Source organism: Phaeobacter sp. CC-HEC084 (assembly GCF_059429255.1).
Genome location: NZ_JCAIJQ010000009.1, coordinates 1012122 through 1067504, shown reverse-complemented (window position 1 = coordinate 1067504; position 55383 = coordinate 1012122). Strand labels below are relative to the sequence as shown.

At 63.2% G+C, this 55383-nt stretch carries 53 protein-coding genes and 1 tRNA gene (2 of these 54 running past the window's edge); 29 read left to right on the top strand and 25 right to left on the bottom strand.

The window, feature by feature from the left end; translation table 11 throughout:
* From AC5SSZ_RS22250 to AC5SSZ_RS22240, 3 genes are all read right to left on the bottom strand, one after another.
* Positions 1-621: the 5' portion of an anti-sigma factor gene (locus AC5SSZ_RS22250; RefSeq protein WP_274833126.1), read on the bottom strand. The gene continues 105 nt to the left of window position 1, outside the view; 621 of the gene's 726 nt are visible here — the first part of the coding sequence; the start codon lies at positions 619-621; its stop codon lies beyond the left edge, outside the window.
* Positions 606-1160 (bottom strand): sigma-70 family RNA polymerase sigma factor, encoded by a 555-nt coding sequence (locus AC5SSZ_RS22245; RefSeq protein ID WP_274833127.1) that lies wholly within the window; start codon positions 1158-1160, stop codon positions 606-608. Before AC5SSZ_RS22245 ends, AC5SSZ_RS22250 begins: the two co-directional genes overlap by 16 nt.
* Before the next feature lie 146 nt (positions 1161-1306).
* Complete coding sequence (locus tag AC5SSZ_RS22240) at positions 1307-1726, bottom strand: DUF7282 domain-containing protein (protein WP_369001581.1); 420 nt, start codon at positions 1724-1726, stop codon at positions 1307-1309.
* A 173-nt stretch (positions 1727-1899) separates the two neighbouring features.
* Between AC5SSZ_RS22240 and AC5SSZ_RS22235 the strand changes: the two genes are divergently transcribed.
* The 5 genes from AC5SSZ_RS22235 (at position 1900) to AC5SSZ_RS22215 (ending at position 5952) form a co-directional block, all read left to right on the top strand.
* Positions 1900-2502 (top strand): glutathione S-transferase, encoded by a 603-nt coding sequence (locus AC5SSZ_RS22235; protein WP_495440132.1) that lies wholly within the window; start codon positions 1900-1902, stop codon positions 2500-2502.
* 214 nt (positions 2503-2716) lie between these two features.
* Entirely contained in the window at positions 2717-3277 is a 561-nt protein-coding gene (gene petA / locus AC5SSZ_RS22230) for a ubiquinol-cytochrome c reductase iron-sulfur subunit (protein WP_065271913.1), read from the top strand.
* A gap of 11 nt (positions 3278-3288) precedes the next feature.
* Positions 3289-4620, top strand: a complete 1332-nt coding sequence (gene petB / locus AC5SSZ_RS22225; protein ID WP_065271914.1) for a cytochrome b — start codon at positions 3289-3291, stop codon at positions 4618-4620.
* A gap of 19 nt (positions 4621-4639) precedes the next feature.
* Complete coding sequence (locus AC5SSZ_RS22220; RefSeq protein WP_065271915.1) at positions 4640-5431, top strand: cytochrome c1; 792 nt, start codon at positions 4640-4642, stop codon at positions 5429-5431.
* Between the two features lie 98 nt (positions 5432-5529).
* Positions 5530-5952 carry a GFA family protein gene (locus AC5SSZ_RS22215; protein ID WP_495440129.1) on the top strand — a complete coding sequence of 141 codons (423 nt, stop codon included), beginning with the start codon at positions 5530-5532 and terminating at the stop codon, positions 5950-5952.
* A 32-nt stretch (positions 5953-5984) separates the two neighbouring features.
* Here AC5SSZ_RS22215 and mtaB read toward each other — a convergent pair whose 3' ends face one another.
* Together mtaB and dapF are read right to left on the bottom strand one after the other, a co-directional pair.
* Complete coding sequence (gene mtaB, locus AC5SSZ_RS22210; RefSeq protein ID WP_495440127.1) at positions 5985-7247, bottom strand: tRNA (N(6)-L-threonylcarbamoyladenosine(37)-C(2))-methylthiotransferase MtaB; 1263 nt, start codon at positions 7245-7247, stop codon at positions 5985-5987.
* The gene (gene dapF / locus AC5SSZ_RS22205; protein ID WP_274833132.1) at positions 7244-8086 is read right to left on the bottom strand and encodes a diaminopimelate epimerase; all 843 of its coding nucleotides are present in this window, start codon (positions 8084-8086) and stop codon (positions 7244-7246) included. Before dapF ends, mtaB begins: the two co-directional genes overlap by 4 nt.
* A gap of 188 nt (positions 8087-8274) precedes the next feature.
* Here dapF and AC5SSZ_RS22200 point away from each other — a divergent pair.
* From AC5SSZ_RS22200 to AC5SSZ_RS22150, 11 genes are all read left to right on the top strand, one after another.
* Positions 8275-8350 (top strand) — tRNA-Lys (locus tag AC5SSZ_RS22200).
* A 279-nt stretch (positions 8351-8629) separates the two neighbouring features.
* Positions 8630-9826 carry a class I SAM-dependent methyltransferase gene (locus tag AC5SSZ_RS22195; protein ID WP_495440125.1) on the top strand — a complete coding sequence of 399 codons (1197 nt, stop codon included), beginning with the start codon at positions 8630-8632 and terminating at the stop codon, positions 9824-9826.
* Between the two features lie 342 nt (positions 9827-10168).
* Positions 10169-11185, top strand: a complete 1017-nt coding sequence (locus AC5SSZ_RS22190) for an ABC transporter ATP-binding protein (RefSeq protein ID WP_495440124.1) — start codon at positions 10169-10171, stop codon at positions 11183-11185.
* On the top strand, positions 11182-12276 hold the full coding sequence (locus tag AC5SSZ_RS22185) for an ABC transporter ATP-binding protein (RefSeq protein WP_495440122.1): 1095 nt from the start codon (positions 11182-11184) through the stop codon (positions 12274-12276). The genes AC5SSZ_RS22190 and AC5SSZ_RS22185 overlap by 4 nt, the downstream gene beginning before the upstream one ends.
* 66 nt (positions 12277-12342) lie before the next feature.
* On the top strand, positions 12343-13869 hold the full coding sequence (locus tag AC5SSZ_RS22180; RefSeq protein WP_274833136.1) for an ABC transporter substrate-binding protein: 1527 nt from the start codon (positions 12343-12345) through the stop codon (positions 13867-13869).
* Between the two features lie 88 nt (positions 13870-13957).
* The gene (locus tag AC5SSZ_RS22175) at positions 13958-14902 is read left to right on the top strand and encodes an ABC transporter permease (protein WP_065271933.1); all 945 of its coding nucleotides are present in this window, start codon (positions 13958-13960) and stop codon (positions 14900-14902) included.
* Between the two features lies 1 nt (position 14903).
* The gene (locus AC5SSZ_RS22170; RefSeq protein WP_495440120.1) at positions 14904-15785 is read left to right on the top strand and encodes an ABC transporter permease; all 882 of its coding nucleotides are present in this window, start codon (positions 14904-14906) and stop codon (positions 15783-15785) included.
* A gap of 17 nt (positions 15786-15802) precedes the next feature.
* The gene (locus tag AC5SSZ_RS22165) at positions 15803-17593 is read left to right on the top strand and encodes a gamma-glutamyltransferase family protein (RefSeq protein ID WP_274829941.1); all 1791 of its coding nucleotides are present in this window, start codon (positions 15803-15805) and stop codon (positions 17591-17593) included.
* Positions 17590-18336, top strand: coding sequence for a DUF1028 domain-containing protein (locus AC5SSZ_RS22160; protein ID WP_274835204.1), 747 nt, complete (start codon positions 17590-17592; stop codon positions 18334-18336). Before AC5SSZ_RS22165 ends, AC5SSZ_RS22160 begins: the two co-directional genes overlap by 4 nt.
* Before the next feature lie 96 nt (positions 18337-18432).
* Positions 18433-19173 carry a FadR/GntR family transcriptional regulator gene (locus tag AC5SSZ_RS22155; RefSeq protein ID WP_065273639.1) on the top strand — a complete coding sequence of 247 codons (741 nt, stop codon included), beginning with the start codon at positions 18433-18435 and terminating at the stop codon, positions 19171-19173.
* A gap of 42 nt (positions 19174-19215) precedes the next feature.
* Positions 19216-20154: an acetamidase/formamidase family protein gene (locus AC5SSZ_RS22150; protein WP_065271937.1), complete on the top strand. Its 939-nt coding sequence runs from the start codon at positions 19216-19218 to the stop codon at positions 20152-20154.
* 39 nt (positions 20155-20193) lie between these two features.
* Here AC5SSZ_RS22150 and AC5SSZ_RS22145 read toward each other — a convergent pair whose 3' ends face one another.
* Genes AC5SSZ_RS22145 through atpD form a run of 8 tightly spaced genes read right to left on the bottom strand, consistent with a single transcriptional unit; the run spans position 20194 to position 26574 of the window.
* Complete coding sequence (locus tag AC5SSZ_RS22145; RefSeq protein WP_495440117.1) at positions 20194-21075, bottom strand: F0F1 ATP synthase subunit gamma; 882 nt, start codon at positions 21073-21075, stop codon at positions 20194-20196.
* Positions 21062-22702: an alternate F1F0 ATPase, F1 subunit alpha gene (locus AC5SSZ_RS22140; protein WP_495440115.1), complete on the bottom strand. Its 1641-nt coding sequence runs from the start codon at positions 22700-22702 to the stop codon at positions 21062-21064. Before AC5SSZ_RS22140 ends, AC5SSZ_RS22145 begins: the two co-directional genes overlap by 14 nt.
* Positions 22668-23450, bottom strand: coding sequence for a F0F1 ATP synthase subunit B family protein (locus AC5SSZ_RS22135; RefSeq protein ID WP_495440113.1), 783 nt, complete (start codon positions 23448-23450; stop codon positions 22668-22670). Before AC5SSZ_RS22135 ends, AC5SSZ_RS22140 begins: the two co-directional genes overlap by 35 nt.
* Before the next feature lie 4 nt (positions 23451-23454).
* Complete coding sequence (locus tag AC5SSZ_RS22130) at positions 23455-23745, bottom strand: F0F1 ATP synthase subunit C (RefSeq protein ID WP_065271941.1); 291 nt, start codon at positions 23743-23745, stop codon at positions 23455-23457.
* A 2-nt stretch (positions 23746-23747) separates the two neighbouring features.
* Positions 23748-24485: a F0F1 ATP synthase subunit A gene (locus tag AC5SSZ_RS22125; protein WP_495440111.1), complete on the bottom strand. Its 738-nt coding sequence runs from the start codon at positions 24483-24485 to the stop codon at positions 23748-23750.
* 19 nt (positions 24486-24504) lie between these two features.
* A complete protein-coding gene (locus AC5SSZ_RS22120; RefSeq protein WP_347510547.1) occupies positions 24505-24798 on the bottom strand; it encodes an AtpZ/AtpI family protein in 294 nt (97 codons plus the stop codon).
* Entirely contained in the window at positions 24795-25184 is a 390-nt protein-coding gene (locus AC5SSZ_RS22115) for a F0F1 ATP synthase subunit epsilon (RefSeq protein WP_495440109.1), read from the bottom strand. Before AC5SSZ_RS22115 ends, AC5SSZ_RS22120 begins: the two co-directional genes overlap by 4 nt.
* On the bottom strand, positions 25174-26574 hold the full coding sequence (gene atpD / locus AC5SSZ_RS22110) for a F0F1 ATP synthase subunit beta (protein WP_369001610.1): 1401 nt from the start codon (positions 26572-26574) through the stop codon (positions 25174-25176). Before atpD ends, AC5SSZ_RS22115 begins: the two co-directional genes overlap by 11 nt.
* Before the next feature lie 207 nt (positions 26575-26781).
* Here atpD and AC5SSZ_RS22105 point away from each other — a divergent pair, with 207 nt between their 5' ends.
* The 3 genes from AC5SSZ_RS22105 (at position 26782) to AC5SSZ_RS22095 (ending at position 30758) form a co-directional block, all read left to right on the top strand.
* Positions 26782-27219, top strand: a complete 438-nt coding sequence (locus tag AC5SSZ_RS22105) for a hypothetical protein (protein ID WP_065271946.1) — start codon at positions 26782-26784, stop codon at positions 27217-27219.
* A 70-nt stretch (positions 27220-27289) separates the two neighbouring features.
* Complete coding sequence (locus AC5SSZ_RS22100) at positions 27290-30034, top strand: cation-translocating P-type ATPase (RefSeq protein ID WP_495440106.1); 2745 nt, start codon at positions 27290-27292, stop codon at positions 30032-30034.
* Positions 30021-30758 carry a TSUP family transporter gene (locus AC5SSZ_RS22095; protein ID WP_495440104.1) on the top strand — a complete coding sequence of 246 codons (738 nt, stop codon included), beginning with the start codon at positions 30021-30023 and terminating at the stop codon, positions 30756-30758. The genes AC5SSZ_RS22100 and AC5SSZ_RS22095 overlap by 14 nt, the downstream gene beginning before the upstream one ends.
* On the opposite strand, the gene AC5SSZ_RS22090 is transcribed toward AC5SSZ_RS22095, so the two are convergent.
* From AC5SSZ_RS22090 to AC5SSZ_RS22065, 6 genes are all read right to left on the bottom strand, one after another.
* A complete protein-coding gene (locus AC5SSZ_RS22090) occupies positions 30759-31004 on the bottom strand; it encodes an acyl carrier protein (RefSeq protein ID WP_495440102.1) in 246 nt (81 codons plus the stop codon).
* On the bottom strand, positions 31001-32164 hold the full coding sequence (locus AC5SSZ_RS22085) for a dihydrolipoamide acetyltransferase family protein (RefSeq protein WP_495440100.1): 1164 nt from the start codon (positions 32162-32164) through the stop codon (positions 31001-31003). The genes AC5SSZ_RS22090 and AC5SSZ_RS22085 overlap by 4 nt, the downstream gene beginning before the upstream one ends.
* A complete protein-coding gene (gene pdhA, locus AC5SSZ_RS22080) occupies positions 32161-34164 on the bottom strand; it encodes a pyruvate dehydrogenase (acetyl-transferring) E1 component subunit alpha (protein ID WP_495440098.1) in 2004 nt (667 codons plus the stop codon). Before pdhA ends, AC5SSZ_RS22085 begins: the two co-directional genes overlap by 4 nt.
* Positions 34161-35912 carry an acetate--CoA ligase gene (acsA, locus tag AC5SSZ_RS22075; RefSeq protein ID WP_495440096.1) on the bottom strand — a complete coding sequence of 584 codons (1752 nt, stop codon included), beginning with the start codon at positions 35910-35912 and terminating at the stop codon, positions 34161-34163. The genes pdhA and acsA overlap by 4 nt, the downstream gene beginning before the upstream one ends.
* A 169-nt stretch (positions 35913-36081) precedes the next feature.
* Positions 36082-39354, bottom strand: a complete 3273-nt coding sequence (locus tag AC5SSZ_RS22070; protein WP_495440094.1) for an efflux RND transporter permease subunit — start codon at positions 39352-39354, stop codon at positions 36082-36084.
* Complete coding sequence (locus tag AC5SSZ_RS22065; RefSeq protein WP_082996059.1) at positions 39351-40367, bottom strand: efflux RND transporter periplasmic adaptor subunit; 1017 nt, start codon at positions 40365-40367, stop codon at positions 39351-39353. Before AC5SSZ_RS22065 ends, AC5SSZ_RS22070 begins: the two co-directional genes overlap by 4 nt.
* 351 nt (positions 40368-40718) lie before the next feature.
* Here AC5SSZ_RS22065 and AC5SSZ_RS22060 point away from each other — a divergent pair, with 351 nt between their 5' ends.
* Both AC5SSZ_RS22060 and AC5SSZ_RS22055 read left to right on the top strand, forming a co-directional pair.
* On the top strand, positions 40719-42908 hold the full coding sequence (locus AC5SSZ_RS22060; protein ID WP_495440093.1) for a thiamine pyrophosphate-dependent enzyme: 2190 nt from the start codon (positions 40719-40721) through the stop codon (positions 42906-42908).
* Entirely contained in the window at positions 42905-43939 is a 1035-nt protein-coding gene (locus AC5SSZ_RS22055) for an ACP S-malonyltransferase (RefSeq protein ID WP_495440092.1), read from the top strand. The genes AC5SSZ_RS22060 and AC5SSZ_RS22055 overlap by 4 nt, the downstream gene beginning before the upstream one ends.
* A 3-nt stretch (positions 43940-43942) precedes the next feature.
* Here the strand turns inward: AC5SSZ_RS22055 and AC5SSZ_RS22050 are convergent, their stop codons facing one another.
* Positions 43943-44377, bottom strand: coding sequence for a MerR family transcriptional regulator (locus AC5SSZ_RS22050; protein WP_274835189.1), 435 nt, complete (start codon positions 44375-44377; stop codon positions 43943-43945).
* Between the two features lie 73 nt (positions 44378-44450).
* On the opposite strand from AC5SSZ_RS22050, the gene AC5SSZ_RS22045 reads away from it, so the two are divergent.
* Positions 44451-45077, top strand: coding sequence for a cation efflux transmembrane domain-containing protein (locus AC5SSZ_RS22045; protein ID WP_495440090.1), 627 nt, complete (start codon positions 44451-44453; stop codon positions 45075-45077).
* Positions 45078-45181: 104 nt separating this feature from the next.
* Here AC5SSZ_RS22045 and AC5SSZ_RS22040 read toward each other — a convergent pair whose 3' ends face one another.
* Positions 45182-46684, bottom strand: coding sequence for a malonate--CoA ligase (locus AC5SSZ_RS22040; protein WP_495440089.1), 1503 nt, complete (start codon positions 46682-46684; stop codon positions 45182-45184).
* A gap of 133 nt (positions 46685-46817) precedes the next feature.
* Positions 46818-47384, bottom strand: a complete 567-nt coding sequence (locus tag AC5SSZ_RS22035) for a hypothetical protein (RefSeq protein ID WP_274867883.1) — start codon at positions 47382-47384, stop codon at positions 46818-46820.
* Positions 47385-47513: 129 nt separating this feature from the next.
* On the opposite strand from AC5SSZ_RS22035, the gene AC5SSZ_RS22030 reads away from it, so the two are divergent.
* On the top strand, positions 47514-48455 hold the full coding sequence (locus AC5SSZ_RS22030) for a DMT family transporter (protein WP_495440088.1): 942 nt from the start codon (positions 47514-47516) through the stop codon (positions 48453-48455).
* Between the two features lie 91 nt (positions 48456-48546).
* A complete protein-coding gene (locus AC5SSZ_RS22025) occupies positions 48547-49044 on the top strand; it encodes a GNAT family N-acetyltransferase (protein ID WP_495440086.1) in 498 nt (165 codons plus the stop codon).
* Positions 49045-49138: 94 nt separating this feature from the next.
* On the opposite strand, the gene AC5SSZ_RS22020 is transcribed toward AC5SSZ_RS22025, so the two are convergent.
* Both AC5SSZ_RS22020 and AC5SSZ_RS22015 read right to left on the bottom strand, forming a co-directional pair.
* Entirely contained in the window at positions 49139-50704 is a 1566-nt protein-coding gene (locus AC5SSZ_RS22020; RefSeq protein WP_065271961.1) for an alkaline phosphatase D family protein, read from the bottom strand.
* A 139-nt stretch (positions 50705-50843) separates the two neighbouring features.
* On the bottom strand, positions 50844-51275 hold the full coding sequence (locus AC5SSZ_RS22015; protein WP_065271962.1) for a MarR family winged helix-turn-helix transcriptional regulator: 432 nt from the start codon (positions 51273-51275) through the stop codon (positions 50844-50846).
* A gap of 113 nt (positions 51276-51388) precedes the next feature.
* Between AC5SSZ_RS22015 and AC5SSZ_RS22010 the strand changes: the two genes are divergently transcribed.
* Positions 51389-51817: an organic hydroperoxide resistance protein gene (locus AC5SSZ_RS22010; RefSeq protein WP_274833161.1), complete on the top strand. Its 429-nt coding sequence runs from the start codon at positions 51389-51391 to the stop codon at positions 51815-51817.
* A gap of 101 nt (positions 51818-51918) precedes the next feature.
* On the opposite strand, the gene AC5SSZ_RS22005 is transcribed toward AC5SSZ_RS22010, so the two are convergent.
* Positions 51919-52785, bottom strand: a complete 867-nt coding sequence (locus tag AC5SSZ_RS22005; RefSeq protein WP_274829965.1) for a branched-chain amino acid aminotransferase — start codon at positions 52783-52785, stop codon at positions 51919-51921.
* Positions 52786-52946: 161 nt separating this feature from the next.
* On the opposite strand from AC5SSZ_RS22005, the gene AC5SSZ_RS22000 reads away from it, so the two are divergent.
* From AC5SSZ_RS22000 to AC5SSZ_RS21985, 4 genes are all read left to right on the top strand, one after another.
* The gene (locus AC5SSZ_RS22000) at positions 52947-53459 is read left to right on the top strand and encodes a MarR family winged helix-turn-helix transcriptional regulator (protein WP_065271965.1); all 513 of its coding nucleotides are present in this window, start codon (positions 52947-52949) and stop codon (positions 53457-53459) included.
* Complete coding sequence (locus AC5SSZ_RS21995; RefSeq protein WP_274833162.1) at positions 53456-54157, top strand: response regulator; 702 nt, start codon at positions 53456-53458, stop codon at positions 54155-54157. The genes AC5SSZ_RS22000 and AC5SSZ_RS21995 overlap by 4 nt, the downstream gene beginning before the upstream one ends.
* Before the next feature lie 155 nt (positions 54158-54312).
* A complete protein-coding gene (locus tag AC5SSZ_RS21990) occupies positions 54313-54561 on the top strand; it encodes an exodeoxyribonuclease VII small subunit (RefSeq protein ID WP_495440081.1) in 249 nt (82 codons plus the stop codon).
* A gap of 4 nt (positions 54562-54565) precedes the next feature.
* A protein-coding gene (locus AC5SSZ_RS21985) for a polyprenyl synthetase family protein (protein WP_495440079.1) crosses the window boundary here: on the top strand, positions 54566-55383 show its 5' portion. The gene runs 67 nt beyond the window's last position; only the first 818 of its 885 coding nucleotides appear in the window; the start codon lies at positions 54566-54568; its stop codon lies off the right edge, out of view.

The window sequence follows — 55383 nt, the reverse complement described above, 5'->3', positions numbered from 1 at the left end:
CTGCTGCGCCAGCTCCGCAGGCAGGGTCACGAAAATCTCATTCTCTTCCGGCAGCACCCCAAGGGAGACCGGCGCCTCGGCCCCGTCGGCGATCAGCCACAGTTCCAGCGCCCGGCCGGGACGCGGCGCGCCCTGATCACGCCGGATCAGCAGAAGGTTCTGCTCCGCATCGAGCCCGGCGGCCACGAAGAGGTCGCCATCGGCCGAGGCCAGATCAACATGATAGGCCGGCGAGAAATCCGGGCGCGACAGAATCGGCACCAGCACCAGCGCCGCCACCATAACCAGCGCCGCCGCCAGCGCGCCAAGCCCCATGCGCCAGGCCGATAAGATGCGCCGCACGCCTTCTGGACCTTCCGGCGCGGCGTCGATCTGCGCCATCAGCGCCGCCTTCACCCGGGCGGGTGGCGCGGTCTCGGGCACCTCTTCGGCAAGGCTGGCAAAATGCGCCTCCCAGCGATGCACCTCTTCCCGCAGGGCAGGCTCCGCCGCCAGGCGCGCCTCAAAGCTGCGCCGTGCCTCGGCATCCAGAAGATGCAGCACGTATTCGGCGGCGAGGAACTCGTCGTCGAAGGGAGGCTCTGCCTGAGGGGTATCGGTGCCGCTCATCGGGTCAGACATTCTTTCAGTTTCTGGAGGCTGCGACGCAGCCAGGTACGCATCGTATTCAGCGGAACGCCATGGCGTTCTGCCAGGGTCTGGTAATTGTCTCCTTCCAGATAGGCGCCGCGCACGGCCTCTGCACGGTCCTGCGGCAATTCCTCCATGCAGGCGTTCATGCGGGCCTGCTCGGACCGGGCAATGGTGGTGGCTTCGGGGCCGGGGCTGCTGTCCGGTACCTGCTCCAGCAGATCACCGCCGTCGCCCTGACCGGACATCCGCGCCTGACGGGCCCGCAGCCGGTCAATCGACAGGTTCCGGGCGATAGTGATCAGCCAGGTCATCGGACTGTGCCCGGTCACCGCATAACTATCCGCCTTGGCCCAGATCCGCAAAAAGACCTCTTGCAGGGTATCTTCGGCCTCGCCGCGGTTTTTCAGCACCCGCAGGCAGACGCCGAACAGCTTGGCACTGGTCGCATCATAGAGCGCCGCGAAAGCACGCCGGTCGCGCAGGGCGATTCGTGCGATCATCGTCTCGATCTCTGCTGGTGTTGTCATATCTGCCCGGCCCTGATTTCCCATCTAGGTAGACAGGTCGCACAGAAAGTCAAAACACCCGGCGCAGAACGCCGGGTGCCCTGCCTCAGTTCTTAGTCTTGCAACGAAGAAGGAGGCATCTGGCCAGCGGTCAGCCAATGTCTGTTTTACTTCGCAGTGATGACCGTCATCACCAGGTTGCCGTCCATCTTGACCGGGCCGTCTTCCTTAGCGCCAAGCGTGTATTCGAACATGCCGGTCTTCATGCCGCCGTCCTCGCCGTGGACCATCAGCATCAGCATGTCGCCTGCCGCGACCTCTTCGGTCAGGATGGCGGCGACATCGGCGGTTTCACCTTTGCGCAGCGGCGCGTGACCCACAACCGGACCCGGCTTCATGTCGGCATTGGTGCGGTGCACCACCAGCCAGCCGTTCGCGGGCGCCACAACCTGGCTGGCGCTGACCATGCCGTTTGCGACCGACTGATCCTCGGCCATGACCATGGGCTTCATGTGGCCACCGGCGAACACCGGGGCGGACAGGGCAGCAGTGGTTACCAGAGCGGCAGACAGAATGACGGATTTCATTGTGAAACTCCTTCCAAAAGATGTGTTTCAAGCGTTCGAATTGGCGAACCAATGTCGGTTCACCCCGAACTCACGCAGCAGCCGCGAAAAAGTTTCAGCGCGCCCCAGATTTTTTTCACATTGTATTGTCCCGCTGGCGATCTAGGGTGGCGGCAAACCTTGGGAGGTCCATCATGAAACTCTATCACTCGCCCGCCTCGCCCTTTGTGCGCAAAGTCATGGTGCTGCTGCATGAAACCGAGCAGCTGGAGGATGTGGACATTGTCGATGTGCACACCACAGCCATCGCCCCCAGCGACGATCTGAAGGCCAGCAACCCGCTGGCCAAGATCCCGGCGCTGACCCGGGCCAGCGGGCCAACCCTTTATGACAGCCGGGTGATCTGCGCCTATCTGGACCATCGCGCGGGCAGCAATCTTTATGCGCGTTCTTGGGACACCAAGGTGCTGGAGGCGACCGCGGATGGCATGATGGATGCAGCGGTCCTGATGACCTATGAACGGCGTCTGCGTCCCGAAGGCATGGTCTGGGAAGACTGGATCGAAGCTCAGCTAGGCAAAGTGCTGGGGGCCTGCTCGGCGCTCAACAGTCGCTGGATGGCGCATCTGAAAGGACCGCTGGACATGGGGCAGATCGCCGTCGCCTGCGCCCTCGCCTATCTCGATTTCCGCCACCCGACCTCGAACTGGCGCCACGGCAACGAGGCGCTGGCGGACTGGTTCGCGGAATTCGAATCGCGTCCCTCGATGCAGGCCACCCAGCCGCCAGCCGCCTGAACCGCAGCCTGCGACCGGGGATGGGCCTGTCAAAACAACAGTGGCTTTTGTGACAGTCTGTAAAAAGAAACTGCCCACGCGACACAACGGCGCGTATATCACGGCTGGACGAAAGGGCTTCTCCCCGCTAGATACGCGCGATAAGGCACTGCGGGTTTCTTGCAGTGTATGCGCATGTTTGCCCTAAACGGGCGCTGGAATTGGAGAAAACCTCGTGTCCCACGCAGAAGACAACGAAGGAACCCGGAGAGATTTCCTCTACTACGCCACTGCCGGCGCCGGGGCAGTCACCGCAGGTGCCGCAGTCTGGCCCCTGGTCAATCAGATGAACCCCTCTGCTGACGTCAAGGCGCTGTCCTCGATCATGGTGGACATCAGCGGCGTGGAAGTGGGAACACAGATTTCCGTAATGTTCCTTGGTAAGCCGGTGTTCATCCGCCGCCGGACCCAGGCCGAAATCGACGAAGCCCGGGCGGTTGAACTGTCCGCGCTGATCGATCCGGCCTCGGAAAACCCGAACAAGCCGGGCACCGACGCATCGGACGAGAACCGCACCATGGACGAAGCCGGCGAATGGCTGGTCATGATGGGTGTCTGCACCCACCTCGGCTGTGTGCCGCTGGGCGATGGCGCTGGTGACTTCAACGGCTGGTTCTGCCCCTGCCACGGTTCGCACTACGACACCGCAGGCCGGATCCGCAAAGGCCCCGCCCCGCAGAACCTGCACGTACCGGTCGCCGAGTTCCACGACGACACAACCATCAAGCTGGGATAAGGAGACGCCACATGTCCGGTATTCCGCACGACCATTACGAACCGAAGACTGGCGCAGAGAAGTGGCTGCACAGCCGCCTGCCCATCGTCGGTCTGATCTACGACACAATCATGATCCCCACCCCCAAGAACCTGAACTGGTGGTGGATCTGGGGCATCGTTCTGGCCTTCTGCCTGGCGCTGCAAATCGCCACCGGCATCGTGCTGGTGATGCATTACACTCCGCATGCTGATCTGGCCTTTGCCAGCGTCGAGCACATCATGCGTGACGTGAACGGCGGCTTTATGCTGCGCTACCTGCACGCAAACGGCGCCTCGCTGTTCTTCATCGCGGTCTACATCCACATCTTCCGTGGCCTGTTCTACGGCTCCTACAAGGCGCCCCGCGAAATCACCTGGATTATCGGCATGCTGATCTTCCTGATGATGATGGGCACCGGTTTCATGGGCTACGTTCTGCCCTGGGGTCAGATGTCCTTCTGGGGCGCGACCGTGATCACCGGCCTGTTCGGCGCCATTCCCTTCATCGGTGAGCCGATCCAGACCTGGCTGCTGGGCGGACCCGCTGTTGGCAACGCGACGCTGAACCGCTTCTTCTCGCTGCACTACCTGCTGCCCTTCGTGATTGCTGGCCTCGTGATCGTCCACATCTGGGCTTTCCACACCACCGGCAACAACAACCCGACCGGTGTTGATGTCCGTAAAGGATCCAAGGAAGAAGCCGAAAAAGACACCCTGCCGTTCTGGCCCTACTTCGTGATCAAGGATTTCCTGGGTCTGGCCATCGTTCTGGTGATCTTCTGGGCCGTCGTCGGCTTCATGCCGAACTACCTGGGTCACCCCGATAACTACATCGAAGCCAACCCGCTGGCGACGCCTGCACACATCGTTCCCGAATGGTACTTCCTGCCGTTCTACGCGATCCTGCGTGCCTTCACCTCCGAAGTCTGGGTGGTTCAGATCGCCTCCTTCATCACCGGCGGTATCGTCGATGCGAAGTTCTTCGGCGTGCTGGCCATGTTCGGTGCCATCGCGGTGATGGCTCTGGCGCCCTGGCTGGACACCAGCCGCGTGCGTTCGGGTCGCTACCGTCCGATGTTCAAGTGGTGGTTCTACCTGCTGATCATCGACTTCTTTGCCCTGATGTGGCTGGGTGCGATGCCCGCAGAAGAGCCCTATGCATCGTTCTCGCTGATCGCATCGGCCTACTGGTTCGGCTACTTCCTGGTGATCCTGCCGCTGCTGGGTGTCATCGAGAAGCCGACCGCAATGCCGGCCACCATCGAAGAGGATTTCGACGCCCACTATGGCAAGAAATCCGGCGAAGCCACTCCTGCCGAGTAATCTAGAAGGACAGCTACCCATGTTGAAGAAACTCGCAACCGGTGCCGCCTTCGCTCTGGCGCTCATTCCTGCCGCAGGTTTTGCGGCAGGCGGAAGCGGCCACGTGGAGGACTTCCAGTTCTCTTTCGAGGGCCCCTTTGGCACCTATGACCAGAACCAGCTGCAACGCGGTCTGCAGATCTACACCGAGGTCTGCTCGGCCTGTCACGGTCTGAAGTTCGTGCCGCTGCGCACCCTGTCCGACGAAGGCGGCCCCGGCCTGCCCGAGGATCAGGTCCGCGCCTATGCCGCTGAAAACTTCGAAGTGTTCGATGCCGAGCTGGACGATTTCCGCCCCGCAAAACCGGTTGACCACTTCCCGGCGAACACCTCGCTCGGCGCCCCCGACCTCAGCCTGATGGCCAAGGCGCGCGCCGGTTTCCACGGTCCCTACGGATCGGGTCTGAACCAGCTGTTCAAAGGCATGGGCGGTGCCGAATACATCGCCTCGCTGCTGGACGGTTACACCGGTGAGACCAAGGAAGAAGCAGGCACCACCTTCTACGGCAACACCGCCTTCCCCGGCGGCTGGATCTCGATGGCGCCGCCGCTGTCGGATGAGCAGGTGGAATTCGCTGACGGTCACGCCAACGACGTGCACCACATGGCGCAGGACGTCGCGGCCTTCCTGATGTGGACCGCAGAGCCCAAAATGATGGCCCGTCAGACCGCCGGTTTCGTCGGCGTACTGATCCTGACCGTTCTGTCGGTGCTGCTGTACCTGACCAACAAGCGCCTCTGGGCGCCCCACAAGGGCAAGAAGACCTCGTAAACCAGGTCTTCCCCTGATGCAGAAACAGAGAACCCCCGCCACTGGCGGGGGTTTTTCTTTGTGGTTGCGGCACCAGCCATGCCCTCTAGGGTCTGTCCATGACCAGATACACCGGAAAATGCCTTTGCGGCGCCGTCACCTATGTAACAACAGGGCAACCGCGCGTTGTGGCACAATGCCATTGCGAGGAATGCCGAAGGATCAGCGGGACAGGTCACACAGTCGGTGCCATGTTCCCGATAGAGGCTGTCACCATCAGCGGTGAAGTCAGCACCTTCAGGTACCAGTCCGGAAAGGCCTCAGAGGTCACCAAGGCCTTCTGCGGTACCTGTGGATGCCCGATCTACGGACAGAACACCCGCACCCCCGATCACCTGACCCTGTCGCTTGGCACGATGGACGATGCGGAGGGTCTGGAGATCGAAGTCGTCGTATTTGCACGCGACCGGCCGCATTGGGACCAACTCGGCCCTGACGTGCTCTCCTTTGCAGGCCAACCCGACTGGACGCCAAAGGACTGATCCCCGCGCAAAGAGGCGCAGGGAGGGCCGATTCAGGCAGTCAACTGGCCCTTGGAGGCGCCTGTGATCACAGCAGTCACGATCTGCCCCTCATCCTGCGCCGCTTTGAAGGTCACCTCAGTGAACTGCTCTGTACGGCCCATATGGGGGTTTTCCATCAGGATCCGATGCGTGCGCCCTACCTGCGCAGCAAGGTGTTTCTGAACCTGCGCATCGCCTGCGGCGCGCAGACGGGCAGCGCGTTCCTTGATCAGCTTGCCATCCACCTGCTTCGGGATTTTCGCCGCAGGCGTGCCTTCCCGTTTCGAGTAGGGAAAGACATGCAGCCAGGTCAGATCGCAATCCGTCACCAGCTTCAGCGAGTTTTCGAAATGCGCCTCACTCTCGGTCGGAAAACCGGCAATGATATCGGCACCAAAGGTCATATCGGGGCGCAGTTTGCGCGCCTCCTCGGCAAACCGGATGGCATCGTCGCGCAGGTGGCGCCGGGCCATGCGTTTCAGAATCATGTCGTCGCCATGCTGCAGGCTCAGGTGCAGATGCGGCATCAGACGCGGCTCGGTGGCGATAGCCTGCATCAGGTTCTCGTCCACCTCGATCGAATCGATGGATGAAATGCGCAGACGCGGCAGATCCGGCACCAGTTTCAGGATCCGCATCACCAGATCGCCCAGTTTCGGCTCAGCAGGCAGATCCGCGCCCCAAGAGGTCAGATCCACCCCGGTCAGCACCACCTCGTTATAGCCCTTGTCCACCAGCCGCTTGATCTGGTCCACCACCACACCAGCCGGGACCGAGCGGGAATTGCCGCGGCCATAGGGGATGATGCAGAAGGTGCAGCGGTGATCGCAGCCGTTCTGAACCTGCACATAGGCGCGGGAGCGGGTGCCGAATCCATCGATCAGGTGGCCTGCGGTTTCGGTAACCGACATGATGTCATCGACCTGAACCTTCTCGGTCTCGCCAATGAAATCGGGACCCTTGGCGATCTGCTGCCAGGTGTCCGGCTGCATCTTTTCGCTATTCCCGATGACGCGGGTAACCTCGTCCATCGCGGCAAAGGTCTCGGGCTCGGTCTGGGCGGCGCAGCCGGTGACTATGATCGGCGCCTCCGGGTTTTCCCGGCGCAGGCGGCGGATTTCCTGCCGCGCCTTGCGCACTGCCTCGGCCGTCACCGCGCAGGTGTTCACCACCACGGCATCCTCCAGCCCCGCCGCGCGGGACAATTCCTTCATCGCCTCGGTTTCATAGGCGTTGAGGCGGCAGCCAAGCGTGGTGAACTTGGGCGCTGTCATTGCAGCGACTCCAGAAATTCGGCGGTAAAGGTGCCACTGAAGACATGCATCGTCGGACCGGTCATCCAGACACCATCCTCGCGCCAGTCGATCCACAGGGTGCCCCCATCCAGGTCAATGCGCACCCGGCGCCCTGTGAGGCCCCTGCGAGCCGCTGCGACGGCCGTCGCGCAGGAGGAGGAGCCAGAGGCCAGAGTCACGCCCACACCGCGCTCCCACACCCGCATACGGATATGATCGGGGCCGACAATATGGGCCACCTGCACGTTGGTGCGTTCGGGGTAGAGCGGATGATGTTCATAGCGCGGGCCAAACTCCGCCAGCGGGATCAGATCGGCGTCCTCGACAAAGAAGGTGCAATGCGGATTGCCCATACCGGTGGCCGTCGGCCCGCCCTCGATCGGCAGCTCCAGCGTGTCCATTTCCTCTGCCAGCGGAATCTCCTGCCAGTCCAGCTGCGGCTGGCCCATATTGACCGAAGTCAGGCCCTCGCCCGCATCGCGCGCATAAAGATCACCGCGGTCGGTGGTCAGATGCAGCGCATCCTTGCCGGTCTCAAGCATCAGATGGCGGGCAATGCACCGGGTGGCATTGCCACAGGCCGCCGAGGTCGAACCATCCGCATTGTAGAAGGTCAGATGCGCATCGCCTGCACCATTCGAGATCACAGCGAGTTGATCGAACCCGACACCGAACTGCCGGTGTGCGATTCCCTGCGCCAGCGCGGGCGTGATCGCGATGTCCTGCACACGCGCGTCGACAACGACAAAGTCGTTGCCCAGCCCGTGCATCTTCATGAAGGGGAAACCGATGTTTTCTGTCATGCTCATGGCGGGCATATAGACCCCGCGCAAAGATGAATCCAGCCTTGTGCCAATAAACTTGAAAAAAGGGGTTGACCCCCCGCCGTACTCCCCCTAGATACGCCGCCTATCGGGACAGCATGGATGACCAAGCCAAGCGACACCGACGCGAATTAAGCGCTTGATCCTTCGGGAGTATTTCGCTTAGACAGCATAAAGATAGTGGGCCGTTAGCTCAGTTGGTAGAGCAACTGACTTTTAATCAGTGGGTCGCAGGTTCGAATCCTGCACGGCTCACCACTTTCTTCAAGACACTCAAATCACTGATCACACACCGATAGATACATCGGTGCGAATGCTCCGGTTTTCTCGGACGCAAACCATCCCTGAACGACAACCACGCCTGCGCACGCTTGCCGCAACTGCCCAATCCAGACGCAGAAGTTCGGCGTGATTCCCCCTTCACAACCGCCCCCTCCAACCTTCGCCAAAGGCACAAGCCATGCGGACCTCAAAGCTTTCCTTAATCCTCTTGTGGCAGGACTCGGGCACAAAAAGTGACTAGAAGGGTCAATCTGAATGACGAAGGCTTCAATTTCCTCCTGCCCGGTTTGCGAGAATGCACTTGGGAATCTGACGATTGAGCGCCGCCCGCAGGTCCCCTCGCTTCAGAACGTCGCCCTGGAAACCCCGGATGCCGCGCGAACATTTCCGACCGGGGCGCTGCATATCCTGCGCTGCGCTGCCTGTGGTTTCGTCTGGAACGATGAGTTTGACCCGTCCCATATTTCCTATGATGCCGGATACAACAACGACGTCACCGCATCACCCTATTACCTGGGCCACCTTGATGCCATGACCGACCGAATTCTCGGCTCGGTGCCCGAAGATCAGCCCATTCACTATGTTGAAATCGGCTGTGGCGAGGGCGATTTCATGGCCCTGCTTCACGCGCGTGGAAAAGGCCGTGTTGCCTCGCTGACCGGATTTGACCCTTCGTTCACCGGCGATGACAACCTGCCTGACGGCGCCGTGGTCCACCGGGTCATGTTCACCCCCGATCAGATCGATAAAATTCCCGCAGAGGCCAATGTCATCTGCTCACGCCACACGATCGAGCATATCAACGATGTTCAGGCCTTTGCCGAGGCGCTGGCAGCGTCAATGACGCCGGAGCGGAGCCTTTTCCTGGAAACGCCGGACGCCGATTGGATTCTGCGCAACCTGGCCTTTCAGGACTTCTTCTACGAGCATTGCTCGATCTACACGCCAAGATCCGTTGCAACGCTTCTGGCCCGCCATGGGTTGGCCTGTGAGGTCACGCCCGTCTATGACGATCAGTACATGTGGATCTCGGCCCGGATGAGGCCGTCACAGGAGGCATCCGACCCCACCCTGCCGACAATCGACGATGCTGCGGCCAAACGGTATGTGTCCGAGACCAATCAAATCAGGTCTCAGTGGCAAGGCTATCTTGAGACCCGGCGCAAGGTGGGGCCCATCGCGCTTTGGGGTGCGGCTTCCAAGGGCGTGACCTTTTCCCTGCTTTTCAACAGCGCAGAGGACGCGCCGATTGACTTCGCCATTGATCTCAACACTGCAAAGCAAGGCTGTTTCATGCCGATAACCGCCACTCCGATCCTCCCGCCCGAAGCGGCGCGCGATCAGGGGGTGCGGACCATCATTATCATGAACCCCAATTACGAGGCCGAGATTCGCCAGCACATCAGCGACCTGGGCTGTGGCGACGTGGAAATCACAGTTCTCAATCACTAGCGACAGATCCCAAAGGCGCATTCCCAGCATCGGGCGCGGCGTGAGCGCGATCACGCCGCGGGCCTGCCGCTGCGTCCGGCGTTTTCAGCTCTCCCTTTTTCAACGAGGCGTCCGTGCGTTGCCCGCTGAAAAACAACCCTTTCCGCCACCCGCCAAAGCTGAGCGCGCCCGCTGCGCCTGAACCTTCGGCACACCCCTTCCTTCCCGCCTGCCTAAATTTTCGTCAGATTTTCCCGGTGGTCCGCCTGGATGATATCGAGGGCGTTGACAGCTGCCCAATTTGAACCAATAGTGAATTGGTACAAATGATCCAGACCAATCCAAAGGCCGGGGAGGCCGCATATGCCAACAGGGCAGATTCAGACAGATGCAGGACCGGCGGATATTCTGCGCCTCGAAGACTTTACACTGCGGTTTCGTGGCCAGGAGAAGGCCACCGTCAACGGTATGAGCCTGAAAGTCTCCCCCGGTGAAATCCTGTGTATCGTCGGCGAATCGGGTTGCGGCAAAAGCGTAACCGCAATGTCGATCATGGGGCTATTGCCCAAAGGATCCTCAGAAGTTCTGTCCGGAAATCTCGAATTCCTTGGGAAATCCTACGATCTGCGTCAGGAAAACCTGCCCGCCGATCAACGGGGCAATCAGATCGCGATGATCTTTCAGGAACCGATGACCTCGCTCAACCCGTCCTTCACGGTTGGCGACCAGATCGCAGAAACCGTGCTGCAGCATCAGGGTGGTACCCGGGCCGAGGCAATGGAACGCGCCCATCAGATGCTAGAGAAGGTCGGCATTCCCGCGCCACGTCAACGGCTTGGCGAATATCCGTACCAATTGTCCGGTGGTATGCGCCAGCGGGTGATGATCGCCATGGCGCTGGCCAATGACCCGCAGCTGCTGATCGCCGATGAACCCACCACCGCGCTGGATGTGACCATCCAGGCGCAGATCCTTGATCTGATCTGCGATCTGCGTCGCGACACCGGCATGGGCACCATCATGATCACCCATGATCTGGGGGTCGTTGGCGAAGTGGCCGATAGCGTTGCCGTCATGTACGGCGGGGAAGTGGTCGAACAGGGCCCCACCAAGGAAATTTTCGCCAATCCCCAGCACCCCTATACCATCGGCCTGATGAGCGCGATGCCGCGCCTTGATCGCCCCGGCGAACGTCTGGCCACGGTACCCGGTTCGGTTCCGGCGATCCGCAACATGCCCGAAGGCTGCCGGTTCCGCTCGCGCTGCGCCTTTGCCGCTGCCGCCTGCAGCACGCGGCCCGATCTCAGAACGCTTGCGGACGATCACAGCGTCGCCTGCCATTTCGCCCCTCTGGAAACCCATGTGGCGGTGCAGGCATGAGCAGCAAGGACATGATTCTCCGCACCCACGGACTGACCAAACATTTCGGCGGCGGCGGCTTTCTGAAGAAATCCCCGGTGGTGCAGGCGGTCGACGGGATCTCGCTTGAGGTGAAGCGCGGCGAGACCTTTGCCATCGTCGGCGAATCCGGTTGCGGCAAATCCACCCTCGCGCGGTTGCTGATGCGGCTGCTGGAGCCCACGTCGGGGGAGGTCGTCTTTGACGGCAAGGATATCAGCCATGCCGCCGGACCGGATCTGACCCGGCTGCGCCGCGATATGCAGTTCATCTTTCAGGATCCGTTTTCCTCGCTCAACCCGCGCATGACCGTGGGCAAGCTGATTGCCGAACCGCTGGAGGTCCACGCCCCCGAGCTGAGCGCCGCCGAACGCCGCGCCAAGGTGGCCGACATCATGCAGAAGGTCGGCCTGCCCGCAGAACACGCGGGCCGCTATCCGCATGAATTCTCCGGCGGGCAACGACAGCGGATCGGCATTGCCCGCGCCCTGATCACCGGGCCGAAACTGGTCATCGGGGATGAGCCGGTCTCGGCGCTGGATGTCTCGGTACAGGCGCAGGTGATCAACCTTCTGGGTGATCTCAGCCGCGAACTGGGGGTAACGCTGGTCGTCATTGCCCATGATCTGGGCGTGATCCGCCACATGAGCGACCGTGTCGCCGTCATGTATCTGGGCCGTATCGTGGAAATGGGCACCGCCGAAGAGGTCTTCAGCGCCCCGCACCATCCCTACACCCAGGCTTTGCTGGCCTCGATCCCGGCGCCCCGCGCCGAGGGCGAGGACCGCATCACGACGCTGACTGGCGAGATGCCCAGCCCCGCTGCACCGCCGCCCGGCTGCCGGTTTCACACCCGCTGCCCCTTTGCGCGGCCGGATTGCAAAACCACGGTACCGGATCTGTCCGCCGTGGAGGGCGCATCACATCAGGTGGCCTGCCACCACTGGCAGGAGATCGACGCTCCGGCCGGTGCGCCGCAGCAGGCCCCCCATTCCGCTGCTGCCGAAGAACGGTTTGCCCTGTACCGCGCCGCCATCGAAGGCGCCAAGGTCACCCCGCTGACGCCGGAATAATCCCATCAGAACACCCCCAGAACCAACCGTAACCAAAAGCAAGACCCGACAGAGAGGACCAAGACGATGAAACACTTGAAACCCACCCTGATGGCTGCCCTTCTCGGCGCCACCGCATTGGGGATGATGACCACCGGCGCCAGCGCCAAGGATCTGCGCATCGGCCTGCAATCGGACGCCGACGTGCTGGACCCGGATCAGTCGCGCACCTTCGTGGGCCGCATCGTCTATGCCTCGCTCTGCGACAAGCTGGTCGACATCACCCCGGATCTGGAAATCATCCCGCAGCTGGCCACCGCATGGCAGGTGTCCGAGGATGGCATGACCGTCACCATGCAGCTGCGCGAAGGCGTGGTGTTCCACGATGGCACCCCCTTCAACGCCGAGGCCGTGGCCGCGAATATCGAACGCTCCAAAACCCTCGATGAATCGCGCCGCAAGTCCGAGCTGTCCTCGATCACCTCGACCGAAGTGACCGGCGAGTATGAGATCAAGCTGAACCTCAAAGGCCCCGATGCGACGCTTCTGGCGCAGCTGGCCGACCGTGCCGGCATGATGATGTCGCCCACCGCCGCCGCAGCAGCGGGCGTGGATTTCGGCCTCAACCCGGTCTGCTCCGGTCCGTTCAGCTTTGAAGAGCGTGTCGCCCAGGACAAGATCGTCCTGAAGCGCTTCCCGGACTACTGGAACGCCGACAAGATTGCCTTTGACAGCGTGACCTTCCTGCCGATCCCGGACACCACCGTGCGTCTGGCCAACCTGCAGTCGGGTGATATCGACATGCTGGAGCGTCTGGCCGCCACCGACCTGGCACAGGCCAATGCAGATGCGAATATCGCTGTCGCCGACGCGGTTTCGCTGGGCTATCAGGGCATCACCTTCAACCTGAACAACGGTGAAAAGGGCGACAATCCCTGGGGCAACGACGCGCGCCTGCGTCAGGCGTTCAGCTATGCCATCGACCGCAACGCGATCAACCAGGTGGTCTTTGAAGGCGCCTTTGCCGCTGGCAACCAGCCCTATCCGCCGACCTCGCCCTGGTATGACGCCGATTACCCGGTTCCGGGCCGCGATGTGGCCAAGGCCAAGGAACTGCTGGCCGAAGCCGGGTATCCCGATGGTCTGGAGCTTGAAGTTCAGGTCCCCAATACCACCGTTCCGCTGCAGCTGATGCAGGTGGTTCAGGCCATGGCCGCCGAAGCCGGCATCGACGTGAAGATCGTCTCGAAAGAGTTCGCCACCCTGCTGGCCGATCAATCCGCCGGTGACTACACCGCCAGCCAGATCGGCTGGTCCGGCCGGGTCGATCCCGATGGCAACATCCACCAGTTCATGACCACGAACGGTGGCCTCAACGACAGCAAATACTCCAACCCTGCCGTGGATGAGGCGCTGAACGCGGCCCGCGTTGCTTCCAGCACCGAGGCCCGCAAGGCGTCCTATGATGCCGCGCGCGACGTGCTGGTCGAGGAATCGCCGATTGTCTACCTCTACCATCAGACCTGGATCTGGGCGCATAACACCAATCTGGAAGGCTTCACCGCGTATCCGGACGGGATGATCCGCCTCGAAGGCGTCACCTGGAACGAGTGATACCCACCCTGCGCCGCCCCGCCCTGCGCGCGGGCGGCGCAGATCTTCTGGCCCTTCGGGGTCGCAGCCAATCCGTCAGGTCTGCCCGATGTTCCTGTTCCTTATGCGCCGCATCCTGATCGCGGTGCCCACGATCATACTGATCTCGATCTTTGTCTTCGCCCTGCAAAAGCTGCTGCCGGGGGATCCGCTTCTGGTGCTGGCCGGAGAAGAGCGCGACCCCGAGGTGCTGGAGCTGCTGCGCGAGAAATACCGCCTGAACGATCCCATCATCGTGCAGTATTTCACATGGATCACCAATGCCCTGCAGGGAGACCTCGGGATTTCGCTGCGCACCAACCAGCCGGTCACCGAGCTGATGATGCAGAAACTGCCGGTGACGCTGCAACTGGCGGCGATGTCGATGATCTTTGCCCTGACGATCGGCGTGCCTGCGGGCATCCTGTCGGCCTACCGCAAGGGTACGCTGACCGATTACCTGGCCAATGTGGTAGCCCTCTCGGGCTTGTCGATCCCCAACTTCTGGCTTGGCATCATGCTGATCCTGCTGGTGTCGGTGAAATGGCAGCTGCTGCCCGCATCGGGCTATGTGCCTCTGTCCGAGGATTTCGCCCAGTCGATCCGCACCATGCTGATGCCCGCCTTCGTGCTGGGCACCGCCCTTGCCGCCACGATGATGCGGCACACCCGCTCGGCCATGCTGGGCGTGCTCAGCGCCGATTATGTCCGCACCGCCCGCGCCAAGGGGCTGACCGAACGCCGCGTGGTCCTGAAACACGCCTTCCGCAACGCGCTGACCCCGATTGTCACCCTGACCGCGCTGCTGTTCGGTGAACTGGTGGCTGGCGCCGTCCTGACCGAGCAGATCTTCACCATTCCCGGCTTTGGCAAGATGGTCGTCGATGCGGTGTTCAACCGCGACTATGCGGTGGTGCAGGGTATCGTTCTGGTGACCGCGGTCGGCTTTATCTTTATGAACCTTCTGGCCGATGCGCTGTATTTCATCCTCAATCCACGGCTGAGAGGGCAATAAGATGACCGAAGCAACAGCCCCCTTCACCCCCGAGCAGGATGCAATCAGCGACGGCAAGAACCGCGTCTGGAAGAAGTTCCGCTCTCACCGCAGCGCTTTGTTCGGCGGCGTTCTGGTGGCCTTCTTCGTGGCGATTGCCCTCTTGGCGCCCGTGCTGCCGATCCCCGATCCCGCCGCCACCGACTGGGGCGCCGTGCGCAAGGCGCCCTCGGCCGCCCATTGGATGGGCACGGATGAGATTGGCCGCGATGTGCTGTCCCGCCTGATCTGGGGGGCGCAGGCCTCGCTTCTGGCCGGTGTGGTGTCGGTCGGGATTGCGCTCGCCCTTGGCGTGCCGCTCGGCATTCTGGCCGGCTATTTCGGCGGCTGGACCGATGCGGTGATCTCGCGCTGTACCGAGGCCCTGCTGGCGGCCCCCTTCCTGATCCTCGCGATTGCACTGGCGGCCTTCCTTGGTCCGTCGCTGACCAATGCGATGATCGCCATCGGGATCTCGGCCACGCCGATCTTCATCCGCCTGACCCGCGGGCAGGTGCTGACCGTGCGCTCCGAAGACTACGTGGACAGCGCCCTGGCCATCGGCCTGCCGACGCCCAAGATCCTGCGCCGCTATATCCTGCCAAACGTGCTGCCGCCGATCCTGGTGCAGGCAACCCTGACCATTGCCACGGCGATCATCGCCGAGGCCTCTCTGTCCTTCCTCGGCCTTGGCCAGCAGGCGCCCGCGCCCAGCTGGGGGTCGATGCTGAACACAGCGAAGAATTTCCTCAATCAAGCCCCCTGGATGGCCATGTGGCCGGGCATCTCGATTTTTCTCGTGGTGCTGGGCTTCAACCTTCTTGGCGATGGTCTGCGCGATGCGCTGGACCCCCGCGAGCACTAGACCAAACGGAGACATAGATGTCCGATTTTACAACACGGCCCGAAATCCGGGGCACCTTCGGGGTCGCAACCTCGACCCATTGGATTGCCTCGACCGTCGGCATGAGCATTCTGGAAAAGGGCGGCAACGCATTTGACGCCGCCGTCGCAACCGCGCTGGTCCTGCAGGTGGTCGAACCACATCTGAACGGTCCGGCTGGCGATATGCCCGCGATCTTCCACAAGGCGGAAACAGGCGAAACCAAGGTGGTCTGTGCACAGGGCGTGGCGCCAAAGGCGGCGACCATCGAAGCCTACACCGAACAGGGGCTGACCCTGATCCCAGGCTCGGGCCTGCTTGCTACCGTCGTTCCCGGCGCCTTTGACGGCTGGATGATGATGCTGCGCGATCACGGCACCATGTCGCTGCGCGAGGTGCTGGAACCGGTGATCGGCTATGCCCGTGATGGCCATCCGGTGCTGCCGCGTGTGGCCAATACCATTGCCGGTCTGCAGGAATTCTTTGAAACCGAATGGCCAACCTCGGCTGCTGTCTGGGCCCCGGGTGGCGAAGCGCCGAAACCCAACGCCCTGTTCAAGAACCCGGATCTGGCGCGCACCTACGAACGTCTGGCCGAAGCGGGCGAAGCCGCAGGTGAGGACCGTGTCGCCCAGATCGACGCCGCCCGCGCCGAATGGCGCGAAGGTTTCGTGGCCGAGGCGATCTTTGACTATCTGAAAGACGCCCATGTGATGGATGTCTCGGACGAGAAACACAGCGCGGTGCTGGCGCCCGAGGACCTGAAGGACTGGCGTGCCACCTATGAGGACACCCTGTCTTACGAATACGAAGGCTGGACGGTGCACAAGACCCACGCCTGGAGCCAGGGACCGGTGCTGCTGCAGGGCCTTGCCATCCTCAAGGGCTTTGACCTTGGCGCGATGGATCCCTTCGGCGCCGAGTTCGTGCACACCGTGACCGAAGCGATGAAGCTCGCCTATGCCGACCGCGAGGCCTATTACGGCGACCCCGCCCAGTCCGAGATCCCGATGGAGTACCTCCTCAGCGAGGAATACAACGCCGAGCGCCGCAAGTTGATCACCGCCAAGGCCTCGACCGAGCAGCGCCCGGGCCGGGTGCCGGGCTTCGAACATCTCGCCGACGCCTATGTCGAGCGCGCGGCGCGGGACTTCAACGTCGGCCAGGTGGCGGCGCAGGAACCGACCATGTCGCACCTCACCGAAAAGCGCGGCGATACCGTACATCTCGACGTGATCGACCGCTGGGGCAACATGGTCGCCGCGACACCTTCGGGCGGCTGGCTGCAAAGCTCCCCGGTCATTCCGGGCCTCGGCTTCCCGCTCAACTCCCGCGCCCAGATGTTCTGGCTGGAGGACGGTCTGCCGACCTCGCTGGCGCCGGGCCGCCGCCCCCGCACCACCCTGACCCCCAGCTATGCGGAAAAAGACGGTGTGCAGATGGTCTTTGGCACCCCCGGCGGTGACCAGCAGGACCAGTGGCAGCTCATCTGGTTCCTGCGTTTCGTGCATTTCGGCATGGAACTGCAGCAATGCATGGATGCGCCGCTGTTCCATTCCATGCACTTCCAGGGATCCTTCTTCCCACGCGAAGTGCGGACCGCCGAAATGATGGTCGAGCCCAACTTTGGCGAGGCGGTGATCGCCGATCTGCGCGCCCGGGGTCACAACGTCGTGGTGGCGGATCCCTGGACCGTCGGCCGCCTGACCGCTGCCCTGCGCGAGCCGGACGGCATGCTGCGCGCGGCGGCGACCCCGCGCCTGATGCAGGCCTATGCGGTCGGCCGATGACCTGGTCACTGATTGCCAAGAACCCCGAGGATGGCGCGATCGCTGTGATCGTCGCCTCCCGGTTCTTCGCCTGCGGCGCGGTGGTGCCCTTTGTCGGGCCGACTGTCGCCGTGGCGTCGCAGGCCTTCTGCAATCCGGTCTGGGGCACCGAGGGACGCAGGCGCATGGCCGCCGGTGAAAGCGCCCAGGCGGTGCTCGCCGATTTCGCCCTTCGCGATCAGGGGCAGGCGATCCGCCAGGCCCATATGATGGATGCCGAAGGTCGCTTTGTCGCCCATACCGGCGCCGATTGCGTCGACTGGGCCGGGCACCTCTTGGCCGAGGATCATTCGGTGGCGGGCAATATGCTGACCGGCCCCGAGGTGATCGAGGCAACCTCGGCCGCCTACAAGGACAACGCGGATCTGCCCTTTGCCGAGCGTCTGATCGTGGCCATGCAAGCCGGGGAGGCCGCAGGTGGCGACAAACGGGGCCGTCAGGCCGCCGGACTGGTGATCCATCGCGGACAGGAGCATGCCTGGCTCGACATCCGGGCCGATGACCACGCGGACCCCCTCGGTGAACTGGCCCGCCTCTGGGAGGTCGCGCAGGAACGCTATGTGCATTTCTCCAAGGGCATGCCCACGGCCGAGCGGTTCTCTGGCCTGCCCACCCGCGAAGGCATCGACGCCGATATCGCCGCGGCAGAGGCCCGCCGCATCGCAGAAGGACGCCCCAGCAAATCGCAGGCCGTCGATTATTGATCAAACAGCGCCCGGTATGCCCCGGGCGCTGTTGTTTTTACCCTTTGCGCCATTTTTTGCTTCAATATGCAGACCCTGTCTGAGAAAAAGTCTGTCATGTCATCACACTCCCGCAGCTCGTCTATCGAGCCGATCAAACAAAAGGTTCTGGCCCTGATCAAATCGGGCAGCCTCGCCGCGGACGGAAAACTGCCCACCGAACGGGTTCTGTCGGAACAGTTCGACGTCAGCCGCAGGGCGGTGCGTCTGGCCCTCGACAGTCTGGAAGAACAGGGGCTGGTCTGGCGCAAACAGGGCAAGGGCACCTTTGCCGGACAGCCCGCCGATCCGACCGGAGACCTCGCGGCCAAGATCGCCGGGGAGACCAACGCGCTGCAGGTGATGGAAGCGCGCCTGTGTATCGAGCCGGAGCTTGCCGCGCTGTGTGCCAAACGGATGCAGCCGGATGAGCTGATGCGCCTGCGCCGTCTGGCCCAGCGGCAGTTTGAATCCAACGGTCCGGAAGCGATCGAACTTTGGGATGGCGCCTTTCACCGGCTGATCGCCCAATGCGCCCGCAACCGGCCCTTGCTGACCTCCTTTGCCCTGCTTGACCGGATCCGCGAGAACCCGGAATGGATCCGCATCCGCGCCCGTGCCCGAAGCGGGCCGTCGCTGGAAGTGTCGCATTGCGAGCACGTGACCATTATCGAAGCGATTGCCACAGGCGACAGCGATGTGGCCCGCACCGCCATGCGCGAACATCTGACCACCCGCTTTGACGCGCTGCGGAGCGAAATGGACCCCGGCGACGACAGCTGGGAGACCGAGCTGTTCGACATAGACACCGGCAAGTAACAGCGGCGCACAGATCACAACGGAACCGGCAGGAGACGCATCATGACATCCACCCTTCCCGCATCGGTGCAGAGCTGCCACTGGGGCTTTTTCGACGCGGCCCATCCGCCTGCCCTGTCCATCGACAGCGGCGAAGAGGTCATCATCGACACCGTCTCGGGTGGCCCCGACATGTTGCCCGGAGATGGTTTTCACGTGCCGCCGGAATTGCTGGAAATTCACGCCGCCGGTCTGCCGGGCATGCCGGGCCATATCCTGACCGGCCCGGTCGAGGTGCGTGGCGCCCAGCCGGGCGATGTACTGCAGGTCGATATCCTCGATATCTCGCTGCGACAGGACTGGGGCTACAACATGATCCGGCCCTTGGCCGGGACGCTGCCGCTGGAATTTCCCAAACGCCAGCGCACCATCCTGCCGCTGGACGCCGAGCGGCAACTGGCCCACCTGCCCTGGGGCACCGATCTGCCGCTGGCGCCGTTCTTTGGGGTCATGGGGGTGGCGCCGCCGCCGGAATGGGGGCGGATCTCCACCATCGAGCCGCGTCGCCATGGCGGCAATATCGACAACAAGGAACTGATCGCGGGCACCACCCTGTACCTGCCGGTTCTGGCACCGGGCGCGCTGTTTTCCTGTGGCGACGGTCATGCCGCGCAGGGCGATGGCGAGGTCTGCGTCACCGCCATCGAAACGGCGCTGCGCGGGCATTTCCGCCTGACCCTGCGCAGGGACCTGTCGCTGGACTACCCACAAGCAGAAACGCCATCGCATCACATCACCATGGGCATGCATGCCGATCTGGATGTCTGCGCCGAAATGGCCCTGCGGGATATGATTGCCGTGGCCGAGGCGCGATTGGGGATCAGCCGGGAAGACGCATATATGCTCTGCAGCCTCGCCGCCGATCTGCGCATCACCCAGACGGTGAACCGCGAAAAAGGCGTGCATATGATGATGCCGAAAAGCCAGCTGCAACGCCCGTAACGGCGCCTGTATCCAGTCCGCCGCGCCGACAGAGGACTGTCAGGCTGGATCACCCTGATCCACCGCCTCGAAGCCTGAAATGATATCCAGCAGCTCGCGGGTGATTTCCTCCTGCCGTTTCTGGCGATAGGCATCCATCAGCTCTTCGCGGTGGTCGCTGATATTGCCCTCCGCCCGGCGCATGGCAGCCAGACGCGCGGCGTGTTCGCTGGCCAGGGATTCGGCAAGCGCGCGATAGATCTGCACAAAGATCCGCTGCCCGATCAGCCAGGAGAACAGCTTGGTCGGCGCCATGCGGTAGGTCGGCAGGCTGCGCGATGGCCAGGGTTTGCGGGCCAGCCCATCGAGATCCCCGCGCGGCACCGGCAGCAGCGGCCACTCGGTCGGCACCGCCAATGAAGCCCCGGCGCGGCGGTTGAACAAAAGCGAAACTGTCCCGACGCCCGCTTCGGTCCAGCGGTCGATTTCCACCGCAACCGCATGCACCGTGGCCGTCAGACCGGCGGCCGATCCGGGCAGCGCAAACAGCGCATCGGGCATATGCCCTTCTGCCTCCATATGCGCCGCCACCCGCTGGCCCAGCACGCAGAGGCGGCAATCGCTCTCCTCCAAGATCCGCGCGACCGCGCGACCGCCAATCCGGTCATTGAACCGCCCGCACAGCCCCCGGTCAGAGCCGATGACGATCAGCGCCGATCCCGGCGCCACCTCTGCGGGTGACCCCACCTGCGTCTGTAGCCGCTGATCACGCAGCACAGCCCGCAACCCGAGATCCACTGTGCGTTCATAATCCACCATTGTCGCGGCGGCGCGCTCGTACTGGCGGATACTGACCGAGGAGAGGCTTTTCATGGTGCGCACGATGGAATGGATCTCGGCGGTGGTGTGCATCCGTGCCGAAAGCGCCTCAAGCGTCTGCATCACCCGCTCCTTCGCGCCGCGGCGAATGCGGATCGTCGGGATAGAACCCGGTCAGCGCCGCCTGCATCGCCGTGATCAGGGCCGCCCGCAGCGCCGGGTCCAGCGGCGCGCCGCCCTCGATGGCATCGCAGATCTCGGGACAGGTCCGGCGGGCGGCCCGAGCCGCATGCAGCCCCGCATCGCTGACCCTGTCAGCAGGAATGGCATCGAACAACCCTTCGGTCGCGGCCAGCAGCGCCGCGATCTGGTCCGCCACCTCAAGCAGTTGATGTTCACGCTGCTTCAGGATTTCCCGCACCCGCAGCCCCCGGTCCAGCCGCTGCCGTGTCTCGGCATCGATCTGGGTACCAAAGCGGGCAAAGGTCTCCAGCTCTTCGAATTGCGCGTAATAGAGCCTTAAATCTCCCGCCACGGCGCGAAAGGCAGGCAATTGCGCCTTGCCGCCAACGCGGCTGACCGAGGTGCCGATGTCGATGGCCGGCAGCCTGCCCTTTTCGAACAGCGAGGGCGACAGGTAGATCTGCCCGTCCGTGATGGAAATGAGGTTGGTGGGAATAAAGGCGGAAATATTCTGCGCCTGAGTTTCGATCACCGGCAGAGCAGTCAGCGAACCGCCACCGTGTTCCTCGCGCAGCGGGGTGGCGCGTTCCAGCAGCCGCGAATGAATATAGAAGATGTCACCGGGATACGCCTCGCGGCCGGGCGGGCGGCGCAATAGCAGCGACAGCTCGCGATAGGCGCGGGCATGGCGGGTCAGATCATCATAGACGATCAGCACATCGCGCCCTTCGTCCATGAAATGCTCCGCCATGGCAGTGGCTGCATAGGGCGCGATGAACTGCAACCCCGGCGCGTCTTCTCCACCGGCCACCACCACGATGGTGCGCTCCAGTGCGCCGCCCTTGCGCAGGCTATCGATCACCCGCGCCACCGCCGAGGCCCGCTGCCCGATGGCGCAATAGATCGAGATCACCCCGGTGTCGCGCTGGTTCAGGATGGTATCGACAGCGATGGCCGTCTTGCCGGATTGCCGGTCGCCGACGATCAGCTCGCGCTGGCCGCGCCCGATGGGCACGGCGGCGTCGATCGCCTTGATCCCGGTCTGCAGCGGCACGCTGACCGGGGCGCGGTGCATGATGGGCGGCGCCGGGCGTTCGATGGGGGCACGTTCGCGGCATTGCACCGGTCCGGCGCCATCAAGCGGCTGTCCCATCGCATCGACCACCCGGCCGAGCAGCGCCGATCCAACCGGCGTATCAACCACGCGCCGGGTGCGGTGTACCTTGTCGCCGGGGCGGATGCCCGCGCTGTCACCAAGGACGATCACCCCGATGCGGTCGGTGGCCAGGCTTGAGGCGATACCAGTCTGCCCACCGGAGAAGAGCACCAGCTCATCCGCGCGGAGGTCGGGAAACCCGGCAATCCGTGCAATGCCGTTGCCGACAGACAGCACCCGGGCGACATCGGTGATTTCGGCCACTGGGGCGGTTTCGGCAAGGATCCGGTCCATCCGGTCGACCAGCCCTGCGGCAATCCGGCCCGCCATGCCCTGCCCGTCTGTGCGCTTGTCATTGCGCCCGCCGTTCTGCCCGTCATGCGGCATCGGCAGCCTCGCTTGCCACGGCATCCAGGCTTTCTTCGATCAGCAGGCCCAGCCGGTCCAGATAGCGCCCTGCCGACCAGTCCAGCACCTGATGGCCCAGCGTCAGACGGATGCCAAAGGTAACATCCCCGACGGTGGCATATTCCACCTTGATACCCTCTGCGATCTCGTCGTGGATAGCGCGGGTCAGGTGGCGCCGCGCCGCGCTTGGCAGCTCCATGCTGCATTCCACCAGCGCCGCCCCCGGCATGCCTTCCGCTGCCCGTTCCAGCCGCCTGCGCTCCTCAAGGTCGAGCGAGGACAATTGCCGGGCGAACTCTGCCGCCATCTGCTCCGCCAGATCGGCTCCGGCGAAATCCGCCAGAACACGGCGCAGCGCCTGCCCCACGTGGGCGGCTGTGCGCTTTTGCATCTCCAGCACGATTTCAGTGCGGTCCTCCTGCAAATGGTCCAGCCAGGCCGCACGTTTCTGCTCCATGTCTTCGCGCAGATCGGCCTCCAGCTCTTGGCGCAACGCCTCGGCTGCGGCGCGGGCCTTTGCCATCTCGGCCTCCCTATGGCTGTCCAGCGCCTGCCGCTCGGCCCGCAGCGCTTCGGCTTCGGTGACAGCCTCTTCACGCACGCGGCGCGCATCGCCAAGCCGCTCGGCAATCCGTTGTTCCCGCTCGGCCATTGCCTTGGTCACAGGCCCGTAGAGAAAGCGTTTCAGCAACCAGATCAGAACGAGGAAGTTCACCAGTTGCGCCGCGACGGTTAGCCAGTCGATCTGCACCGGATCATCCTCCGCCCGGGAGCGCCGCAGTCAGGGCAGCGATGTCCACGAATGGGTTGGCAAACAGCAGAATCATCGCCACCACGAAACAGTAGATCGCGGTGGATTCGATCATCGCAAGACTGACGAACAGGGTGCGGGTGATCGTCGGGGCGGCGTCCGGCTGCTGTGCAAGGGACTGCAGCGCCTGCGCCGCGGCCCGGCCTTCGGCCAGCGCGGGGGCGATGGCACCGATGGTGATGGTCAGCCCCGCCGTGACAATCGAGGCGATGGCGATCCAGACGGAAGCGTCCATGATCAGGGTTCCTTTCGTGTTTGGCTGTGACCGGTTTGGTTGGCAGGGGAGGCGTCAGCATCAGACGACAGCGATCGGCTGCTGCGGGCGCCCGAGGCGATGTAGACCATCGCCAGAACGGCAAAGATATAAGCCTGGATCAGGCCGGTCAGCAGGCCCAGAACCTGCATGACCACCGGGAAGAAGAACGGCGCCACGCTGATCAGGATGCCGACGATGATCGTGCCGCTCATGACATTGCCGTATAGGCGCACGGCCAGAGCAACGGTCCGCGATGCCTCTGACACCAGATTGAAGGGCAGCATGATGGGGCTGGGCCGCACATAGGTCTTCAGGTAACCGCCGATCCCCTGCCGAGCGATGGAAAAGGCGGGCACTGCCACAAGCACCGCGATGGCCAGCGCCGCAGTGGTGGAGAGGGAGCCGGTAGGCGGCACATAGCCGGGCACCACCGACAGCAGGTTGGCGGCGGCGATGAACAGGAACAGGGTTCCGATAAAGGGCAGATAGCGCGCGCCGTCACCGCCGCTAATCTCGGAAATCTGGTCGCGGATGGCGGTAACGATGACCTCCAGCATGACCTGCCAGCGGGAGACCTTTTCGCCGGTCGACAGGCGCGAGGTGACCAGCCAGGATCCGGCGGCCAGCAGCGCCATCACCAGCCAAGTGAACGCCACGGTGGCGGTCAGCTGCAACCCGTGCCATTCGGCCAATACCCATTGATCGGGACTGATCTGCATCACGGTGTCTCCGCCTGTGTCATTCATCACCCCCTTCGCGCTGCACCCAGTACCAGGCGTTGAGACAACCCAGCGCCGCACCAGCCAAAAGCAGGATCAGCGTCCAGGACCGGTGCGACTGGACGCGTCCATCGATCCAGACGCCCAGCGCGACGCCCAGAACCACCGGCACCGCAACTGACCAGCCGACAAGACCGAACATCCCCAGCCCATAAAGCGCGCTGCGCTGCGGGTGCTTTTGTGCCGCCTGTTTGCGACGGGCCTTGCGGACGATTTCTTCCGCCTCCTCTGCGTCGGGCCGTTCTCCGTTCATAGCGCCTGCTCCAACTCCAGGAACCGGCGCACGATCTGTGCCTCCAGCCGAGCCAAGGCTGCGCGGGCGGCACGTTCGTTTTGCTCGGCGGCGCGGAAATCGGCCTGCGCCCGCTGTTGCACCGTCTGCAGATCATCGCCCAGCACCGCGCCGGAGGTGGAGACCAGCACCTCATCCCCGACCTTCACCAGTGTTCCGGAATGGATCCCGGCATAGCGCACCTGCCCGCCCGTCTCCTCGTAAGTCAGGATGCCCGGGGCCAGCTGAGAGGCATAATCGATATGGTGCGGCAACATCCCGAATGCGCCATCTGGCCCTTCGGCCACGATACGCACGACCTCCAGATCAAGGCACAGCCGGTCAGGAAGGAGGATCTTAAGCTGCATGTCCCGCCCCCTCTTTCTGCGCCAGATCCGCCACCGTTCCGATCATGTAAAAGGCGCTTTCGGGATGGTCGCGGAACTCATCATTCAGGATGCGCTCACAGGAAGACAGCGTCTCACTCAGCGGCACGAAACGCCCCGGTATGCCGGTCATCTTTTCGGTGGAGTAAAACGGCTGTGTCAGAAACCGTTCGATCTGCCGGGCGCGGCGCACGGTGGCGCGGTCCGTTTCAGAAAGCTCCTCCAGCCCCAGCATGGCGATGATATCCTTGAGATCTTCGTACTCGGCCAGCGTGTTGCGCACCGCGCTGGCGATCATGTAGTGGCGGGTGCTAACAACCCCCGGCGTCAGCATCCGGGAGAAAGATTTCAGGGGGTCGATGGCGGGATACAGCCCTTCGGAGGCCTTCTTGCGCGACAGGGTGATCGAGGCTGACAGGTGCGAAAACGTATGCGTCGCCGCCGGGTCGGTGAAATCATCTGCCGGCACGTAGACCGCCTGAATCGAGGTCATGCTGCCCCGGCTGGTGGAGCAGATCCGCTCTTCCAGATCGGCCAGCTCGGTGCCCAGCGTCGGCTGATAACCCACCCGCGACGGGATCCGCCCCAGAAGGCCCGAAACCTCGGAGCCGGCCTGCACGAAACGATAGATATTGTCGATCAGCACCAGAACATCGCGGTTCAGGTCGTCGCGGAAATACTCGGCAATGGTCAGGGCTGCATGGCCGACGCGGAACCGCACGCCGGGCGTTTCATTCATCTGGCCAAAGACCATCACGGTGCGGTCCAGCACCCCGGCCTCCTCCATGTCGCGATGCAATTCCTCGGCTTCGCGGCAGCGTTCCCCGATGCCACAGAACAGGCTGATACCCTCGTATTCGGCGACCATATTGTGGATCATCTCGGTGATCAGAACGGTCTTGCCAACGCCTGCACCGCCGAACAGCCCCGCCTTGCCGCCGCGTTCCAGCGGGCTGAGCAGGTCAATCGCCTTGATCCCCGTCTCAAACAACTCACCCTCGGCCCGGCGCCGGGACAGCGGCACCGGCGTGCCATGGATCGATCGGCGCGGCATGTCACCGGGCAGCGGGCGTCCGTCAATGGGATCGCCGAACAGGTTGACCATGCGTCCCAGCAGGGCAGGCCCCACCGGCACCGAGAGCGGCAGACCGGTGTTGCGCACCGGCATGCCAAGGCGCAGCTCCGTGTTGGGGTTCAGGATCAGCCCGCGCGCGGTCTCCCGCCCCGGCAGGCTGGCGACCTCGATGGTGATCGCGGGATCGGACAGGGTGACCAGACGAGTGCCGATTGCAGGCAGCTCTGCTGCGAACCGGACATCGGCGATGCTGCCCTCGATGGCAGTGATATGGCCAATGGATGCGCTGTCGGACACGTCGGATCCTTTTGTTGCACCTGTGCTGCAAGCCTATCAGAAACAGGCGTTTGGTGCTGATATTATGACCCATCGGCGCATTCACCTTGATTGGAGTCAATTCAATGACACGGGAATCAGACTATTCTGCCTATGATTTCCGCACCCGGGCGGAGCGGATCCGCTGCACCCGGTGTTTGTCTTATGACGCACAACCAAAGGTGTCCCATGGCCAAAACTCAATCTGAATCGAAAACCTCCGGCGGCTTTGATCAGGCGGCGCAGGCTCTGTTTTCCGCCAATCCTCTGCTGGGCCCGCAGGCGCATCAATTCTGGGAAGTCCAGGAAAAGATCCTGCAAGAGGCCGAACAATTTTCAAAACACTGGTTCGACCGCCGCCACACGGCGGCCCGCACCGCATTGCAGGCCACGGCAGAGCTGTTCGGCACTGCTCCGGTCGATCCGGGTGCGGCGGCCAAGGTGCTGCACGACTGGCAGATGCAATCCGCCGAGCGGGTGGCCGAAGACGTCCAGGAATGGGTCGATTTCTGCACCCGCAGTGCAGAATATGTCACCGCCGGTGAAGTCAGCGCCAACAAGGAAACGCTGGATTCGGTCTCCGCTGCGGTGGAGGATGCAGAGCACGGCCACGCAATTCCGGTGTGACCCGGCCGCCACCTGACATTTCCGGATGGGCAGTTTCCAGGTTGTCCCGCACCGCGTGACGGAGAGTGATATGGCACCGGTGACGGGCACAGCACCAGACGCCTTGCCTTTCGCCCTGCCTGCAGCGGATGTCGCTGCGGCGCTGGCCTGCGATCCGACCCGCGGCCTGAACGCCGCCGAAGTTGCCGCCCGCCGCGCCCGCCACGGCAGAAACCAGCTGCGGGCCCAAAAGCCGCAAAGCGCGCTGCTGCTTCTGGCGCATCAGTTCCGCAGCATCATCATCTGGCTGCTGGCCATGGCAGCCGGGCTGTCCTTTGCTTTCGGTGACATTCCAGAAGGTCTGGCGATCCTGGTGGTGATCCTGTTCAACGGCGCCATCGGGTTTTTCACCGAATTGCGCGCGGTCCGCTCGATGGAGGCATTGCTGCGCATTGCCGAGGTCAGGACGCTGGTGCGCCGCGACGGCAGAGTGCGCCGGATCGATGCCCGCGCGCTGGTTCCGGGAGATATCGTGATCCTCGATGCCGGAGACATCGTCACCGCCGATCTCCGTCTGCTTCAGGCCTCGAACCTGCAAAGCGATGAATCGATCCTGACCGGGGAATCCCTGCCCGTTTCCAAGAGTATCGACCCGGTCGCCCCGGAGGCCGGGATCCCGGACCGTCACAACATGGTGTTCAAGGGGACCGCGATCACCCGCGGAGCCGGAGAGGCCATCGTCGTGGCCACCGGAATGACAACCGAAATCGGCCAGATCAGTGCCCTGACAGAAACCGCCGAGGCCGAGATATCGCCACTGGAGCGGCGGCTGGACAGGCTCGGCCACCGGCTGGTCTGGCTGACGCTGGCTCTGGCCGCGTTGATGATCGCAGCGGGCGTTCTGCGCGGTCACGCGCTGATCGACATGATCCGCACCGGCACGGCGCTGGCGGTGGCGGCGGTGCCCGAAGGCCTGCCGATCGTCGCCACCCTCTGTCTGGCGCGCGGCATGTGGCGCATGGCGGCGCACAATGCGTTGATCACCCGGTTGTCCTCAGTAGAAACTCTGGGGGCAACGACGCTGATCCTCACTGATAAGACCGGCACACTGACAGAGAACAAAATGGCGGCGGTGCGCTACCTGTTCGAAGGCGCCGAGGTCCGGCCCGCGAAAAATGCCGCCGCACCGGCTGACGACCGCTTCGATCTGGCGCTGCGGATCGGGGTTCTGTGCAACAATGCCGAAACCGGCAATCCGGCCACCGGAGACAGCGCCAGCGGTGAGCCAATGGAGGTCGCACTGCTGCACGCCGCCCAAGCAGCCGCGATGACCCGTGCGGGGCTTGAGCAAGATTTTCCCCAGGTGGCCGAACACGCCTTTGACCCCGAGCACAAGATGATGGCCAGCGTCAACCGCGCCACGGACGGGGACCGGGGCGGGTTCATCTACGCCATCAAAGGCGCGCCCGAAGCGGTGATCGAAGCCTGCGACACTCACTTGCTGCCGGATGGTCCGGCGCCGCTGGATGGGCCAGCGCGGCAGGAATGGGCAGCCCGGCAAAGCGCCGCCGCGCGCGAGGGGCTGCGGCTGCTGGCGCTGGCAATCAAACACGCCGAAATACCCGACGAAAATCCCTATCAGGGCCTGACGCTGGTGGGGTTGGTGTGTTTCCTTGACCCGCTGCGCGCTGATGTGCCCGATGCGATCCGCGCCAGCCTGGCGGCCGGGGTGCGGGTCGCGATGATCACCGGCGATCATGCAGACACCGCGGCAACAATTGCGCGGGACGCCGGTTTAACTCTGGGCGACCTCACGGTGATCGAAGGCGATGACCTGCGGGATTTCGACCCTGATACAGCGGATTTCGCCTTGCGTGACAGGGTGCTGGCGGCAGATGTCTTTGCCCGTGTGGCGCCGGAAACGAAACTGACACTTGTGCGCCTGTTCCAGCAGGTCGGGCATGTGGTTGCCATGACCGGCGATGGCGTAAACGATGCCCCGGCGCTGAAGAAATCGGACATCGGCATCGCCATGGGCAAACGCGGTACACAGGTCGCGCGCGAGGCGGCCGATGTGGTGCTGAAAGACGATGCCTTCGGCACCCTGATTGAGGCCATGTGGCAGGGGCGGGTGATCTTTGACAATATCCGCAAATTCGTCGTCTACCTGATGTCCTGCAACGTCAGCGAGGTGCTGGTTGTCGGCCTCGCCGTCGGCGCCGGTCTGCCCGCACCGCTTCTGCCCTTGCAGATCCTGTTCCTGAACCTCGTGACCGATGTATTCCCGGCCTTTGCACTGGGGCTGGGCAAAGGAGACAGAGCGATCATGTCCCGGCCGCCCCGTGATCCCAAAGAACCCATCGCCGGACGGCCGGAATGGGCGTTGATCGGTGTTCTCAGCCTGCTGATCACCGGCGCGACACTGTCGGGGTTTGCTCTGGCGCTCTACTGGCTACGGCTTGAGACCGGGCAGGCGATCACGGTGGCCTTCGTGACACTGGCCCTGGCGCAGCTGTGGAATGTCTTCAATGTGCGGGGAGACAGCGGGCGGCAACTGGTCAACGACGTGACGGGGAACCCATACATTTGGGCAGCGCTGGCCCTGTGTGCTGGTCTGTTGGCACTGGCGTTGTGGCTGCCGTCGCTGTCGGCGCTGCTGGATCTTCCCGACCCCGGCCTGCCGGGATTGGGTCTGGCTGCAGCGCTCAGCCTGGTGCCGTTGATTGCCGGGCAAATCCTGCTTTTGTTCAACCTCACACCGGGACATGACCGCGAGCTGGGAACGCAGCCGTCAGGCCGGGCCAGCCTTCGGGGGCGCGACGTTGAACGCGGTTGATCTGCTGCTGGCCGGATCCGTGGTTTTCACAGCGGCCTTCCTGCGTGGTTATTCGGGGTTCGGTTTTTCGACTGTCCTGATGGCCGGACTGATCTTCTGGCTGCCTGCCAGCCAGATCGCGCCGATGTCCATCGCGCTTGAGATCATCGCATCTCTGGGACAATCGCGCAGCGTGCTCAGGGATGTGGAACGCCGCGCCCTTGCCTATCTGCTGCTGGCCGGGTTGATCGGCAATCCAATCGGGGTGGCACTGCTGGATCATGTACCGGATCAGGCGATGCGGATCGGCGTGCACGTCTTGATCATCGGCGCGGTTCTGACGCTGCTGCTGCGGCCCATCCGGCCCACAGTTCCAACCGCCATGGTTCTGTCCCTCGCCGGCTTCATTGCCGGTGTGGTCAATGGCGCCACTGCAATGAGCGGGCTGGTGCTGGGCCTGTTCTTCACCACAACCGCGATCAGTTCACGGGCTATGCGGGCGACAATGATCGCCTATTTCTTCTTCACTGATCTCTGGGCTGGCGCCCTTCTGACGGTCTCCGGCCACTACGGCGGGCAGATCCTGTGGCATATCGCGGCCGCCCTGCCCCTGCTGGTCATCGGTCTGTGGCTGGGCTCAAACTGTTTTGCCCGCTATGGCAGCCACGACAGGCGTTTTCGCCGCATCGTGCTGTGGCTGCTTCTGGCGCTGTGCCTTGTTGGTCTCGGCCGGGTCGTACTCTAATCAGGCCACCCGGGCCGCCAGATACTCCACCAGATGGTCGAAACTGTCCATCTGCGCATAATCCGCCTCTGGCATCTCCAGAGAGAACCGTTTGCCCAGCGCGGTGACGAGGTTCAGGAAATCGATTGAGTCGATGTCGAACTCATCGCGCAGATCGGCGCTGCGGTCGATGTCGTCCAGCGGGATATCGGGCGCAATCCGGGTCAACTCTTCGCCAAGGGCCTGTGCGATATCGGTACGGGTCATAGGGTTTCGGGCTCCTGTAGAAATCGGTCGATGGCGCGCAGGAACAGCGCGCCGCGATGGCCGTCGCTGACGCGGTGGTCTGCGGCCAGTGTCAGTGTTGCGATCTGGCGCGGCACCACCTTGCCATCCACCACCCAGGGGCGCAGCGCGGGCGTACCGATGCCGACGATGGCCACCTGTGGTGGGTAGATCACCCCAAACAGCCCGTCGATGCCGCGGTCCCCCAGACTGGTGAGGGTGATGGTGGCATCCGACAATTCGCGCGCCTTGAAGCGGCCCGCGCGCACCCGTCCGATCAGATCGCGCATCTGCGCCATCAACCCGTCGCGCTCCTGCGCGGCCACATCGAACAGCGCGGGCGCCACCAGCCCGCCACCGCGCAGCGCGATGGCAAGACCGATATGGGCCTCCTTGGCTGGGGTGAAGGTGCCACCTTCGAAATGGCCGTTGAACTCGGGGTATTTCTTCAGCGCCCGCGCCATGGCGCGCAGGTAGAACACCGGCGGTAGCACACGGTCCTCGGGCGCGCGGGTTTCGTTCATCTCAGTGATGAAGTCATCAAGCGTGGTCAGATCCACCTGATGGGTGAGGTAGAAATGCGGAATTTCCCGTTTGGAGCGCGACATCGCGGCGGCAATCGCCTGCCGCATGGCGCTGAGGCCGGTGTCCTGCGGCGCAGTCTTGCCGCCTGCCGTGATATGGGCGGCGACATCTGTGTGGCGGATCGGCTGGCCGGATGGCACCGAGATTGCACTGAGGTCCACACCCTTTTCAGCCGCCAAGCGTCGTGCCGCTGGAGAAGCGACAATGCGTGTACCGGTGGGAACAGATGGTGCCGGTTGCGGAGGCTCTGCGACCGCCCGGGGTTTGGGGTTTTCGGACTCTGGCACAGGCGCAGGTTCAGCAGTCCGCCCATCTGCTGTCTCCCCGGTATCGATCCGTGCCAGCGGCGTTCCTACGGGCACGCTCTCCCCGATGCCGACCAGCCATTCCGTCACCGTTCCGGTCTCATAGCACTCTATCTCGATGGCGCCTTTCTGGGTTTCCACCACGGCGATGATATCGCCGTGCGTGACGGGTTGGCCCACAGCCACCACCTGTTCCATCAGGGTGCCCGCCTCCATATCCGCCCCAAGCGAGGGCATGAGGAAATCGCTCATGGGTTCGCCCCCATCACCCGGCGAACGGTGGCGAGGATCTCTGCCACCTGCGGGATCGCCGCCTGTTCCAGATGCGCCGCATAGGGAATCGGTACCTCGGCGCTGCACACCCGGGCCAAGGGGGCGTCCAGATCCCAAAAGGCCTCTTCCGCCAGGATCATGCCAACCTCAGCGGCCAGGCTGCCGGTCTTCCAGCCCTCATCCACCATTACCGCGCGGCGGGTCTTGCGCACCGAGGACAGGATCGTCTCCCGGTCCAGGGGCCGCAGAGAGCGCAGGTCGATCACCTCGGCGTCGATGCCTTCCTGCGCCAGCGCCTCGGCCGCCTCCAGCGTCTTGAACAGGGATCCGCCATAGGTGATCAGCGAGATATCCGTGCCCGTCCGCCGGACCACGGCGCGGTCGATATCCACGGGACCAGCGTTTTCAGCCAGCTCCCCCTCGCGGTTATAAAGCATGACGTTTTCAAAGATCAGCACCGGGTCAGGATCGTTGAGTGCGGTCCAGAGCATGCCACGCGCGTCCTCCAGCGTCGCAGGCGCCAGCACCCGCAGGCCGGGGATATGGGCGTACCAGCCTTCCAAAGAGTGCGAATGCTGCGCCGCCAGCTGCCGCCCCGCGCCGGTGGCCATGCGGATCACCACCGGCACCCCGAACTGGTTGTTCGACATATGGCGGAAGGTGGCGGCGGTGTTGAGGATCTGGTCCAGCGCCAGCAGCGAGAAGTTGACCGTCATTACCTCGACAATGGGCCGCATCCCGGCAATGGCAGCGCCAATCCCGGCGCCAGTGAAGCCGGATTCCGACAGCGGCGTGTCGCGGATACGGTCCTCGCCGAACTGATCGAGCAGCCCCTTGGAGACCGCGTAGCAGCCGCCATAGCGCCCCACGTCCTCTCCCATCAGGAAGACGCGGGGATCGCGGGTCATGGCATCGATGATGCTCGCGCGCACTGCGGCGCGGTAGGTGGTGGTGACAGGTTTTCCGGGCGGCGCGACCTCGGGCGGCGCGGGCCGATCAGGCGACGTTACATATTTGGCGAGGTCCGCCACCGGCTCCTCTGTGCCACTCTCGGCAAAGGCGACGGCCTCGGCAATCTCGGCGTCAACCTCCTCGGTGATCTCATCCACTTCGCCCGCGCGCAGCAGATGATTTTCCTCGGCCCAGGTCTGGAACCGGACGATTGGCCCCTTGGCGCGCCAGTCGGCGACCTCCTCCTTGGGGCGGTAAAGCTGGGCATCGAACATGGAATGAGCGCGGAAACGGTAAGTGCGGCATTCCAGAAATTGCGGCTTGCCGGAGTCGGCGATGGCCTTCAGAGCCTTCCGCGCAGCGCCTTCAACTGCGACGATATCCATGCCATCCACAACGTGGCTGTCGATGCCATAGCTGGCGGCCTTGGCATGGATATCGGTTTGGGATTCCGATCGGTCCAGCGCCGTGCCCATGGCATAGCCGTTGTTTTCACAAACGAACAAAACCGGCAGATCCCAGAGCGCGGCAAGGTTCAGGCTTTCGTGGAACTCCCCTTCGGCCACCGCGCCTTCGCCAAAGAAACAGGCCGTGACGGCTTCGGCCCCCTGCATCCGGTCGGCCAGCGCAAGGCCAGCGGCCAGCGGCAAGCCACCGCCGACGATGGCATTGCCGCCGTAGAAATTGTGATCGCGGCTGAACATGTGCATCGAACCGCCCCGCCCCCCGGCGCAGCCTTCGGCCTTGCCGTACATTTCCGCCAGGACGCGGCCCATGGGCACCCCGCGCATCAGCGCATGACCGTGTTCGCGGTAGGTGGCGACCACCCGGTCCTGCGGGCTGAGCAGCGGGATGATGCCCGCCGCAACCGCTTCCTCCCCATCATAGAGATGCAGGAACCCACGGATCTTTTCGCGGGAGTAGAGTTCGGCGCATTTGTCCTCGAAATGGCGGATGCGGATCATCGCCTTCAGCAGCTCGCGGACATGGGCGTGATCTAGGCGGGGTTTCACATGGTCGATGCTCATGTCTCGTCGCTTTCCAGGGTTGAGATATCGCCCTCGGGCAGGCCCAGCTCGCGCGCCTTCAGAAGGCGGCGCATGATCTTGCCGCTGCGGGTCTTGGGTAGGTTCTTGCGAAAGGCGATCTCTTTCGGGGCGACCGCAGGCCCCAGCCGTTTGCGGGCGTGCCCCAGCAGATCAAGCCGCAGATCCTCATCCGGCTCATACCCCGGTTTCAGCGCCACATAGGCCTTCACCAGCTCACCCGCGGTTTCATCGGGAATGCCGATAACACCGACCTCGGCGACGGCCTCATGCTCCATCAGGGCGCTTTCGACCTCAAACGGGCCAATCAGATGCCCGGCGCTTTTAATCAGGTCATCAGCGCGGCCCACGAACCAGAAATACCCGTCCGCATCGCGCATCGCGAGGTCACCGGTCAGGTACCAGCCATCGCGGAAGCATTTGTCATAGCGCGCCTGTTCATGCAGGTAGCCACGCATCATCGACGGCCAGCCGGGACGCAGGGCCAGTTCTCCCATCGCCTGCGGCTCGGTCAGGGCGCGCAGAGAGTCTCCTTCCGGGTCCATTTCGACGATTCCCGCCTCGATCCCCGGCAGCGGCCTTCCCATGGAGCCGGGTTTCACATCCATCGCGGCATAATTGGCGATCATGATGCCGCCGGTTTCGGTCTGCCACCAATTGTCGTGGAACGGCTGACCAAAGGCCGTGTTTCCCCAGATCACCGCCTCGGGGTTCAGCGGCTCGCCGACGCTGGCCATGAACCGCAAGGCGGGGAAATCACGCCCCTGAAGCGCCTCAGTGCCAGCCTTCATCAGCATGCGGATGGCCGTTGGCGCTGTGTACCAGACGTTGACGCCCTCGCCTTCCAGAATGTCATACCAGCGAGCGACGTCAAACTCGGCCTCGTCCACGATCATCGAAACGCGGTTGGTCAGGGGCGCGACGATCCCGTAGGACGTGCCGGTAACCCAACCCGGATCGGCGGTGCACCAATAGGTATCGCCCGCCCGCAGATCCAGTGCGATGCGCCCGGTCCAGTTGTGGGCGACCACCGCCTGATGCACATGCACGACGCCCTTCGGCTTGCCCGTGGTGCCCGAAGTGAAATGCAAAAGGGCAGTGTCCTCGGGGTCCATGGCTTCGGTGGTGAACTCCTCCGAGGCATCCGCCATCAGGTCGGTCAGCGGCAGGGTATCCTCTGCCGCCTCATCAATGACAAAGACCTTCCGCAGATCCGGCAGATCCGGGCGCAGGGCTTTCACCTTGCGCTTATAAAGCCGCGCGGTGGTGATCAGCGCATTGGCACCGCCGATCTCAATCCGCGAGCGGATCGGCTCGGGACCGAATGCCGAAAACAGCGGACAGAAGGTGCAACCTGCCTTCAGCGTGCCAAGGGCGGCGATGTATAGCTCCGGCACCCGCCCCAGCAAGGCATAGACCCGATCACCCTTTTGCAGACCTTGGCTACGCAGCATATTGGCGAAGCGGTTGGTTTCCGTCTGTAGCGCGGCGTAGGTAAAATCCTGCTGAGAGCCCGATTTCGAAATCCAGCGCAGCGCCAGCTGCTCCCCATGGCCGGATGCCACGTGGCGGTCCACGGCCTCATGCGCGATGTTCATCCTGCCATCGGACAGCCCATCAATCAGCGCCTGCGCGTCGTTCCAGGAAAACCCGGCGCAGAGGGTATCGTAATCGGTCATATTGGCAGCGGCCCTGACGCTGTCCGGTTTTGTGATCGGCGCTGTCGCCATGATGATCCTCCCCTCCGCTTGCCGCGCCACGCCGGGGCGCGTCTTTGACAATCATAGGTGGCGGGATGGCCCGCGCAGATGACCAGGATCAAAGCGCGGCGCTTTTCCCTCCTTCTGGAAACGACCGGCGATAGGGGCACGGCGGGGCAAGCCCCGTCAAACCGATGCACTATGCCGTGTCGCTACCGCCGCGGAACGCCCAGTAGATCGCCGGGATCACCAGCAGTGTCAGCGCGGTAGAGGTCGCAAGACCAAACAAAAGCGAGATCCCAAGCCCCTGGAAGATTGGATCCACCAGGATGAAGGCCGCCCCCGACATCGCCGTGATCGCGGTGAGGAAGATCGGCAGGAAGCGCACGCCCCCCGCCGCCAGCAGCGCATCATGCAATGATCGCCCGTTGTCCTGTTCGCGGCGGATGAAATCCACCAAAAGGATCGAGTTCCGCACGATAATCCCGGCAAGGCTGATGAAACCGATCATCGATGTCGCCGTGAAGGGCGCATCCATCGCCCAGTGGCCCAGGGTGATCCCGATCAGAGTCAGCGGGATCGGCGTCATGATCACCAGCGGTAGCTTGAAGCTGCGGAACTGGCCGACGATCAGGAAATAGATCCCGATGAGCGCCGCACCAAAGGCTGCGCCCATATCGCGGAAGGTGACATAGGTGACCTCCCACTCGCCATCCCACAAAAGGATCGGATTGCTCTCATCCATCGGCTGACCGTAAAGGGTGACCTCGGGCTTCATCCCCTCGGGCCAATCGCGGGCGTCGATCTCCTCCTGCACCGCGATCATGCCGTAAATCGGCGCTTCGAACCGGCCCGCCAGATCGGCGGTGACCATCTCCAAATCCAGCCCGTTCTTGCGGAACACCGGCCATGAGCCCTGCTCGACCGAGACGCGTACCACCTCGCCCAGTTCCACGTTGCCCTCACCGATGCCGGCGGGACCACGGGCGGGCAAGGGTGTCGCCAGCAGCGCTTCGGTGACCTGACGGCGCTCCTCGCTCAGCTTCAGACTGATCGGGATGGGCCGCACCCCGCCGCCGCGCTGGGAATAACCAACAGTGGTGCCATGGAACAGCAGCGACAGTGTGTCATAGACCGCGCTTTGCTCCACCCCGTGGAAATCAAGGCTGGCCTGATCGATCTCGATCCGCAGCCGTTCGGGCGGGTGACCGAAACTGTCGTCCACATCGACGATGAAATCCACGTCCGTAAAGATCTCGCGCAGGCCGGTGGCCACCTCGCGGCGGGTTTCAGGATCGGGGCCATAGACCTCGGCCAGCAGCGTCGCCAGAACCGGCGGTCCGGGCGGCACCTCGACCACCTTGACCGATGTGCCTGCGGGCAGATCCACCTCGGCCAGCCGCGCGCGCAGGTCCAGCGCGATGGCATGGCTTTGGCGATCACGCTCTTCCGAGTCGGCCAGGTTGATCTGCAGGTCGCCCAGTTCCGGGTTCTGCCGCACGAAGTAATGCCGTACGAGGCCGTTGAAGTTGAACGGCGCCGCAGTACCTGCATAGGCTTGGATGCTTTCGATCTCGGGGATTTCGGCAGCCGCCTGCGACAGTGCGAACAGGGCGCGCTCGGTGTCTTCCAGTGTCGCGCCTTCCTGCAGATCGACGATCACCTGCACTTCGGACTTGTCATCAAAGGGCAGAAGTTTCACGACCACCGACTGGGTGCCGAACAGGGTGACCGAGGCCCCGGTGGCCACGAAGACGAGGATCAGGAAAATGGCCGCGCCGCTGCGGCTGGCCAGCAAAGGCCGGGCAATGGCGCGATAGATGCGGGCCATGCGGGAATCCTCGCCGTGACCATCCTCTGCCCCATGAGCCGCAACAGCGCCCGGTTTCCGCCGCTGAAGCCGCAGCATGATCCAAGGGGCAAAGATCACCGCCACGAAAAAGCTGAGGATCATCGCCGCCGAGGCATTGGTGGGAATGGGACTCATGTAGGGGCCCATCATGCCGGAGACAAACAGCATCGGCAGCAAGGCAAAGACGATGGTGAGCGTCGCGATGATGGTCGGATTCCCCACCTCGGCTACCCCGCGCAGGGCGACCTTGGTCTTGTCGCCATTGGGATCCAGCCGCCAATGGCGGGCAATGTTTTCCACCACCACGATGGCGTCATCGACCAGGATCCCGATCGAGAAGATCAGCGCGAAGAGCGACACCCGGTTGATGGTGAACCCCATCAGGTAGGAGGCGGCAAAGGTCATCAGGATGGTGGCGGGAATGATGATCAGCGTCACCACCCCTTCACGCCAGCCGATGAAGACCACGATCATCAGGAAGATCGACACGCTGGCCCCCGCAAGGTGCGAGAACAGCTCGTCCGATTTCTTCTGCGCCGTCTCACCGTAGTTGCGGGTGACCTCAACCTCCAGCGCATCGGGCAGGAAATCGCGTTCGGCAATCTCCAGCCGCTGCAGCAGTTCCTTGGCCACGTTGACAGCATTGGCGCCTTCACGCTTGGCAAAGGCAAGCGAGACCGCCGGTCGTGGTGTGGCCTCTCCAGGGTGCAGGGTCCAGGCGCGGTTGTCCGCATCGGCGGGCGCAATGCTGACGCGGGCGACGTCCTTTACGTAGACAGGGCGTCCGTCACGGGTGGTGACCAGCAAAAGGCCGAGATCGGGCTGGCCAACCAGGCTCTGCCCGCTCAGCAAATCGCGGGAGGCGCCGGTCTGGCGCACCCGGCCCAACAACTCAGACCGGTTGGCATTGCGCACCTTCTCGGCCAATTGCTCCAGCGTCACGCCGTAAAGGGCAAGCGCCGCCGTGTCCGGCTCCACCCGGATTTCCGTGCGGCTGTCACCAACGATATAGGTGCGGCCCACGTCCTCAGCCTTGGACAGTTCCGACATCAGCTGCGAGGCGACTTCGCCCAGGTTTGCCCTGTCCCACCGCTCTGCCTCATCGGGCGGCAGATCCGCGCGCGGGGCGAGTGACAGAACCAGAATAGCGACGTCGTTGACCCCGCGCCCGATGATCAGAGGCTCCGGGATGCCGATGGGCAGTTGGTCGAAATTGGCTCGGATTTCGGAATGAACGCGGAGGATGGCGTCATCCTCGGGAACGCCCACCTCGAACCGGGCGGTGGCCATGATACGGTCGTCAAAGCTCTGGCTGTAGACATGTTCGACGCCGGGCAGGCGCTGCAGCAGTGCCTCGATCGGTTTGGCGACAAGCTCCACCGCGTCATCGGCGGCCAACCCGTTGGCCTGGATGAAGACATCCACCATGGGCACCGAGATCTGCGGCTCTTCCTCGCGCGGCAGCAGCAGCAGGGCCACAAACCCCAGAATCAGAGCCGCAATCAGCAGCAGCGGCGTCAGCGGTGAGTTGATAAAGGCGCGTGAAATGGAACCCGCAATGCCCAGCGATTCCCCGGCCCCGTCATCGGTGCGCGCGTCGGTGTTGGGTGTCGAGCTCATTGCTGCGCCGCCTCATAGGGGGTCAGCCGGTCGCCGGGTTTCAGCCCCGCCAGAACCTCGATCCCGCCATCGACACGCACGCCAGGCTGCACCACCACTTCGGCATCGCTGTCGAGCCGGGCAAAGGTGACACCGTGGCGCTGCTGCAGATACCCTTCGGGCACCACTATGGCGGGGCGCTGGCCGGTGGCGATCAGCAGCCGCACCCGTTCCCCGACAAAAAAATCGCCCAGCCCTTCGGCCTCCACATCGACCACGACCTGCCCGGCTACCAGCTCGGGATATATCTTGGCGACGCGTCCGTCGCTTTGCACCTCGGTGTTGGTCAGCGCGCCGCGCGCCAGAATGCGCACGGTTTCACCGGTTTCCAGATAGCGGGCGTGGCGTTCTGGCAATTCGGTGCGCAGCACGAAATTCTCGGTGGCGATGGTGGCGATGGTTTCGCCGGGATTGACGAACATGCCATCCACCACCGGCACGCTGAGGATCCGACCCGCTTCGGGCGCCAGCACAATCCCCTCGGCCTGACGCGCCTGCAACAGATCCCGCTGGGCCTGCTGGGCGGCCAGATTTTCCTCGGCCACGTTCAGCGCCGTCTGCGCCTGATCCACCGCCGTCTTGGGCGAAGCGCCCCGCTCGCGCAATTCCAGAGCGCGGGTCAAATCGATCCGCGCAAGGGCGATCTGCGCCTCCAGCGCCCGGATGCCGGCCTCGACCCCGGCGATCTCAAGCGCCAGTTTTTCATCGACGATCCGCGCCAGGGTCTCGCCGCTTGCGACGCTGTCGCCTTCCTCCGCGCTCAGCTCGTACAGGTTGCCGGACAGGCGGGCGCGGGCAAGGGCGCGTTTCACGCTTTCGACCTTGCCGAACACAGGCCGCCAGTCAGAGACCTCGGTCATCTCAACATCAAAAGCCTGCGCATGGACCCCGTTTGAGGCCAGCAGGCAGATCACCGGCAGCAAGGCACGCAGTGATGAAATTCGGAGCGGCAAGGCTCGGGGCGAAAAGCGCATATTCGTTCCTCTTCAGGGCTTGGGGTCGCGCAACATGACTGGTTCCGCACCGAAAGCTTTGGCCGACACATTCGCAGGGCGAAATGTATCGGGCTTTGACCTAGCTCAACCAACCATCCCAAAGGTTGCATGAAAAACAAAGCTTTTGATCGTGGAAACCTCGACAATTGCGCCCTGATGGGGCCGATCCGGGGGCGTTCCCCCGTTGAAACCCAAACTTGATCCTTTCCAAATCGCCTTTGACATACGCTCACTCATTCCATTGCGTCATGAATTGAGCTTGCATACTCATTGGAAATCCGCCCCCATCTGGAGGATAACCCCAACCGGACACTGACATGAGGACATCAGATGGATCGCGCCCAGATCGTGCATCAGAATTTTCTGGACCGGGTTGCAGCCGGACAGTTGCCAGCCGGAGCTTCACCGCGCAGCGGGCTTGCCCCCGATACAGCCGTCGCGGTCTACCGCGCCCAGGTGCTGAGCCGGGCGCTGGATCTGACCAGCCGCGCCATGCAGAAGGCCGGTGAGGGGTTCTATACCATCGGATCCTCGGGACACGAAGGCATGGCTGCCGTTGCCCGCGCCCTCCGCGCCGATGACATGGCCTTCCTCCATTACCGCGACGCCGCCTTCCAGATTGCCCGCGCCGATCAGGTGCCGGGGCAGCGCATCGCCTGGGACATGCTGCTGTCCTTTGCCTGTTCTTCCGAGGATCCCACCTCGGGCGGACGGCACAAGGTTCTGGGCTCCAAGGCACTGATGATCCCGCCGCAGACCTCCACCATCGCCAGCCACCTGCCCAAGGCGGTCGGTGCCGCCTATTCAGTGGGTGCGGCCCGGCGCCATCGCCCGGAACACCAGCTGCTGGCCGATGACAGCATCGTCATGTGTTCCTTTGGCGATGCCTCGGCCAACCATTCCACCGCGCAGGGCGCGATCAACACGGCGGGCTGGACCTCGGTGCAGTCGATCCCGCTGCCGCTTCTGTTCGTCTGCGAGGATAACGGGATCGGCATTTCCACCAAGACGCCCACCGGCTGGATCGAAGCGTCGATGGCAGGGCGGCCCGGTATCAAGTATTTCAAGACCGACGGGCTGGATCTTTACGAGGCCTACGCCACTGCGCTGGAGGCCGCCGAATACGTGCGGACGCGGCGCAAGCCCGCCTTCCTGCACCTGCGCACCGTGCGTCTTTATGGCCATGCGGGCGCCGATGTGCCCACCACCTATCTGGCAAAGTCCGAGGTTGAAGCCGACGAGGCGAACGATCCGCTGCTGCACTCCGTGCGCCTTCTGGCCGAGGCAGGCGCGCTGGAGCCGCAGGAGGCGTTGAAGATCTATAACGACACCTGCGACCGCGTGGAACGCATCCGGACCGAGGTCGTCACCCGCCCGCATCTGAAGACCGGCGCCGATGTGGCCGCCAGCCTGATCCCGCCCGCGCGGATCTGCGCGCCGACCAATGGCGTGCCACCGGAAAAACGCGCCGAGACCTTTGGCAGCGACATGCGCGCCATGGACGAGCCGCAGCCGATGTCCCGCCTGATCAACTGGGCACTAACCGATCTGATGCTGGAGCATGGCGAAATCGTCATGATGGGCGAGGACGTGGGCCGCAAGGGCGGCGTCTATGGCGTAACGCAGAAGCTGCACCAGCGGTTCGGCCCCGACCGGATGATCGATACGCTCTTGGATGAACAATCCATCCTTGGGCTGGCCATAGGCATGGGCCACAACGGCTTCCTGCCGATGCCAGAGATCCAGTTCCTCGCCTATCTGCACAACGCCGAGGACCAGATCCGCGGCGAGGCGGCGACGCTACCGTTCTTTTCGAACGGGCAGTTCTCGAACCCGATGGTGCTGCGCATTGCCGGGCTTGGCTATCAAAAGGGTTTTGGCGGGCATTTCCACAACGACAACTCCTTGGCCGTGCTGCGCGACATCCCGGGGATCGTGATCGCCTGCCCCTCGGACGGGGCCGAGGCCGCGATGATGATGCGCGAAGCAGTTCGCCTTGCCCGCGAGGAGCAGCGGGTCGTGGTCTTTGTCGAACCTATCGCACTTTATCCCATGCGCGACCTGCATGAGGCCAAGGACGGCGGCTGGATGCGGAGCTACCCTGCCCCGGATCAGCGGATCGCACTAGGAGAGGTCGGCATCGACGGCACCGGCACCGATCTGGCCATCGTGACCTATGGCAACGGGCGGTATCTTTCGACCCAAGCCAGGGCCGAGCTGGAAGCCAAAGGCATCAAGACCCGCATCATCGATCTGCGCTGGCTGGCGCCGCTCCCGGCGGAGGCGCTGCTGGAGGCGACCAAGGGCTGCAAACACGTACTGATCGTCGATGAATGCCGCACCACCGGCAGCCAGTCCGAAGGGTTGATGGCGCTGTTCACCGAAAACGGCGTCACGTCGCTCGCCCGCCATGCAGCAGGCGATTGCTTTATCGCGACCGGGCCCGCCTATGCGGCCACTCTGCCGTCCAAGGATAGCATTCTGGCCGCCGCGCTGGACCTGACCGGAGGTGCAAAATGACCCGCAAGGCCGTACTGATCTGCCCCGGACGGGGCACCTACAACAAACCCGAACTCGGTTACCTGCACCGCCACCATGGCGACAAGGCCGCGCTGTTTGCGGGCTTTGACGCCCAGCGCAGCGCCGCAGGGCAGGAAGAGGTTACCGCGCTGGACGGGGCCACCCGGTTCTCGGTCTCGAAATACTCCCGCGGAGATATCGCATCGCCGCTGATCTATGCTGCTTCGCTGGCAGATGCGCAGTCTCTGGCGAAGGATATCGAGGTTGTCGCGGTCACAGGCAATTCCATGGGCTGGTACATTGCCCTGGCCGCCGCCGGGGCGCTCAGCGCCGAGGACGGCTTTACCGTGGTCAACACCATGGGCACGCTGATGCAGGAGCAATTGATCGGCGGGCAGCTGGTCTATCCTTTCGCAGGTGCTGACTGGCAGAACGATCCCGCCCGCAAGGCTGACCTGCTTGCGATCGTGGCCGATATCAACGCGCGTGCTGGTCACGATCTGGCCCTGTCCATTGATCTGGGCGGTATGCTGGTCTTGGCCGGGAACGAAGCGGGCCTGTCAGCCTTTGAGGCTGCCGTGCCGGTGGTCGAGGAGCGGTTCCCCATGCGCCTGGCCAATCACGCGGCCTTCCATACCTCCCTTCAAGCCCCCGTCGCTGCCGAGGGGCGCAAACGTCTGGCCGCAGGCATGTTCAGCCAGCCCAAAGTGCCGCTCATTGATGGGCGCGGTCATGTCTGGTGGCCCGGCGCCACCGATACGCAGGCGCTGTGGGATTACACGCTCGGCCATCAGGTGGTGGAGCCTTATGATTTCACCCGCGCGGTGCAGAACGCGGCGCTGGAGTTTGCGCCGGATCTCTTCATCGTTACCGGCCCCGGCACCACGCTGGGCGGCGCGGTGGCGCAATCGCTGGTGCACGCGGGCTGGCAGGGTATGAGTGGCAAGGCTGATTTCAAGGCACAGCAGGCCAAGGCGCCCTCCCTGATCTCCATGGGCGATGATGCGCAGCGCGCGATTGTCACGGGTTAGGGTCTAATCAGCCCTGCGAACAGGCCCGTGATCGGCGGCGCATTGGCTATGATCGCCAAGCGCCGTCAGCACCTTGCAGTGACCGCCATTGCCTCCGTCACACAGATGGGAAATACGTTCCAACTCGCTCGCCAGTTGCTGCAACCGTGCAATGCGGGCGCGCACCTGATCAAGCTGCGCGCGGGCGATGCGGTTGGCCTCGGCGCAATCTTCGCCCAGCTCCCCGTCCAGCGCCATCAGCACCTTGATATCCTCTAGCGCAAAGCCAAGGTCGCGGGCGTGTTTGATAAAGCCCAGCGCCTCCAGCCCCTCCTGACCATAGCGGCGCTGATTGCCCGCATTGCGCCCGGCAGGTGGCAGCAGGCCGATCTCCTCGTAATAGCGAATGGTGGGCACCTTAACCCCTGTGGCCTTGGATAGCGCGCCGATGGAAAACATCGTGGACCCCTCTTGAACCTCTAGTGACTAGAGCCATTAGGTTGAGCTCGAATCGGAACAAAGGACAAGGGCAATGGCAGGATGTTGCGGGCATGAGGCGCGGTTCGACGGGGTTTCGGCCGCCTATAAACGGCGCCTCTGGGTCGTGATCGCGATCAACGCGGGCATGTTCGCGGTGGAGATGGGCGCGGGCCAGATGGCAGGCAGTCAGGCGCTAAAAGCGGACGCGTTGGATTTCCTCGGCGATGCGCTGACTTACGGGATCTCACTCGCCGTCATCGGTGCCAGCTTGCGCACCCGCGCGCTGGCTGCGCTGGCAAAGGGGATCAGCCTCTTGATGATGGGGATCTGGGTGTTCGGATCGACCGTCTACCACGTTTTTGTGCTGGGCGTGCCGCAGGCCGAGGTGATGGGCGTCATCGGGTTCATGGCCCTGGCGGCCAATGTGACCTCTGTCCTCTTGCTGGCGGCCTATAAGGACGGAGATGCCAATGTGCGCTCGGTCTGGCTGTGTTCGCGTAATGATGCCATCGGCAATGTGGCGGTGATGATCGCGGCGCTGGGGGTCTGGGGGACGGCCACTGGCTGGCCGGATCTGATCGTGGCCGGGATCATGGCCGGGCTGTTCCTGAATTCCGCCTGGCAGATCCTGGTGCAGGCCATTCAGGAACGCCGCGAAGATCTGGCGCACCAGCATTAGGGGAGTGCGCACCGCCCGGTCGCCAGACCGGGCCGCGCCGACCCGCCCCCATGGGGCGGCGCGATTGCGCCACCCCGCGGGTCTCTACGTCCCTCTTGCAATTCTCAGGCAAACAGCCCGGCATAGTCTTCGCGCAGGGCCTTTTTCTGCACCTTGCCCATGGTGTTGCGTGGCAGGGCGTCGAGCAGGATCACCTCTTTGGGCTGCTTGAACTTCGCCAATTGCCCCGACAGCGCGGCCTTCACAGCCTCGGCACTGGTGCCTTCGCCCGTGGGCACGACCACGGCCACCACTGCCTCGCCGAAATCAGGATGCGGCACGCCGATCACTGCGCTTTCCAAGACGCCGGGGAGATCGTCGATCAGGCTTTCCACCTCTTTGGGGTAGACGTTGAAGCCGCCGGTGATCACCAGATCCTTTTCCCGGCCGACGATGGTGACATAGCCGTCTTCGTCCATGCGGGCCATGTCGCCGGTGATGAACCAGCCATCAGGCAGCAGCTCCTCGGCGGTCTTTTCCGGCATCTGCCAGTAGCCCTGAAACACATTGGCCCCGCGCACATGAAGGACGCCGGTCTCGCCCGTCGGGACTTCCTTGTCCCCCGCCATGATCCGCGCCTCGACTCCCGGCAGCGGAAAGCCCACGGTGCCTGCGCGGCGTTCGCCGTCATAGGGGTTCGAGGTACTCATATTGGTTTCGGTCATGCCGTAACGTTCCAGAATACGGTGCCCGGTCCGGGCCTCCCATTCCTCATGCGTGTCCACCAACAAAGGCGCCGAGCCGGAGATGAACAGGCGCATGTTCTCGGCGCGTTCGTGCGTCAGGCGCGGATCCGCCAAGAGGCGCGTGTAGAAGGTCGGGACCCCCATCAGCGCCGTGGCGCGTGGCATGGCGTCGAGGATCTCGTCGGCGTTGAAGCCCTTGAGGAACACCAGCCGCGCGCCCGCCAATAGCGCCACATTGGTCGCCACGAACAGCCCGTGGGTGTGAAAGATCGGCAGCGCGTGGATCAAAACGTCCTGATCGGTGAACTGCCAGTAATCGCGCAGCATCAGCGAGTTCGAGGCGAGGTTCTCATGGCTCAGCATCGCCCCCTTTGAGCGCCCGGTGGTGCCCGAGGTATAGAGGATCGCCGCCAGATCATCCGGCCCGCGCGGCACCGGATCAAAGCCGCCACGCCCCACGACGGCATCGGTCAGGCTGCCCAGACCCTTGCCATCCAGCGTCACCACGCGGGCGTCACCTGCGATTTCGGCAATGTCATCTTCGCGGGCGGGATCGCAGACCACCACGCGGGGGCTGGCATCGCCCAGGAAATAAGCCACCTCGGGCGTTGTATAGGCGGTGTTGAGCGGCAGAAAGACGCCCCCGGCCATCACCGTACCAAGGTAAAGCTGGATCGCCTCGATGGTCTTTTCCACCTGCACCGCCACCCGATCACCGGGCTGAACCCCCATCGCCACCAGCGCTGCCGCGTTGCGCTCGGCGCCGGCAAACAATTCGCCGAATGTCATGCTGGCCCGCGCCGGGAAAGTGGCGAAATTGCGCGTCTCGTGGCCAATTGAGGCGGCCCGCAGCCGGGAAATCAGGTGGTTGGCATCATACATCGGCTGGCTCCTTCATCAACGCAGGTATCTGCGCCAGAGCGGGGCGGGAAATCAAGCCATTGAGCGTGGTCGTGTCTGCTAATCGTGTTGGTTCGGTTTGAGGCCCTTAGTGACACACTATTAGAAGAAGGTGCTATTTTCTGGTGATGGTTGTGTTGACATCCAGCGGCTCACCATCAGAAGAAAAAGTGACTCCGACCGACACACTGTGGGCAAGCAATCGGTCCAGAAACCCGACTCGAATTGGCCCGCTTATTGGAGCACCGGCGCTCACCAGAACACCATCATCGTCGCGATTGTAAAACCTCATCGAGCTCGACTTGTTTTCAATCAATGTCGCTTTGAAACCATTCAGGTTGAACCAGTTGGCCATTTGTTCGGGATTGTTCAGTTCTGCGGCCAATAGGAAAACACAGACATTCACTTTCTCCAATGTGTTTAGATGGTTCCAGCGCATCAGAGAAGAACCGTACCGTGGTTCGCCCCCAGTATCCGCAACGCAACCATCGACATGTTGAAATTTGGCCAGAGCCGTCTGGTATCGACGAAACTCAGGGGCGCTCAATCTTTCGACTTGTTGGCTCAGTGGCATCCCAAAGATAAGGAACTCTGGTGCGTCATTGTCTTCTGCAGAGCCAACGGAAGGCAACAGAAAGACACTCATCATAGCCAAAATGATCGTCCGCACTTTTTTCTTCATGGTCTTGAGGTTGGTCCAGAAGGCGCGATTATTCAAGATACCGAACGACAGACATGTCCACACCACCACCCATCACGATTTGCAGACATCTCCTTGATCTTTGCCTCGCACAGGCGCAGGTTTCTGCCCATGACGAAATCCTTAACATCGCATCGACCTCTTCTGGCGATTCTACTCAAAGTGGCAGCCATCGGGCTGTTCACCATGCTGTCGGCACTGATCAAGGCCGTGACCGAGGATGTTCCGACGGGCGAAGCGGTGTTCTTCCGCTCCTTCTTTGCGATTCCCGTCATTGTTGTCTGGCTCGCCCTGCGCGGTGATCTGCGGGACGGACTAAAAACCAAGAACCCGATGGTGCATGTCTGGCGGGGGCTGGTCGGGACCTCGGCCATGGGGATGACGTTTCTGGGACTTGGCCTATTGCCGCTGCCCGAGGTGACGGCCATCGGCTATGCGACACCGATCTTCACGCTGATCCTGGCGGCCGTTTTTCTGGGCGAGACCATTCGCATGGTGCGGATCTCGGCCGTTGCCATCGGCCTTGTCGGGGTGATGATCATGATCTGGCCGCGGCTTGGCTCTGGCGCGGATCTGTCGGACGGGGCGACGCTGGGCGCGCTACTGGTTCTTGGGGCGACCATCGCGCGGGGGTTCGTGCAGATCCACGTGCGCCGCATGGTGATGACCGAGCCGACCGCCGCCATCGTGTTCTATTTCTCGCTGACCGCATCCGCGCTGTCGCTGCTGACGCTGCCCTTTGGCTGGGTCATGCCCAGCGCCGAGGTTCTGGCGATGCTGATCGGGGCGGGGCTTGTGGGCGGCATCGCGCAGATCCTCGTGACCTCTTCTTATCGCTTTGCGCCCGCATCGATGCTGGCGCCCTATGATTATGTCTCGATGATCTTTGCGATCCTGCTGGGGTATTTCTGGTTCGACGAGTTGCCGACCTTTGTCATGCTGGCCGGTGCGACGCTGGTAATCGCGGGCAATGGGCTGGTGATCTGGCGCGAAAGCCGCTTGGGACTGGAACGCGGCAAGGCGCGCGCGGTCACCGATCCCAAGGGCGGATAAGGGCAAGGCAGCCACGGCAATGTGATTGGTCCGGACGCCCTGCATGGCGCCACTATGCGGGGATTGACGATAGCCGCTACGGACCGCCGCCTTGACCGAGACTTCCCCCAGTTTCCTCCCGCCCGCAATCACGCTGGCGCGTCTGACCGACGTACCGCTCGAGCAGATCCTGGCGCATATGTCCGATCCCCGTGTGGCGACGCATCTGCCCTTGATGACCGAAGGCTGGGATGCCGCGATGGTGCGCCAATTCGTTGAGATGAAAGAGGCACGCTGGCAGCAAGACGGGTTGGGCCATTGGGCGTTTCTGGCGGATGGCGCCTATGTCGGATGGGGCGGATTTGAAAAGGAAGGGGAGGAATGGGATCTCGGGCTGGTTCTGCGGCCAGACTGCTTTGGCCTTGGGCCGCGCATCTCACGGCACCTGCTGGAGTTTGCGCGGCATGATGCGCGCATTCCCTATGTCACCTTCCTGTTGCCGCCCTCGCGCAAATCGCTGGGTGCCCTGTCCCGGCTGGGCGCGCGGTTTCTGGAAGAGATCGACTACGATGGCACCCGCTTCCTGAAATTCCGCCTCAATACTGTATGAGGGCTCCGGCAGACGGCGGAGAACGAAGTTGGCCCGGGACAGTGCCCCGGGCCCTTGGTTCGGTAACTGTGTTCAGTCCTGACAGGCAGTCAGATCAGATGCTGGCGCCCTTGGGATCCAGAGTGATCTTCCACAGCTCCTGATCGGCGCGGTCCATCAGGCGCACGGTCATCTGCTGGGTGGCGCCGTCGATGTCCACCAGACCGAAGAACTGCAGACCCATTGAGGGCGGCAGGTTGGCGCCCTGCTCCTCGGTCGGGGCCTTCACGAACTTCACTTCGGGGCCAAAGGTGCCGTCCAGCGCGTTCGGACCAAAGGTACCGGCGTGCAGCGGACCCGAGACGAACTCCCAGAAAGGTTCGAAGTCCTGGAAGGCGGCCTTGTCCGGGTTATAGTAATGCGCCGCAGTGTAGTGCACATCGGCAGTGAACCAGACGGTGTTGTCGATCTTGGCGGTCTTGATGAAGCGCAGCAGGTCGGCGATTTCGAATTCGCGGCCCTTGGCGCTGCCATCGTCACCATTTGAGATCGCCTCGACCCGCTCCCCGTCGCGCACGACCAGACCGATGGGCATGTCGCAGGCGATGACTTTCCAGGTGGCGGTGGATTTCACCAGCTCACGCTTGAGCCATGCGATCTGCTCGGCGCCCAGAAGCGTGGTTGCCTCATCCGCGGGGTTTTCCTGCAGACCCAGGCTGTTGCCCGCGCGATAGCTGCGCAAATCCAGGAAGAAGACGTCCAGCATCGGGCCGTAACCGATCTTGCGGTAGACCCGGCCCGGCTCGGCGGGCGTGTAGCTGATCGGGGTCATCTCGTGGAAGGCCTTGGCCGAGCGGGCCGCCAGCACATGCACGTTCTTCTCGGTGTAGCGGTCGTCGCCGCTCAGATCCTTGGAATCGGACCAGTTGTTGACAACCTCGTGGTCGTCCCACTGGAAGAAGGTCGGGCACAGGGCGTTCATTTCGCGCACATGCTCGTCCATCATGTTGTATTTCCACTGGCCGCGGAATTCGTCCAGGGTCTCGGCGACTTTGCGCTTTTCGTCGATCAGGGTGGCGTTCTTCCAGATCAGCTGACCGTCCTTTTCGACCTCGTCCTGCATCGGGCCATCGGCATAGATGGTATCGCCCGAGTGGATGAAGAAATCGGGGCGGTGCTGGGCCATGGTCGCATAGGTGCGCATTCCTTCGTCATCGATGCCCCAGCCCTGACCGGCGGTGTCGCCCGACCAGGCAAAACGCACATCGCGGCGCGCGGTCGGCGCGGTGCGGAACTGACCGACGATGGGGTCCGATGTCGCCTGCAGATCGTTCAGATCCGCAGCCACAAAACGGTAGAAGATATCCTGATCCGACGGCAGGCCATCAACCATGCGCTTGACGGCGAAATCGTTGCTGGGGCCTGCGGTCAGCGGCGCCAGCTGGCGCGCATTGGCAAAGCTTTCGGTGGTGGAGACTTCCATCATCACCCGCGCGGGGCGGTCGGTGCGGGTCCAGATCATGCCGGACATGGTGTCCACGTCGCCGGACTGAACGCCGTGCGTAAAGACCGGGCGTGCCGAAGCACGCGAAATCGAGGGCGCCGCCAGCGAGGCAGCAAAAGCGGTACCGCCCGCCAGGAAAGCCCGGCGGCTGGGGCGCATAAAGCGATGAGAAGACATGAGATTCCCCTGTCTGTTACATTGGATAGGTGGCGCCAGACAGACCGCGCCAATGTAAAATCTTTCCGTGCTCAAAATGAAACTTTGACGAACGTTTTGTGACCCCCTGCCCGCGCGGTGAAAGGACGGGCTGGCCAGGTCAGGCGGAGTCCAGCCGCGCACGCAGGGCGTTTACCCGGTCGCGCAATTCGATCAGCTCATTCAGATCGCCGCCCATCGCCTCGATGACGCAGGTGGAAATTTCCTGCGCCTCGGCCTGCAGGGCCTGCCCCTTGTCGGTCAGGGACACGATCAGGCTGCGCTCATCCTCGGGATTGCGGCGGCGGGTCAGGTAGCCTGCGCTTTCCATCCGCTTCAGCAGCGGCGTCAGCGTATTGGTTTCCAGATCCAGCCGCTTGCCCAGATCTCTGACCTTCTGTTCGTCCTGCTCCCACAGGGCCACCAGCACCAGATACTGCGGATAGGTCAGGCCCAAGGGCGCCAGCAGGGGACGGTACAGCCGCGTCAGCGCGTGGTTCGCCGAATAGAGCGAGAAGCACAGAAGATCGTCAATTTTCAGGGTCCGGTCCATGTCTTCATGATTTATGTCGCGCACGCTTTAATCGCAAGCGGTTGATTTTCGGCCCGAAGCATCTATTTATATCGCACACGATATAATCGTACACGATTCAAAAAGGAGGCAACATGTCCATCACCCCGATCTACACCGCAGGCGCCACTGCAACGGGCGGCCGCGACGGCAAGGCCAGCATCCACGGCAGCGAGGTTCATTTCGATCTGGATCCGCCCCGCGAAATGGGCGGCGGCGGCAAAGGCAGCAACCCGGAACAGCTTTTCGCCGCCGGATATGCGGCCTGCTATATCGGTGCGATGAAATTCGCCACGACCCAGGACACATCCCTGGCCAAGGTGCCCGACGATGTTTCTGTCGATGCTGCGGTTGGCATCGGCCCGCGCGCCGAAGGCGGCTTTGGCCTCTCGGTCACCCTCAAGGTCTCCATGCCCGGTGTGGACAAGGCCGAAGCCCAGCGCATCGCTGATGCGGGCCACGCCATCTGCCCCTACTCCAACGCCACCCGCGGCAATATTGAAGTCACCACCGAGGTGGTCTGACAGCCCCGCCACCGGGCGCCCACTGCACCGCAGGTGCTGAAACAGAAAAAGCGCGGGCCAATCGGTCCGCGCTTTTGCATCTTGCCAACAGATCTGACGGATCAGCTGCGCACCAGCGCCTCATAGGCCTCGGCGATCTCGCGGGTCAGCGCGCCCACTTCGAACGTGTAGGGGCCGATCTCGCCCACCGGGGTGACTTCGGCAGCGGTGCCGGTTAGCCAGCACTGTTCAAAGCCTTCCATTTCCTCGGGCATGATGTGGCGCTCGTGCACGGTGATGCCACGGTCCTTCAGCATGCCGATCACGGTCTGACGCGTGAGACCGTTGAGGAAGCAATCGGGCAGCGGCGTATGCACTTCGCCATCCTTCACGAAGAAGATATTGGCGCCGGTCGCCTCGGCCACGTAGCCGCGGTAATCCATGAACAGCGCATCCGAGCAGCCCTTGGCCTCGGCCTTGTGCTTGGAGATGGTGCAGATCATGTAAAGGCCAGCCGCCTTGGCGTGCACCGGGATGGTTTCCGGGCTCGGGCGTTTCCACTCTGCGATGTCCAGCTTGGCGCCCTGCATCTTGGCGTCGCCGTAATAGGCGCCCCAGCCCCAGACAGCGACCGCCATCCGCACCGGGTTCTTGGCCGAAGCCACGCCCATGTCTTCGCCCGCGCCGCGCCAGACCAGTGCGCGCACATAGGCGTCGGTCAGACCCGAGGCCTTCAGGGTCTCTTCCTTGGCGGCTTCGATCTGATCCACGGTATAGGGCATCGGCATGTCCAGCGCCTCGGCAGAGGCGATCAGGCGCTCGGAGTGTTCGCGGCTCTTGAAGATCTTGCCGTTATAGGCGCGCTCGCCCTCGAAAACGGAAGACGCATAATGCATCGCATGGGTCAGGATATGCACCTTGGCATCCCGCCATTCGACCATCTCCCCGTCCATCCAGATCAATCCGTCACGGTCATCATATCCGGCCATGCCGCACCTCCACTAAATCCATCGATGTTTTCATAAGTTGCGCTCGAAATGACCGGAGCGGACATATTGTTGCGCCAAAGCTGCGATTCGATACATCTTCACCCTTGGAATGTCAATAACGCTGACTTAAACTGCCTGTGAGAGCAGTGGAGGGGACAGCCATGCCGGAAGGGCGTTCAGGACAGGGTTTTGGCGGCGAAAGCCTGTTGTTTCTGACAGATGAACAGCTGCGTCAGGGGATCGAGGCAGTGTTCTTTGCCTACCGGGGCTTTACCGCAGATCCCGACCGGATCCTCGCCGAAATGGCCTATGGCCGGGCGCATCACCGGGCGATCCACTTTATCAACCGGGCACCGGGCACCACGGTCAACAACCTGCTGACCATTCTGGGCGTCACCAAGCAATCGCTGAACCGGGTACTGCGCACCCTGATCGAAGACGGGCTGGTCGAAAGCAGGGTCGGCACCGCCGACAAGCGGGAACGGCATCTTTACCTCACCGAAAAGGGTGTGGCCCTGGAAACGGCACTGTCCGATGCCCAGCGCGCCCGCATGCGCAGCGCCTATAAAGAAGCCGGCCCCGAGGCGGTACAGGGCTTCAAGAAGGTGCTGGAGGCGATGATGGATGCGGATATGCGCCGGGTCTATGCCAAGCTGCGGGAAACCGGATCATGAGTACCAATGACGCACATCTGATGATCGTGGATGATGATGAGCGCATCCGCAGCCTCTTGAAGAAGTTCCTGATGCGGGCCGGATTCCTTGTGACCGCCGCGCGCGATGGCGCCCATGCCCGGCGTCTGCTGGCCGGGCTCGATTTCGATCTGATCATCATGGATGTGATGATGCCGGGCGAGGATGGCGTCAGCCTGACCCGCGCCTTGCGCGAAACCATGTCCACGCCAATCCTGCTGCTGACCGCCAAGGGCGAGACCGATGACCGTATCGCCGGGCTTGAGGCAGGGGCCGATGATTACCTCTCCAAACCGTTTGAGCCCAAGGAGCTGCTGCTGCGCGTCAACGCCATCCTGCGCCGGATGCCCGATACCGTGGCCGAGGACAGCATTCCCAAGGTTCTGCACCTCGGTGCCATCCGCTATGACATCGAACGGGGCGAGATGTGGCAGGGGGACGATCTGATCCGCCTCACCGGCACCGAAAGCCAGCTGATGAAGATCTTTTCCGCCCAGCCCGGAGAGCCGATCAGCCGAGCAAAACTGGTCGAGGATCTGGGCCGCGACCGGGGCCAGGCGCAAGAACGCGCCGTGGACGTGCAGATCACCCGCCTGCGCCGCAAGATCGAACCCAACCCGAAACAACCGCAATACCTGCAAACAGTGCGCGGTGCGGGCTATATGCTGGCGCCAGACTGAGCCACCTCCGGCCCCGCCCCAGACCGGTAAAGCTGCCGCCTTTCCACGGCGCGTTTATGCCGCTCTCACACCTCGACTTTGACGTGCAGATATGATCTGAACGCCCTGCCCGTCTCCGCCCGGGCGCATGTGGAAGAACTGACAGAGGCAGCCAGATGACCGAGACCCAGACCCCCGTCGAAGAGATGAGCTTTGAACAGGCCATGCACGAGCTGGAACGCGTGGTGGATCAGCTGGAACGCGGCGATGTGGCGCTGGATGCCTCGATCGCGCTGTACGAACGCGGGGCCGCGCTGAAGAGACGCTGCGAGGACGAGCTGAAGCGCGCCGAGGAAAAGGTCGCCGCCATCACCCTGGATGCAAATGGCACCCCGACCGGCACCCAGCCGCTGGATGCGGGCTGAGGGCATGACCACGGAGATGCAGGCGGACACGCGCGCCTTCCGGGCGGCGCTGCTGGATGCCCAGACCCGGATCACCGCCCATATGGACATGCGGCTGAGCGGCACCGACCGGCTGCACGATGCCATGCGCTATGCCATGGTCGGCGGCAAGATGCTGCGCGGATTTCTGGTGCTGGAAAGCGCCCGCTTGCATGGTGTCGATGCAACCGCCGCGCTGGATGCGGCGCTGGCCATCGAATGCGTGCACGCCTATTCGCTCGTGCATGACGATCTGCCCTGCATGGACGATGACGACCTGCGCCGGGGCCAGCCGACCCTGCACCGCAAATGGGACGAGGCCACGGCGACGCTCGCCGGGGATGCCTTGCAGACATTTGCCTTTGAACTGTTAACTGCCGATCACATCGGCCCGCAGGCGCTGGTGCTGATCCGGGCGCTGGCGCAATCGGCAGGCAAGGATGGCATGGTTTCGGGGCAGATGATGGACATCGCCGCGGAAACCGCAGGCACGCCGCTGACACTTGACGAAATCACCCGGCTGCAAGCCCGCAAGACCGGTTGCCTGATCGAATGGTCCGCCACCGCCGGTGCGGTTCTGGTCGGCGCGGATACCGGGCCTTTGCAGGCCTACGCCTCGGCGCTAGGGCTTGCTTTTCAGATCGCTGACGACATCTTGGATGTTGAAGGCGATGCCAGCAAGGTCGGCAAGGCCCTGCGCAAGGACGAAACTGCTGGCAAGGCCACCTTTGTCTCCCTGCTGGGACTGGAACCGGCAAAAGCCCGCGCAGAAGAGCTGTGCGGCACCGCCTGTTCCGCGCTTTC

What these genes read in the sequence shown, in the direction of transcription:
- AC5SSZ_RS22245 (WP_274833127.1), bottom strand. Translation starts at nt 1,160, where the DNA reads ATGACAACACCAGCAGAGATCGAGACGATGATCGCACGAATCGCCCTG.
- AC5SSZ_RS22240 (WP_369001581.1), bottom strand. Translation starts at nt 1,726, where the DNA reads ATGAAATCCGTCATTCTGTCTGCCGCTCTGGTAACCACTGCTGCCCTG.
- AC5SSZ_RS22235 (WP_495440132.1), top strand. Translation starts at nt 1,900, where the DNA reads ATGAAACTCTATCACTCGCCCGCCTCGCCCTTTGTGCGCAAAGTCATG.
- petB (WP_065271914.1), top strand. Translation starts at nt 3,289, where the DNA reads ATGTCCGGTATTCCGCACGACCATTACGAACCGAAGACTGGCGCAGAG.
- AC5SSZ_RS22220 (WP_065271915.1), top strand. Translation starts at nt 4,640, where the DNA reads ATGTTGAAGAAACTCGCAACCGGTGCCGCCTTCGCTCTGGCGCTCATT.
- AC5SSZ_RS22215 (WP_495440129.1), top strand. Translation starts at nt 5,530, where the DNA reads ATGACCAGATACACCGGAAAATGCCTTTGCGGCGCCGTCACCTATGTA.
- mtaB (WP_495440127.1), bottom strand. Translation starts at nt 7,247, where the DNA reads ATGACAGCGCCCAAGTTCACCACGCTTGGCTGCCGCCTCAACGCCTAT.
- dapF (WP_274833132.1), bottom strand. Translation starts at nt 8,086, where the DNA reads ATGCCCGCCATGAGCATGACAGAAAACATCGGTTTCCCCTTCATGAAG.
- AC5SSZ_RS22195 (WP_495440125.1), top strand. Translation starts at nt 8,630, where the DNA reads ATGACGAAGGCTTCAATTTCCTCCTGCCCGGTTTGCGAGAATGCACTT.
- AC5SSZ_RS22190 (WP_495440124.1), top strand. Translation starts at nt 10,169, where the DNA reads ATGCCAACAGGGCAGATTCAGACAGATGCAGGACCGGCGGATATTCTG.
- AC5SSZ_RS22185 (WP_495440122.1), top strand. Translation starts at nt 11,182, where the DNA reads ATGAGCAGCAAGGACATGATTCTCCGCACCCACGGACTGACCAAACAT.
- AC5SSZ_RS22180 (WP_274833136.1), top strand. Translation starts at nt 12,343, where the DNA reads ATGAAACACTTGAAACCCACCCTGATGGCTGCCCTTCTCGGCGCCACC.
- AC5SSZ_RS22175 (WP_065271933.1), top strand. Translation starts at nt 13,958, where the DNA reads ATGTTCCTGTTCCTTATGCGCCGCATCCTGATCGCGGTGCCCACGATC.
- AC5SSZ_RS22170 (WP_495440120.1), top strand. Translation starts at nt 14,904, where the DNA reads ATGACCGAAGCAACAGCCCCCTTCACCCCCGAGCAGGATGCAATCAGC.
- AC5SSZ_RS22165 (WP_274829941.1), top strand. Translation starts at nt 15,803, where the DNA reads ATGTCCGATTTTACAACACGGCCCGAAATCCGGGGCACCTTCGGGGTC.
- AC5SSZ_RS22160 (WP_274835204.1), top strand. Translation starts at nt 17,590, where the DNA reads ATGACCTGGTCACTGATTGCCAAGAACCCCGAGGATGGCGCGATCGCT.
- AC5SSZ_RS22155 (WP_065273639.1), top strand. Translation starts at nt 18,433, where the DNA reads ATGTCATCACACTCCCGCAGCTCGTCTATCGAGCCGATCAAACAAAAG.
- AC5SSZ_RS22150 (WP_065271937.1), top strand. Translation starts at nt 19,216, where the DNA reads ATGACATCCACCCTTCCCGCATCGGTGCAGAGCTGCCACTGGGGCTTT.
- AC5SSZ_RS22145 (WP_495440117.1), bottom strand. Translation starts at nt 21,075, where the DNA reads ATGCAGACGCTTGAGGCGCTTTCGGCACGGATGCACACCACCGCCGAG.
- AC5SSZ_RS22140 (WP_495440115.1), bottom strand. Translation starts at nt 22,702, where the DNA reads ATGCCGTGGCAAGCGAGGCTGCCGATGCCGCATGACGGGCAGAACGGC.
- AC5SSZ_RS22130 (WP_065271941.1), bottom strand. Translation starts at nt 23,745, where the DNA reads ATGGACGCTTCCGTCTGGATCGCCATCGCCTCGATTGTCACGGCGGGG.
- AC5SSZ_RS22125 (WP_495440111.1), bottom strand. Translation starts at nt 24,485, where the DNA reads ATGCAGATCAGTCCCGATCAATGGGTATTGGCCGAATGGCACGGGTTG.
- AC5SSZ_RS22120 (WP_347510547.1), bottom strand. Translation starts at nt 24,798, where the DNA reads ATGAACGGAGAACGGCCCGACGCAGAGGAGGCGGAAGAAATCGTCCGC.
- AC5SSZ_RS22115 (WP_495440109.1), bottom strand. Translation starts at nt 25,184, where the DNA reads ATGCAGCTTAAGATCCTCCTTCCTGACCGGCTGTGCCTTGATCTGGAG.
- AC5SSZ_RS22105 (WP_065271946.1), top strand. Translation starts at nt 26,782, where the DNA reads ATGGCCAAAACTCAATCTGAATCGAAAACCTCCGGCGGCTTTGATCAG.
- AC5SSZ_RS22100 (WP_495440106.1), top strand. Translation starts at nt 27,290, where the DNA reads ATGGCACCGGTGACGGGCACAGCACCAGACGCCTTGCCTTTCGCCCTG.
- AC5SSZ_RS22090 (WP_495440102.1), bottom strand. Translation starts at nt 31,004, where the DNA reads ATGACCCGTACCGATATCGCACAGGCCCTTGGCGAAGAGTTGACCCGG.
- AC5SSZ_RS22085 (WP_495440100.1), bottom strand. Translation starts at nt 32,164, where the DNA reads ATGAGCGATTTCCTCATGCCCTCGCTTGGGGCGGATATGGAGGCGGGC.
- pdhA (WP_495440098.1), bottom strand. Translation starts at nt 34,164, where the DNA reads ATGAGCATCGACCATGTGAAACCCCGCCTAGATCACGCCCATGTCCGC.
- acsA (WP_495440096.1), bottom strand. Translation starts at nt 35,912, where the DNA reads ATGGCGACAGCGCCGATCACAAAACCGGACAGCGTCAGGGCCGCTGCC.
- AC5SSZ_RS22070 (WP_495440094.1), bottom strand. Translation starts at nt 39,354, where the DNA reads ATGAGCTCGACACCCAACACCGACGCGCGCACCGATGACGGGGCCGGG.
- AC5SSZ_RS22065 (WP_082996059.1), bottom strand. Translation starts at nt 40,367, where the DNA reads ATGCGCTTTTCGCCCCGAGCCTTGCCGCTCCGAATTTCATCACTGCGT.
- AC5SSZ_RS22060 (WP_495440093.1), top strand. Translation starts at nt 40,719, where the DNA reads ATGGATCGCGCCCAGATCGTGCATCAGAATTTTCTGGACCGGGTTGCA.
- AC5SSZ_RS22055 (WP_495440092.1), top strand. Translation starts at nt 42,905, where the DNA reads ATGACCCGCAAGGCCGTACTGATCTGCCCCGGACGGGGCACCTACAAC.
- AC5SSZ_RS22050 (WP_274835189.1), bottom strand. Translation starts at nt 44,377, where the DNA reads ATGTTTTCCATCGGCGCGCTATCCAAGGCCACAGGGGTTAAGGTGCCC.
- AC5SSZ_RS22045 (WP_495440090.1), top strand. Translation starts at nt 44,451, where the DNA reads ATGGCAGGATGTTGCGGGCATGAGGCGCGGTTCGACGGGGTTTCGGCC.
- AC5SSZ_RS22040 (WP_495440089.1), bottom strand. Translation starts at nt 46,684, where the DNA reads ATGTATGATGCCAACCACCTGATTTCCCGGCTGCGGGCCGCCTCAATT.
- AC5SSZ_RS22035 (WP_274867883.1), bottom strand. Translation starts at nt 47,384, where the DNA reads ATGAAGAAAAAAGTGCGGACGATCATTTTGGCTATGATGAGTGTCTTT.
- AC5SSZ_RS22030 (WP_495440088.1), top strand. Translation starts at nt 47,514, where the DNA reads ATGACGAAATCCTTAACATCGCATCGACCTCTTCTGGCGATTCTACTC.
- AC5SSZ_RS22020 (WP_065271961.1), bottom strand. Translation starts at nt 50,704, where the DNA reads ATGTCTTCTCATCGCTTTATGCGCCCCAGCCGCCGGGCTTTCCTGGCG.
- AC5SSZ_RS22015 (WP_065271962.1), bottom strand. Translation starts at nt 51,275, where the DNA reads ATGGACCGGACCCTGAAAATTGACGATCTTCTGTGCTTCTCGCTCTAT.
- AC5SSZ_RS22010 (WP_274833161.1), top strand. Translation starts at nt 51,389, where the DNA reads ATGTCCATCACCCCGATCTACACCGCAGGCGCCACTGCAACGGGCGGC.
- AC5SSZ_RS22005 (WP_274829965.1), bottom strand. Translation starts at nt 52,785, where the DNA reads ATGGCCGGATATGATGACCGTGACGGATTGATCTGGATGGACGGGGAG.
- AC5SSZ_RS22000 (WP_065271965.1), top strand. Translation starts at nt 52,947, where the DNA reads ATGCCGGAAGGGCGTTCAGGACAGGGTTTTGGCGGCGAAAGCCTGTTG.
- AC5SSZ_RS21995 (WP_274833162.1), top strand. Translation starts at nt 53,456, where the DNA reads ATGAGTACCAATGACGCACATCTGATGATCGTGGATGATGATGAGCGC.
- AC5SSZ_RS21990 (WP_495440081.1), top strand. Translation starts at nt 54,313, where the DNA reads ATGACCGAGACCCAGACCCCCGTCGAAGAGATGAGCTTTGAACAGGCC.